Raw genomic sequence first — 57,363 nt, forward strand, 5'->3', positions numbered from 1 at the left:
ATTTGCCGCTCGGTTCAGCGAGTCGGTGGGAACCAGTCCCATGGGCTACCTGGCCCGCTGGCGGATGAACATCGCTTGTCGCCGCCTAAGTTCAACTCAGGATCCTGTGGAGAGGATCGCCCAGGAAGTGGGCTACGAAAGCCCTGCCGCGTTCAACAGGGCATTCAAGAAGCACCTTGGTCTTCCACCGGCGACCTGGCGACAACATGCCACACGACAGAAGGTGACTCAGCCCGGATGAATACTAGCCGCGAGTCATTTGACGCCGCCGCTTTGGCTGTAGGCCTGCCGAAAGCGTGCGTTCGCTGAACTCCGCTTTTGGCCGAGTCGACCCGACCCCAGAAGAGCAGACGCGATGCCCGAAAGCAGCCTTCCAAGGCCTCGCCGGCGGCCGAACTGGGAGACCGAGGTGACCGGCCGCTGATGGCCGTCCAGCGCCGATCGATGGGACCAAGCGAAAGGCAGCTTCGCTGCGACTACGCGACGTTCACAGGGCACACAGTCTAGCGATCGCCTCCGAACCCTGCGGGGCCATGCTTTCCAGGTCGATGATTCGATCGGCCATTCCGGTCAGCTCCGGGGTCTGGCTCACGAAGAACTCGCACGCGTAGCCGCCGAGGCGCAGCACCTCGCGTTTCATGGCCATGAACATGCGCTTGTGCTCCGGGTCTAGCGGCCCGTCCGCCTCGTCGCTGAACAGCGTGCCGATCCGGCGCCCGGTGTTGCCAGACAAGTAGAGCGCGATCGCCCGCGTTAGGCACTCGTTGATCCATACCCGCTCGCCACCGCTGACCAGCTTCAAGCTCTTCGACTCGTCTCGCGACCCGTCGTGCACGATGATGTCGAAGTCCTCGCGAAGCTCGCCCTTCCCGTTGGTCGACTGCGTGATCACCTGCAGCGTGAATCGCGGCCCGTAGCAGGCCAACAGCAGTTCGTTCGCCAGCGCGGAGAACGTCGGCCCCGCATCGTCGATGTCCAGCGCGATCACTCCCTCGTTGCTGAGGCACTTGGCGAGCAGCGACCAGGTGGCCAGCTCATCCTCGACACGCTTGGCGGCACGGATCGCCGCCCCTTCCTTGGCCGCGATGTCAGTCAGTTGTTCGCCCAGCGCCTTCGCGCGCTCGTCACGCTGCCGGGCGCGAGACTCGGCGGCCTCCGCTGCTGCCGCGGCCTGCGTCGCAGCCTCGACCTCCTGCCTCGCTGTGTTCAGCCCTGCAGCATCCAGCGGCGGGGGAAGCAGAGCGACCTGTTCGGCGGTGCGGGTCAGTGCCTCGTCGCGCACCACGGCAATGCGGCTGAGCTCGTTCTGGACTCGCGTCCGAGCTGCAGCCATGTCGGCACGTTCGGCACGCTCGTCCTCCGTCTCAGACGCGGCCTGCTCAGGCAGCGTGGCCAGTTCCGCAGTGTGTCCATCGATCGTCTGTGCCGCACGGGTCACCTCGTCCCGGCGCGCGCACAGCAGCTCGATGTCGCGCAGGCGCTGTTCGGCGGTCTCGAGCATCTGCTCGGCCTGGTTGCGCAGTTGCGCTTCAGCGGGCAGCGCGCGCACCGCCGTCTCGGTGTCGGCGATCTCCTGCAGGGCTACCCGCTTCTTCTCGGCCAGACCAGTGAGCGCCGCGTCCGCCGATGGCAACAGCGCCTTCGCCTCGCGCGCGTCACCGAGCAACTGGCACTGCCCCTGGATGTCCATGCCTGCACACGGCACATGAGAGGTCAGGCCGAAGCGCCGCTGCAGGTCCGCTTGCCGCAACGCGATCTGCCCGGCCTCGCGGTCGATCGACTCGACCTCGCGTCGCCGCGCCACAAGATTCGCCTTGGCCTGCTCCAGCACCTCGACGCGTGCCTGCCGCCGGCCCACGATGGCCTGGCACCGGGCCACGACACGCCGCGCAAAGTCCCGGCGCGCTGCCGCGCGCTCGACGCTCTCGCGCAGTTGGGCCACCGTAGTCAGCACCGCGATGTCTTTCACCAATTGCGCCCGCCGCCGACCGTGCGCCTGGCACCGCTCGACGATCCGCTGCTGGAGGCTCGCTTCGCGCTGCTGCAAGCGCGGCAACTCCTGGGACAGCCGCTGGGCCGCCGCATCGTGCTCCTCCTTCGCCCGCCGGGATTCGTCGGCGAGCGCCCGGCGGCGAGCCTCAGTCTCGGCGGCGCCAGTGTGCTCGGCGGTGACCGTGGCCAGCTTCTGGCGCGCAGCGTCCAACCTCGCGGCTGTCGCAGTTCGTTCGGCCGTTGCCGCAAGCAACGCCTGTGACGCACCGTCGAGCTCTGCCAGACTGCGCCGCGCGCCTGCTGCATCGTCCTGCGCTCGCGCCAGACCCTGCCGGACCACAGCCAGGCCGGCCTTGAGCTGCTTGACAACGTCCGCCGCGAGCGCCCCTTGCTGCCGTACCTGCTCCAGCCCCAGCAGATCGGCCAGCAGCGTCTTGATTTCCGCGTTCTTGAACGCCGACAGCGGCCGCTTCCCTTGGGCAGAGAAGACCGACGTGAAGAAGGTGTCGGCCGGGCACAGGATCTCTGCGACGGCCTTCTCGTACGTCTCGACCTTGCCGTCCGACACGGTGCCGTCGCGGAGCAGCACCGGCGCCCAGCCGGGCCCGCCGTGCTCGAACAGGAAGGCCTCTGTCTTCTTCTTACCGTTTACCCGCAGCACCAGCTGGCTCTTGTAGCGCTTGCCGCCGTGCCGCCAGACCAGTTCCTTGGTGCTCTCGGGAAGGAAGACATGGTCGTAGTAGGAGAACGCGCCCAGGCCATCTGCACCGGCCCGCGACGGCATCACGAGATAGGGGTGCAGGTTGTCCATCACCGTGGTCTTCCCGCGCCCGTTGCTGCCCGCAATGGCCACCAGTTGCGCGTCACCGACCAGCGCCTCGAGATCGAGCGTGATCGTGTTCCGACCGAGACCGCTGCGGATCCCCTTGAAACCAGTGAGCGTCAGCGACAGCGGTTGGTAGCCGTCGCGGAACACCGCGTCCGCTTGCTTCGCTTGATCGTCCATCTTCTTGCTCCTTGCACGGCCGCCCATCGACCCGCTTCGAACGAGTCTCCGGCCGTTGCCGCTTCCTTCAAGACCTGTCCGCTTCAGAACAGCTCCATCGCCTCGGCTTCGCGCAGGGCTTCCGCCACACGCCCGTCCCCGGACGGCGACGGCGGCGCCGTATCATCGAGGGCCGTCTCGGTAGTCAGTCCGATTTCCTCGCCGCCGGCCAGGATCGCATTCGCGATCTGGGCGGGTTCGCGGTGGGCCAGGGCCTCGAGGCGCTCGATGAGCGGACCGTCCATGCTGCCGGTGGCGCGTGCCCACACCCTCACCTTCTCCTGCAGTGACGACGCGCGCGAGATCCCTGCCGCCCTGCTGCGCACGACGGGAACGACCCGCCCTTCGAGCTGGACGTCAGCGGCGTCGCCCAGGGCCCGCTTGATGGCGTCACGGTCCACGCTGCCTCGTTCCTCTTCACCCACCTGCCACCGCACCCGAACGTAGGCGCCGGCCACATTCACTTCACGAACCGCCGCGGCGATCTGCTCGGCATCCGGCACCCCCTCGAACACCAGGTCCAGAGTGCGCCGCGCTGGCGTCTCGACCAACTGGAATCGGGCCGCCGCCGCCTCGACCTCCCACAGCAGAAAGCCCTTGGCATCGATCTCCCCGTGGTGGAAGCGGCCGATCGAGCCCGCATAGGCGATCAGTCGCCCGCCGTCGTCCCAGCTCTGATGCTTGTGGATGTGCCCGAGCATGAAGGCCTGGGTACCTGCGGAGAACAGGCTCGTGGTGGTGAACTCGTGGTCGAAGCCCGCCATCGGCACGCCGTGCTCCGTCACGCAGCCGGTGACCGTGCCATGCGCTACGCCGATCGTCGGCACCTGCGCTGCCCGTGCGGCTCGGTTGATCGACCCGTACCCGGCCAGCAGCGCGGCCAGTTCCTGACCGACCGCTTCCGCAGCCTCAGTCGCGCCGACCGTGGCCGCCACGACCGCCTTGTTGACCGTCGGGACGCAGGTGAAGATGACCCGCGCTCCGGCGGGGACCGCATCGAAGCGCCAGGCCTGCGAGGGCACCCAGCGGCCCTCCTCCATCAGCGCGACCTGGCCGAGGCGATCCGCCACGAACACCGGGTGCCGGCCGCCGAGCAGCGGAAAGATCGCCAGGGTGCCGGGAGGCTCGTGAGAGAACGTCCCCTGCAGCATCAGCACCGGGCAGTGGTCGGCGAGACGCCGAACCTCGCGCGCGAGGCGCTCGACCGCCGGGCTGTGCACGTCGAGGGCATGGTCTGTCGCGTCGCCCGAGATCACGGCCGCATCCACGCCGTGCCTGATCGCCTGGTCCACCGCGAAGCCGAAGCATCGGCCCGCCTCGTCGAGGTTCTTCCCGCTGAAATGCAGGTCCGAGAACTGCGCCACCTTGATCATGAGAGTTCCTTCCGTCGGTTGTTCGTGAGCGTCCTGAGCACCTGCCGCCAGCATCTGCTGCGGCGCCAGACTTCAAGCGCTGGCGTGTCCAGCGATGGCGCCGCCTGGTGCGGCGCCGACCGCACTCAAGCCCAGACCTCGAGTTCGCCCTTCACCTTCTCGACGAAGCCGGCGCCGTCGTCCTGGAAGGGTGTGAGGTCCTCCAGTGCACGCTTGCGGCCACCGGCGGCCTTCTTCCAGCCTTGGCCCCAGCGCTTGGTGGCGTAGCGCTCATAGCTCTCGGCGTCGACACCAAGCGCCGCGGCGGCATCGAACAGCCACGCCACCTCCTTGGCCTCGACACCGGCGTCCGCCGCTGCCGCCCTGCCGGCCAGCGGCGCTTCGCCGCGCTTCGGCTGGGCGGAGCGGGCAGGCTCGGCCCGCGCTGGCGCCGCCGGACTGCTCGCGGTTGACGCGCCGGAAGGGCGCTGGCCGCGCTCCCCGGCTTGCTCGACCACAGGGGACGGACTCACTGCCTCGATCACGCCGTCTTCACTGACCACCTGGACGGTGCTCGTCCCGCCACCATGGCCCCGGAGGACGTTGGCCGCATCCGCAGCGCGAAGCTCCAGCGCGTCGAGGTCCTCATCGTGGCGCAGCAGTGCGGTCGGATCCACCGGCGCCTCGAGTTCAATCAGCCACTGGGCCACGCGGGTCGGCCGGCCTTCCTCGTCGATCCGCGAGACCTCCACCAGGCGCTTGCTGATGTAGAACGGCGTGCGCTGGCCGTCGAGGAAACCAGAGATGCGGCCGCCGCGCATGAAGCCGATCGTCTGGAACTTCTCGATGGCCGCCTGCATGGCGTAGAAGCTGTTCGTCGGCAGTTCGAAGGCGCTGATCGACTTGATGCCGGGGACGAAGAAGATGAACCGGCCTGACAGGTTGCACTTCTTGCCCTGGTACTCGACGCAGCTCTCGGGATCGCACAGCCCGTTGTTCTCGGCGCGCAGCGTCACCTTGCGCCCGCCGAAGATGCGCACGACGCGGCGGCCTGCGCCCGGCGCCGGCGGCTGCTCGTAGGTCTTGCAGTACCGCGTCTGCCCGTCCTCGGAGTACTCGGACCAGAAGCGCCGTTCGCTGGACGTCCAGGTCACCAACTCATGCGGCATGACGTTCTGCCAGGCATCGGCCGGGAACACCACCGGGAAGCGATACAGGCGCTGGACACCGTCGCCACGATCCTCGGCATACAGGTCCATGATCTGCCGCGCGACCTCGGGGTTCGGGAAGTCCTCGCCTCGGACGGTGAAGTAAGGGACGTTCTTCGGCGTGAGCGGGTTCTTGAGGTCGGGCAGCGCCGCGGCGAGTTCCCGCTCGATCGCGTCGAACCCCTTGCCCTGCGCCACGCCGGCGTCGTAGATCTCGCGCGCCTGGCCGGACTCGGCCGCTCGCCGGGTCAGCACCTTGATGCCGGCCCGGATGCGGCCGCCCACCGGGATGCGCTGCGCCGAGCGACCCAGCAGCGTGGGGATCGCCACCGCGCCGCCGGCGGCCGCGACCAGGACGCCGCCCTGCCCGTTCGCCTTGCTCTGTGCCATTGCGACCATTCATCTCTCCTTCGCAAGTTGGTGAATGTGGAGATTCATGGTCCCGCCGGCCTCGGCTCTTTCAAGTCCTCGGTACGGGCCGCCGTTGGGCGGCTTGCGCGACCACGCTCGATCACGATCTCGAAGTCGGGCATGCCGCGCATGAGGAGCCCACCCCAGCGCTTGGTCACGATCCGCCTGTCCAGGATCGTCGCGCGCCCTCGGTCATGGATCGTGCGAAGCAGCCGCCCCAACCCTTGTTTCAGCCGCACCGCGGCCTCCGGCACCGTGATCTCGACGAAAGGCGACCCACCGCGCGACTCGACCCACTCACGCCGCGCCTCTTCAAGCGGCGAGTCCGGCACCGAGAACGGGAGCTTGGCGATCACGACGTGCGTGCAGTACTCCCCTGGCAGGTCAACGCCTTCGGCGAAGGTGCTCAGGCCGAACAACACGGACCGATCGGCGCGGTCGACGGCGGCGCGGTGCCGCGCGAGCATCTCGCCCTTGGGCATCGACCCCTGCACCAAGGTGACCCGCCTCAGCTCCTCGGGCAACTGGGCGTAGACCTCGCGCATCTGTCGTGCCGATGTGAAGAGCACCAGCGTGCCGAGGGTCTCCACGAGGGCTGGCAGCCGGTCACTGACCTCACGCGTGTGTTGCTCCGCGGCCGTCGGCTCCGTGCGCATCGCCGGCACCACGAGCTGCGCGTTCTTGCGGAAGTCAAAGGGCGACTCAACGCGCAGGAAGGCTGGGCTGTCGAAGCAGCCGAGACCCGACTGGCGCAGGAACAGATCGAAGGTGCCGCAGGACGTCAGGGTGGCGGACATCACCACGGCACCACTGGCGCGATTCCACAGCAGCTTGCGAAGCTTGTCGCCGCCGCTGATCGGCGACGCGCAGACAAGATAGTCGTCCGGGCGACCGCCTTCGTCATGCCGCTCGATCCAGCGCGCGATCGGCGGCGCATCCTCCGGCTGCTCGGCCAGCATCAGCTGCCAGGTGTCCACCAGGTTGTCCAGCCTCACCACGTAGAAGCCCAGCACGGACAGGACCTGCGTGGCCAGCGTGCCCACACTCGGCGCCTTCTCGAGGACATGCTCCCTGAGCGAAGCGAAGGTCTTCTGCAACTCCTCGCCGGCGGCCAGGACCTGCCCACCAGCCGTCTCGCACCAGTCCGGCAACGGCCCGGACTTGAACCGGCGGGCGCGCTTCTCCTCGAAACCGTTGGTGCCTTGGATCCGGTGGTGCAGATCGCGCAGCGCTCGCTCGATGCGTTCGGCACTGGCCCGGCCGTCGCGGATCAGTTGCTCGTCGAGCCGCAGCCCGAGGACCGCATCGCGCACCGCGTTGCACGCTCCTTCCAGCCAGTCGATCGCCCCGCGCAGCGCATGCCTGGCTGAGAAGTGCTCCACCGCCTTGGCGGCCAGGCTGTGGGCCTCGTCAAACACGTAGATGGTCTCTTGGGGCGGCGGAAGGACACTCGCCCCATCCATGTCGATGGCCGACAGCACGAGGTCATGGTTGGCGATCACGAGGTCCGCCTCCTTGACCCGCTGCCGCGCGGCTTGGAACGGGCAGCGTGCGAACTCCGGGCACTTGGAACCGGCGCAGCCCTGGCGATCCGTGGTGACGCGATCCCATACCTCGTCGACCACGGGCAACGGCAGTTCGTCCCGATCCCCGCTCCATCGACCCGCGTCGAAGGAAACCAGCAACTCCCTCATCACTGCCACCCGCCGGGGTGCGTCATCGGCACCGCCGGGGCCGCGCTCGCCCGCAAGGTCGAGGCCACCTTGCCCCGCCAGCTTGCCCTCCGCCTGCAGCTTGGCCGTGCAGGCGTAGCGTCGTCGGCCCTTCGCAACGGCGAAGGTGAAGGGGATCGGCACCAAGCGCTGCAGGCTGGGTGCGTCCTTCTCCGCATACTGGTGTTGCAGCGCCACCGTCGAACTGCTCACTACCAGGCGCTTTTGCCTGGACTTCGCCATCACGAGCGCCGGCACCAGGGCGCCGAACGACTTGCCCGTGCCGGTACCGGCTTCGACGATCGCGAGGTGGTCGCCGTTGCCCGCCTGTTCGTCTTCTGCGCGGCAACGCGACAGCGTGTTGGCCACCGCCGCGATCATCTCCATCTGCGGCCGGCGCGACTTGAAGCCCGGAATGCCCTCTCGCAGCGCGTCGACGCACTGGCGGATCAGGTGCTTCTCTTCCTCGCGGACCATGAGGCCAGCCTACGGTTCAAGCGTCTGAGCTCAAGAGCCGCCCGCAAAGGCCAAGTACCAGCCGATCGCGAGTCGCGGCTGACCCCGGTGGCCTCGCGTTGCCCCCGCTACTGGCTTCGTCGGGAGCCTTTGCCGCGGGCGCTCGAGCCCCGCGACCCACCATCGCTATCCGACTTCGGGGACGCGCTGCCCTCGCGCCGCGTCAGACCCTGCAAAGGCTGTCCTGGAACCCGCACGCGGCGGCAGCGCAGGCAAGGCCTGGTCGGTGCGCCACACCCACGCGTCGTCACCCGCGGCCTGAACCGCCTTCTCCTTGGCGCTCTGTTCCTTCGGGTCAAGGAAGGCACTCACCACATGCAGCGGGAATGGCCCGCCTTCGGTGTCGAGCAGCAGTGCGTTCGGGAAACAGGCGCCGCTCTTGGCGTCGAAGCGCAGCGGCTTCAAGAAGGCACGGCCCTGCCGCTGCAGTTCCTCGGCCAGCGGCAGCTCATGGAGGCCTTCAAGCGGTATCCACTGATCCGAGACCAGGGTCATCGACAGCGAGTCCACCTGGTAGAGGTGCTCACGCTTGGCGTAAATCAGCGCGGCCATCACGACCATCGGCTTGCGCTCCAGATCGGCGTCACGGGCCTGCAGGGTGGCCGCATAGGCGCGCTCGGCGCGCTCCCAGGCCTTGTTCTCCATGTACAGCGGCACGTCCGGCATGTGCTTGACCAACAGCCTGCGCCCGTAGGCGCTTTGCTCGGCGCCGTTGAACTGCCCGATGACGATCGCCATCTTGTAGGCCACGTCGTCGCCCGGCGAGAGCAACATGGCCAGCTTGCGCCGCCGCCGCTCGCCGATCTCTTCCTTGTCGGCAACGCGGAACGGCTCGGGCACGTACAGGCGCTTGTCCAAGGTCTCACCCTTGAGCGTCACGCCGGCAGCCGCAAGCTCGAGGTACTTCTTGATCACGCCCTGCGAGCGCCTGCCCTCCATCGCCGGATACCAGCGGTTGAGCCCGGCGCGGTGGTAGAGGAAGTGCAGTACCGCTCGCAGGCTCATCCGCTTGCGCGGTGCATTCACGGCGGGAGGCTCGCCGTTCGCCTCCCCTCGCGGCATTGCCTTGCCGGAGACCCTGGAGAACGGGAAGTCGGTCCGGATTTCCACGTGATCGGGGTTGTGCTCAACGATGGCCTCGCCGACGAGTTCGCCCAGGCCCGAGAGACCCGGTTCGGGCTCGAAGGACTGGCAGGTCGGATGGTGCATGTCCCCGGTGCCCGGCATGCGCTTGACAACGTACTCGCCATGCTTGGCGATGTACATCTCCACGCCACCGCGAACGCACATGCATCGCGGACGCTCCGAGCTTTCATACACCCTCGACAACGCCTCTTGCAGGCCGGGGTCGGTCGCCAGCAGCGTGACGCCCCGGATGAAGTACTTCGCTGCGTCCATGGCAACCTCCTGGGCGTCTGCGGCCACGATCGGGCCTACACGATCTCGTGAGACACGAGGTCGAGCGGCATGGGCGGGAGCCTGAGCAGCCGTCGCACCTGGCGTGCCGACCGCAGCCCAAGCAGTTCCCGAAGCTGGGCCCTGTCCGCACCCTGGCGATCGAGCGAGAGCGCCACCTGCCTGCGGGCCTGCTGCGCCGTCATGCCAACCCATCCGGCGCGCGCGAACGCCAGGCGCAGCGTCGCCTGAAGGTACTTGGAGGTGAGCCGCGAATCGGTCGGTGAACGCCGGGTGATCAGGAACGGCCTGCCCGCCTCGGTCAGGAACAGGCGGCTCTTCGGATCGAGCCCACGGAAGCGCCCGGGTTCGCCGGTGCCCAACCGCCGACGCAGGCGCTCTTCCAGGTAGATGTCGATGCTGGCCACGGCTCGCGACGAGTTGAAGTACAGCGGTCGCGCGAAGCCGCCGGCCGCCACCTCCCCACGCAGTGTCGAGACTCGCCGCACGTTGCCGTTCTCATCCAGGTAGTCGCCCACCTCCAGCAGCGCGAGTTCCATGGTCTTGAGGCCGGTGCACAGCAGCGTGTAGATCAGCGCGATGTCCCGGTTGGCACTTCGGCAGCATGAGCGAAGGCGGCTCGCACCGGCAGCGACCTCATCCGCATCCAGCACGACCCGGCAAGGCGGCGGCGGTTCTCCTACATCGTGTGCGCGCGCGGCGGCCATGATCGTCTCCCGCTCGCGGCGGATCGCGACCAGGCTGTCCAGCCAGTCCACCCGGATCGAGCCCAGTGCACCGGCCTGCTGAAGCCTGCGCAGCAGGCCTTTGATCCGACGCTCGACCGTCGAGCGCGCGACACCCAGGTCGGCCGCCACTTCCTTGTAGCTCCGGCCGCCTTCGACCACGCTGATGAGCAGGCCCAACGAATCTAAGGGTAGGCGCCCCATGGACTGATCTCGACCTGTTGGTTGAACGTCAGGCAACGCCGTCGATGGGCGGGTTGCCGTGGCGCCAATCGTCCCGAAGATGGCGGCCGCCTTCAACCGGAAAGGCGGCTCGAAGTCCCCCCGGAATTCGGGCGCCGCGCGGGCCAAAGCGACAGATCCGCCGCTGCAGGTGCGGGGCGGACGAGTGACGGATGGGCATGCGCCGTGCGATGCCCCTTTTCGACCGCGCATCGTTGATTCATACTGACCGTGCGATGGGCATCTCTGCCTTTGCCGCTGTCACCAGCGTTCCGGCCTGGCCGGCGTTTGCGGTCGTGACCCGCACTTCAATCTGCCTGCGCCTGCAGGCCACGCGCATCCTTCATCGGCGCCTGCCGCGTTGCGCTTAAGTCCCTGGCGTGGGGCGCAGTCGGATCCCGAGCTTGCGCAGGATCCGGCGAGTTGCGCTCTGTGCGGCACCGTCAGTCGCCAAGTCCGCCGCGACTGGGGAGGACGGCTTTCGCTTCGGATCCTCTCGGATGTCGAAGCGGGCGTCGCCCGTGTCCAGCGCCGAAGTATGCGGGCAAGGCCGGTCACCCAGCATGGCCACCCGCGGGCTGCTGCGAACCGTGTTCTTGTTGCCGTCGTACTCGAGGTACGCCGACGAAACACCGCCGCGGTGCCAGGGCGTGACCAACTGCGTCAGCAGTCCGATCGCCAGAGAAGCCAAGACGCCGTTGGGCCAGACGACCTGCGGACGCGAGCCGGCGGCGCCGTAGCGCTTGGCCTCCTGCGCCAAGCCGTCCTCGGTCACGACCCCGAAGCAGCGCAGGCAGGGGCAGCCCGGCGATAAGAGCACGACTTGGCCGGCGATCAGGTATTGGCCGCCGGTATCGTGCACGTCCATGCCCATGTCGATGTACGGGATCAGGTGGCGCCGACAGAAACGATCGAGATCGTCCTTGGCCACCATCGAATCGAGCCCACCGATGATCACGTCGCAGCCCTTGAGTTCCTCGAGCGCCTGCTGCCAGGGTACGGGGCACTTCTTGACGCGAGCCGAGGGGTTCACCGCCTTGATCGTCCGGGCGGCGATGTCGACCTTCAGGCGCTTGTCTTTGGCGTCCTTGGCCGTGCCGCTGACCAGGCGGTTCAGGTTGGTGTCCTCGACGATGTCGCCATCGACCAGGACGTGCCCGCCGATGCCCAGGTGCGCCGCCTGTTGCGCGACGTGCGAGCCGCCGCCGCCCAGGCCGACGTAGCCGACCGTCAGCTCGTGCAGGATTCGGTCGCTGTCGGAGCCGAGAAAGCTTTGTCGATCGAGCCTGCTCATGCGCCCTCCCCGTAGCGGACCAGCGGCAAGCCCACCGCGACGAAGCGGTGAACGTAGACGGGCTTTTTGTTGGGCGCGACCCACACCCGACCCCGGGCCGAATCGTTGCTGAGAACGATCAGGCCATGGAGCATGGCGGGGACGACGTTGAAGAAGCTCGGCACGAAGTTCTGCGCGTCCTTGAGGTCGACGCTGCTGAACTCGGGCGTGCCGCGGCCGCCGTGGGTGTGGATGTGGAACAGCGCCGAGCGGGTCGCATAGGCGCGCTGCAGGCCCTTGCGCATGGCGCCCGAGCCGATCATCGCGCCTACGTTCGGGTTGCGGACGTAGTCCTCATCGTCGACCGGCATGTAGTCGCGCGCCGTGATCACAATCAGGTCGTCGTCCGCGCGGGCGCAGCCCGCGGTGACGAAGCCGACGCGCTCGTGGGCGAACGGATGCTTGCGGGCGAGGTCCTGGCGCGCGCGGGCAAACAGCGCAGGCGTTGCTTTGAAGGTGAATTTCACTGCAGCGCCCTCACGTGGTTGGCCAGGATTTCAGTCCAGGGCAGCGTCCCCGGCACGCCGTTGAACGAGACCACCCACCAGGTCTCGCCGGCGATAACACGGGTCGTCCAGGTGTAGCTCGCCGTGGTGGGCACCTGGCGGTCGAGGAACAGGCGGCTCGAGTAGCCGTTGTCGTGGCTGGGGTAGAGCAACGCGCGAACGACCTGCTTGTGGCCTTCCTTGCCCACGCCCAGCTCCGGGATGTAGGCGAAGTGCACGCCGCCATCGGAGCCGGCGTGGGCGGCCGGGTACAGGATCTGCAGCTTGTGCAGTTGTTCGGCCACGCTGGTCATGACGACTGGCCGCAGGGGGCGTGGGAGAAGAACTTCTGGCCGTTGTGCACGCGGATCTGCTCTCCGGGCGTGAGCTCGACGAACTCGACGCCGCGCACGATGTCCAGCACGTAGCCTGCCTCGACCTTGAAGATTTCCTTGAGCTGTTCGGTGGAATAGACACCCCGCGGGATGGACTTCTCGTGCTCGTTGTAAATGACCGTCACATCCTTGGACAGGTGGCGCACCTTGAAGTGCTCCACGCCGGCGCCCGCCAGGTTCACGCGCTCGCCGCTGGAGATGACCCGCTCGCCGCCGCCAGGCAGTTCCTGGATCACTTCGACCTCGCCGTGCACGCGCGAGAGCATGACGAGCACCTTCTCGTCGATCACCGGGCGCGGCCACTCCATCTGGCCGCCGTCCAGGACGAAGCGCTGCATGCTGTCGCTGGTCATGACCCACAGGCGCTGGTTCTCGGCGAGCGCCAGGTCGATCGCTTCATCCAGCCGGATCTCTGCGGTTTCGCCCGACGCGACCTGTTTGACGATCGCGTTGGCCTCGACGTCGTGGATGCCGAGGGCCTTCATCAGCTGACGGCCGGTGATGGCTTGGTCGTGGAGGCGGACGTCGCGTTCGTCCGCGTGTTCGTTGTAGATCTTGATCGCGAAGACGCGACCGGCCTGAGTTTGGGTTTGCATTTGATTGCCTTTCTTGGGGAGCCATCACCTGCGGGATTGCAGGCTTTCTGGCCCCCTTACTCAGTCAATCGCAGCCCAGTGCCAGACCGGAAAGGCCAGTCAGAGCTTTTCTTGTACCCACGCTCCTCCGGGCAGGTCGCCGCAGAGGAAAAAGCTCGGGCAGCGCGGGCAGCTACGCGCCTCGGGCTTGGCGGGGAACTGCCCTGCCTGCATCGCCTGAAGGAAGGCCTGCAGCTTCTCGCGCCTGGACTCCAGCTTGCGCGATGAGATTTCCATCGGCTGGATGGTTTCGCTGGTCAGGTAGGTCACCTCGACCTGCGCATGCGGCCCGTAGGCCTGGACGGCAGCGAGTTGGAGAACCGTGTACTCGATGTCATCGAAGGCGTTCGAGCGCTGCTTGCCCGTCTTGACGCGCCGCACCGTGACGCGGCCGCCGGCTCCGTGAGCGACGCCATCCGGGCTGACAAGGATCTCGCCCTCTGCCCACCCTAACGAGATCGGAGGCGCCGGCGCGGCCGCGCCACGGCTGCGGCTCTCGATGAGGAAGTCGACAAGCCGCTTGCCGATGCGACGGTAGTCTTCAGCATATCCATGCTCTGTCGCGCCCTTGGAGCGCCATGCCTCCTCGAAGCGCGCTGCCAGCTGGATGACCGTGGGACTTGTCGTCTCGTGCTCCCGCTTCAACCACTCGAACACGTCGCCCACGACGTTGTGCATCTTCATAAATGCGGTTTCGGTTCGCCGACCGCCAAGACGCAGCACGTGCGTGTACAAGAAGCGGCGTGGGCAACGCTCGAACAGGTTGACCTGGATGTCGGTCCATTGCGGACGCCCTTGCCACGTGATGGCGAGCGGCGCGCCCGTCGATGTCAAGGCGGCTTGCAACGGCACCGGGACCGGACGAACAAGGAGTTGGTCGATCGGGGCAACGAATTTGGAGGGGCTGCGCGCACGTCCATCTGCCTGCCTGGCGTAGGCATACAGCAGCAGCCTGTCGCGCGCTCGCGAAAGCGCGACGAAGAACAGGCACTCTTCTTCCTCGTCGTGGCCGGCCTTCACCGCCTCGATGCCGGTCAATCCCTCCGAGCCATGGATCAGACCGTCCGGCGGAAGACAGCGCGGTGGCACGTTGTTGCGCGGCAGGCCAGACGTCACCATGCCGGGCAAATGAACGACATCGAACTCCAGCCCCTTGCTTCCGTGGATGGTCATCAGGCGCACGGCATCGATGTTCTCGGCGCTGCGCGGCAGCTGGCTCAGTCCACGATCTTCTGAGAGCAGCACGAGGCGCCGGATGCGATCAAGCAGCCGCAGCACGGGTACGCCCTGCCCTCTTGGCTGCCCGCGACAAAAGTTCAGGAACTGCCAGATCGCCAGACCTTGCATGCGGCTTCGCGCATCGCCAGTCTGATAAAGCGTCTTCGCCAGCCCGAGACCATCGATCGTCCATCCCGTCAGCAAAGACCAGGGATTCGTCGACGTGCTCACGCCTGCAAAGAGCGTGGACAGGCGAGCAAGTGCTTCTCGACTGCCGTCTACGAGGCCGTCTACCTCTGCGTGCATCGCCGACCAAGCCATCGAAGCCGGATTCGCCGCGCGCAGGTGTTCAATTACCCGCATGACATCCTGCAAAGGCATTTGGTGCCGTGCCATGGTTGCCACACGCACCATCGCGGCCGCCCGAGGGTCGTTCACCAGCGAGAGCAAGGCCAGCAAGTCCTTGACTTCCGGCCTCTCGAACAAGCTGCCCAGGTGCAACGCGGGAATGCCCCTGGCCTCAAGACCTGCGGCAATGGCGTTCAGGCGCGCGTTGGACGCACACAGCACCGCCTGGCCACCATAGGCAATGCCGTGCTCGTGCAGCGCCGCGATCGACGCGGCAAGCGCGGAGATTTCATCGTCAGCCGACCCGGCGACGCGAAGCTCAACCCGTTCTCCCGTGGCGCCGCGGTCGGCCTGCAGGTTCAGCGGCAAAGCACCGACGGATGCCTGCATGCCGCGCGCGAACTCGGTGAAAACATCCACGATCCGTTTGTCGGAGCGGTAGTTGATGCCCAGTTGTGAGGCCTGTGCACCGGGGAAGTCGATCGCAAAGCGCGCGATGTTCGTTGCAGAGGCGCCGCGGAAGCGGTAGATGGACTGGCGTGCATCGCCAACCACCCACAGGTTGCGGCCGTCGCCGACGATGGCCTTCAGGAGCCGGACCGAGGCGCGATTGACATCTTGGTATTCATCTACCAGCACATGCTCATGGCGAGCACGCAGGGCGTCCCTTACTTCGGCGCTTCCCTCGACAAGACGGACCGGCAGCGCGACCAAGTCGCCGAAGTCCAGCAGCTGGCGCGCGGTCAACAGCCGTTCGTACGCCTCGAAGAGCGTGGCAACCTCCAGGCACTTCTGCGCACGGACCGTGGCATCCTGGTCAGTGCCCGCACGCACCGCCATGGACTGTGCGAGCGCGCGATAGCCCGCAGCATCGACAACCTCATCCTTGGCGCGTGAGATCGCGCTCAGCATGTCGCTCAAATCCAGGGCCGGATCCCAGAGATTCCGGTAGTGCTTCAGATCGAGCCGCGGAAACTCGTCCTCCAGGAGTTCAATGGCCTCCGTGCGGTCGACCAACTGTGGGTCCGGCGGCAGCGCCAGTCGGTCGTGAAACCGGCGAACGATGTCCAGGCCGAATGCGTGGAATGTGCCGATCCACATCGCTGCCGCCGCGACAGGATTGCTCGCGGCAATCCTCTCGCACAGTTCATTGGCCGCCTTGTTGGAAAAGGTGAGGACCAGGATCGTGGTGGGATCGGCGCCCTCCGCAAGCAACCCTTCGATGCGGCGAACAAGCGTCCGCGTCTTGCCGGTACCCGGCCCTGCCTGCAGCTGGAATGCCAAGCCTCGATGCGCGGCCGCCTGAGCCTGCGTGGGGTCAGGGGTGAGCGGGCCTGCCACCGCGCCGGTGCCCACTGGGTACGGCTCTTCGACCGGTGGCAGCAGCAATGCATCCAGCAACTGCTGCTGCACCACGGCGAGCGGCGCGCCGAAGCGCTTCGCGATAGCGTCGGATGCCAGCCCTTCGTCGACATGCAACTCGCGCAACACACGGCGCGGCAGCAGGAACTCGCGAGCGAAGAGGTCCATCTTCACCTCGCGTCGCTCGCGCGCCCCGTAGTCAAGGACGCGATCTACGCCGACGGGTGCATCCTCCATCGATCGGTCGGGCTCGACGTCCACCGTCACCACGTCAAGCGTGCCACCTTCCAGCACGACGTGGCCGAGTTCATGCCCGATCAAGAAGGCGCGCTCGAAGTCCGATCCGCGATCGTCGTAGAGGATGCTCCCGGCCTGGCTGTCGAACGTGGCTCTGCCTCCCTTGAGCTGCGAATCTCCTTCTTGCAGCGCGTACACATCCAAGCCGCGACCTGTGGCCTCCCGAAGCGCAAACGCCAAAGGTCGGGTCGGATCGCCGCCGGCCGCGACGTTCGCACGGTGCAGGCGTTCTGCTTCCCGGCGAGCGGCCTCGGTAGCGTCCATCGGTCAGTCCGACAATGCCTTCAACGTCGCCTGCTGTTCCGGCGTCAGCTGTGAAGTCGCGACCGCTTGTTCGAATGTGATCTGTTCGCCCACACTCGGCTTCACACTTGACCGAAAGGCCTGTCCGGAAACCATGCCGGGCGGGCCCTGCAGGTATGCGCCCACAGCTTGAACGGTGGCACCCAGCTCCGATGCAAGCCTCTCGATGAATCGGGCAGGAATGGTGGCAGCACGGATCGCCCGATCGCGCACGCGCATCAGGAAGAGATTGCTGACGTCCAGGCTGCGTGCGAGCGACTTGAAGCTGCTCGTATTGAGCCTGGCGAACGGATTCGCGATCTCGGCGTCGGGCTGCTGGACAGCCCGTTCGAACCGCTGCCAGGCCTTGTCCACCGCGCTGTCCGGCACCTCAGTCGCCGAGACATCGGCTGCCGACGGCTCATAAAGCAGATCGATCGAACAATCGATTAGCGCGGTCGCATGCTGCGGGTACTCCCTGATGTAGCGTTCGAGCGTTTCCCGGCCATGGCTGGTCTCCATAGAGAACGCCATCAGCACGGATTCCTCGTCCGCAGCGAAGGGCTTGGAGGTACTCATACGTGCCCCTCTAGAGCGGCCCTCAGGGTCTTGTACGCTCTGGCTTTGCGATTTCGCACGGTTCTCGGATCGCAGTTCAGCATCTTGGAGATGGTCATGATGTTGGGATCCTCTGAGTGGGTCAGGAAACCTCGCCGCAGCAAGCCCACGACCCGTCTCTGATCGTCTGGTAGTGCATCAATCGCAGCCTCCAGCTCAAGGCGGAAAGCCGGATCATCAATTTTTTTCGGGTCCCCTCCCAGGAAGTCAGCAGCCGCTTCCTCGACCTCTCGAGAAATGTCCTGACCCTCTTCTCCGTCCGTGGACAGCGGCTCGGTAAGTACCGACGAGGGGCCGATCTGCCTCAGAACGGACTTCCGGAATCGGGCGAACGCCAGGTCAAACCGCACCTCGAAAAAGTCCAGCATGGCGAAACGGCCGTTGCAGTCCTTGGCGATTCGCTCGGCGAATCGGCCCATGATCTCTTCTCGAATGCCTTGCGCCCCGGCCATGCGGGCGTCCGAGACCGTTGCAAACAGGGACTGACCGACCCGCTTCATGAGCAGTCCGAACATCTGCTTGAACTCGGCCTTAGCGCCCGTCGCGTGGGCGCGCCGCAGGAAATGCGTCAGCGCTTCCGACGGCACATAGCCGCTGTTCTTCCGCGACACGATGGCGAAAGCCTGCAGGCGTGCCGCGGCATCGACCGACTCCAGCCTTGCCAGGCAGGCCTCGATCTCGGGCGGCCGCGTGAACGGCGTCCCGTGTTTGTCTTTGCTCTTCAGCGGTTCCGGCATCGCTCTCCACCTTCCCGTCAGTCCGTGCTGTGCCTGCTCTGCTCGCCCGCCGTCACCGAATGCGGATCGGCAGGGACACCTGCGGCTGGATCGGCACGAGGGTCTTGGCGTAGGCGCGCAAGATGTCGTTGTAGAGATCGGCGTGCTTCGGCGCTTCGACGGAGATGATCAACGCGTAGCGGATCTTCTCGGCGCCGACGGCGCGGCCGCCCGCTTCGCGCGCGTTGTAATGGATGTCGAAGACGGGGTTGTCCAGGCTACTGCCCCGCATGCGCTTGCTGCCGTGCAGGACGGTCTCCCACTTGCCGAGGTCGGAACGGCGCTCCTCTTCCGTCGCGTACTTCTTCATGTCGAAGAAGCCTTTGGTCTGGGCGTTCGCCTTGCCCTCTTCGATCTTCTTGTCGCTCGGCCTGAAGACGACCTCGAGGCCAGCCCTCGTGTACGCCGCGGCGTCCTGAGGATCGGTGGGTGAGGCGTAGCAGAAGGTCGCCTTCAGCTGGATGTTGCCCGTCAGTCCGCCGGTCGGCAGCGGCAGCGTGGCACGCAGATACTTGCCCGGTTTGAGTTCGCCTTGGTAGACCACGCGCGCGGCGCCGGGCGGACAGGTGATCACGTCCATCAGGTCCTCGGGCACCTTGCCCCAGCCCACTTCCAGCTTGTCATGGGTCGAGGCATCGGCGGCGTGCACAAGCAGCGCCTTGATGGCCAGCGGCGTGAGGTCGGCACCCAGAATCGCCCGGACACCCACCGCGTTGCGCAGCAGGTACGGTGACGCGTAGCTCGTGCCCAGCTGAGGCGCCAACGCGGCCTTGCGACCTGGCGAGAGGACATGGAAGTACCCGGCGGCATCGCCACCGAAGGCCATCAGATCGGGCTTGACCACACCGGGGCTGCGCCCGGGGCCGACCGCGCTGTACGGCGCCCGGGACCAATTCGCATCGGTCGCGTCCGCCGCGCCGACGGCCAGCGCGTTGACGCAGTCCGAAGGAACCTGAACGCGCGCGTTGCCTACTGCCCGGTCCATTTCGCCGTTGTTGCCGACGGCGACGGTCATCAGCGTGTCGCCATCGCTCAGCAGGTCGTCGATCACCGAGGTCCAGGCGTGCACGTCCGTGTCCTCGATGGGCAGGTCCGGTCCCAGGCTCAAGTTGATGAACTGGTACTGGCGCGACAGCAAGACTTCTTCGACGAACCCCAATGTCCGGTACAGCTCCAGCGGATCCTCGGTCTCGGCATTCTTGTCCAGAACCCGCAGGTGGTCCACATAGGCAAACGGCCTCCCGGCCAAGGTGTTCGGCTGGATCGGTCCGAAGAGAAAGGCGGAAGTCACACCTAGACCATGCTCCGGGCCGTTGGGGTCGTCGTCAGCATCTTCATCGAGCAAGCGATACGAACGCAGCCAGGGACCGATCGCGTGATGCTTGGGAAGACCACCATCGAGGATTGCGACCTTCGGTTCCGATGACAGCGGCTGCTCGCTGGGCAGCGTGCAGCCAACCAGCACCCCGGTCGTGCGCTGGACGGGCCGCAGGCCGCGCAGCTTGGGCATGGGACGCACCACACGCACGAACACGAACTCCGCCAGCCGCTCGATGGCGTCGTGTGTGCCTTCGACCGGCACGAACCAGAGATTGCCCGCCGTGAAACCCAGATCTGCATGAACCTTGACTTCGACGCTCTTGGCGTACTTCGCGAAGGCGCGCTGCACGAACAGGCGATCATCATCGGGCAGCAGGTGGAGTCCGACCTCGAAGAAGCGATCCCTCTTCTTGCCCAGGGAGACGATGCGCTCTTCCGGCGCAAACGCGGCGAAGCGCTCGATGTGCGCCATGTCGAGCGCCTCGTCCGAGTCGGCACCTACCTCGCGCGTCCAGGTCTTCAGATGGCGGAACGCCTGGCGTTTTCCGGCGACGAACAGTTCCGTCGTGGTGCACTCCCGCGGATCCCCCTTCTTCGTCCAGCCGTCCGGCGTGAGCTTCACGGTCCGGCTGCCGACCGACTCCAGCCCCACCGTCCGCAGCATCGCGACGGGGAAGAACGAGCGGGCGATGTAGCTCGGGTTCATCGTCAGGCGCGCGACGCCGAAGTCGCCGGGACACGCGTTGTCGGGCAATGCATCCAACTCAGCGGCGGCGTCCTGGAATTGAGGGCGCAGGCGTTGAACGGCCTGCTGGAAGGTATAGACCTCCGCTTTGCCTGGCTTGCGCTTGGGGCCCTTGATCTCGTGCGTCAGGAGTTCCCCTCTCCCGATCAGGAAGTTCGTCTGGCTCATGTCTCAGCCCTCTTCTTTGCTGGCCGCTTAGTCGGCGCCGACTCTCCCGCGTATTTCCTGATCGTGTCGCGGCTAACGCCCGTGATGTCCGAAATGGCGTGTTGGGACAGCCGCGTTTGCTTGGCCAGAAGGATCGCCATGTCGATGCGCCCCTGGTGATTCAAGCTCAACGCGCGCGACCTTACGAACTCCTCAATCAGCTCGGCATCCGACGCCGTGCCGAGCGCCAGAGCTCGCCTGAAGCGCTGGATATCGCGCTCGATATCGCTGAACGACTCCCCGCTGAAGGCAAACGCAAGGATGTCCAGCCATCTGCCAAACAGCGCAAAGTCCGGCCCCAGAAAGCGCCTCACCGCAGCCTTGACGGCCGGTAACTCAGGAAGCTTGAACTCGACGACTAGGTCGAATCGTCGCCAGAGCGCCGGATCGATCAGCTCAGGATGGTTCGTCGCAGCCAGGAGCAGCCCGGTTGGCGGCCACTCGTCCACTTCCTGCAGGATCACCGTGACGAGGCGCTTCAGCTCACCGACGTCGGTATCGTCGCTGCGTCGCTTGGCGATGGCATCGATCTCGTCCAGCAGTAAAACGCAGGGCGTGCGCTTGGCGAAGTCGAGAGCGGCGCGGAGGTTGTTGCCGCTGCGCCCGAGCAGGCTGCTCATAACCGCAGTGAGATCGAGCACGTAGAGCTCTACCCCAAGCTGCGAGGCCAACCAACGCGCGGTCAAGGTTTTGCCAACCCCAGGTTGGCCGACAAAGATGGCGGAGCGCGTAGGCACCAGACCCATTGAGGTCAACCGATCAGCTTGGCGACGTTCCTGGATCAGTTGGCCGAGGCTTTCCTCCAGTCCAGCGGACAGCAAGGGAGGTTCGCGATCCGGTGCATCCTTGAAGGCTTTGAGCAACGACAGCCGCGACTCGTCGTCCACGGGGAGGGTCTGCCTTGCAGCGTCGGGTTCTTGGACAGCTTTGCGCAATGGCGCCGTTGACCGAGCATTCTTGGTGCGCAGAAACGAGGATAGTTGTTCGGCCAGCTCCGGCGCCTCGGACCGGTACTTGCGCACAAGGCGCGCGACGAACAGACGAACGTCCTCGCTTTGCTCCGCAAGGGCCAATCTGACAACCTGGGCTAAATCTGAATGTAGATCAATCACTTAGTCCATTTCTTACGTAAGTTGTTGATTTATAATAGCACCTTAACCGCTCTCCGTGGAAGACACTGTAGCTGAAGTTGGATGGAAGCGTCCAGCATCGGTGAGGTGCCGCCTTGACAGAAGCAGACGGTAAGGGCCTCGACGTAGCGGGAGCACGTGGTGGTTCTGTAGGTCGCGCGCATGACGAAGCCCACCGTATGGAGACTTCGTCCTAGCACCCCGCTTCGATCATCACGGCTTGGGCGCGACTGACTGCTCTCGCTAACGGCGGTCTCTCAAGAGCGGGGCACGAAGGACTGCTATCAGCCTGCTCCGGACCAACGCTTCGGGCCTCCAGGGAAAGAATTTCTCTCACCGCTGGCGAGAGTCGCTCGGCCACACCTGACCGCCAATTCAGAAGCGCTCACACAGCGGGCACGTTGAAGAGGTCACACAGGGCGTTCAGCTGTGCAGGCTTCAGCCGCTCCGACCGAAGGCTCTTAAGCCCGCTACGCTCAAAGATCGCGTAGGCGAAGCCCTTATTCATCTGGCGCGACACGTACCGGATGCCTTGCCATCGCGGGTCGGCATCGTGGATGGCCTGCGCCCACGCCTGGCTCACCGAGTAGTCGGCCAGCGCGCTGATGTCGTTGTTCAGGCCCAGGGCCTTGAGGGCTGCGCCGGTCAGGTCCGCCAGGACCAGCGTCTTGCGGCGCTCACACGCGAAGCGCACCACCGATCGCTCCGTCAGTTCGGCAGAGGGCACCTCGTAGGCGCCGTCGACGAAGCGTCCCGATTCGTGGATCACGCTCTCCGCGAAGGCGACCTCGATCGAGTTGGCTGTATAGCAAGTGCCGAACTCGCCGGCGCGGCCTGGGTCCGGGTCATCGAAGCGGTACACGCCAGACGACCAGTACGGCTCGGTGCTCGGGTACCGGCTCAGTCGCACCAGCGAGGCGACCTCGACCCTCACGGGCCGAAGCAGATCCTCGAATGTCCCGGGCTCAGGCAGCCGCAGCGACACGCGCGGCTCCCCGCTCGCGCGCCCAGGCCGTGGCCAACCGTTCCACCTTGGACACCGCGACTCCGGCGTCCAGGGCCGCAGCGACGCCCTTCCCTCCCAACGCCCCGTGCTCGCGCAACCAGAACATCAGCTTCTCGCTGGCACCGAGGTCGCCGAGGGCGCGGCATACAGCGGCCACAACCTCGCGGTCCAGCGCCAGGAAAACTTGCGGGTAGTACAGCCGGTTGCCGATCTTCACCGCGAAGACCTCGCCCCGGTCTGCAGCGGGCGCCAAGGCCTGCCGTGTGAGACCCCAGGCCTGAGCGAGTTGCTCACCGGGCACCACGAGGCCGTCCTTGACCCATTGCACCCGGGCCGCTTCGCCTCGTGCGGTGGCACCGGCAAGCCCACCGGACGTGGCGGACTGAGACGGCGTCCCAGCGGGCAGTTGGGAACGCGCGGCGCGCGGTCGCGCGCCACCGGCCTGTGACGGCTGCAGCGCGTGGCGGCTGACCACCGACCGAAGACTGCCCAGGTCTTCGCTGAGCCGTCCTACGGCCGCTTCGAGCTGCGCGATCCGGCGCAGGAGGACAGGGGTGCTGACATTGGTGCCCATCAGCCGATTTTAGGCAAGCAGGAACAATAAAGCAAACGGGGCAATCGTAGCAAACGGCGACACCGGGGAGGCAGCACTCGGGCTGGCGCAGGCACCGAGAGGGTTGCGGCATCCCCCGCTTCCCTTGCCTCTATGCGGCGCGGCTGCTTATGGCCGGTTCATGCCCGATGAACATGCGCCAGCGCAATGGGGTGTCTTTCCCATCCAGCCCCCTTGTTCCATACTCGATTCGCTTCGTGGCTTCCGGCCACAGCCGCCCTCTGAGGCGTTCCGGCACAGCCGGCGTTAGCGGTCGTGACCCGCACGTAGATCCGCGCTGGGCCCTGCCCCGCCGCCGCCACGTCAGGCGGTGAGTCCTTCCGGTGCCCGCCTGACAGGCGGCCGCACCGAACCCCAGATCCGTTCGCATCGGCCTACTGCTTTTCAGGCAGTCCGGCTGGTCGACGCACGACCGCATGCCGCCTCGGCGGCCCGCGGACCCCCTCCCACCGGGAGCACACGCTCCCCAGGGGGGCGTGTGCTCTCTCCACATCACGGAGATCACATGTCCCCATCCAGCCAGGGTGGCTACACCCTTTCCTTGCCGGGCTTCGACGACGAAGCTGCCGCATACCCCGACCTGTTCGCTGAAGCTGCTGAGGCCCCTGCCGCTGCGGTCGATGTTCAAGCGGTCGTGGAAGTGCAGGTCCCCAAGGCATGGCGCCCGGCCATGTCCGCCGCAGCCCACACTGCGCAGTTCGTCGAGTGGCCGACATGGGACGACGAAGTCCTCGCCCACATCGAAGGCCAGGCCACCAAGTTCGAGGCCAACGTTTCGGCCATCAACGCGCTCCGGTCGATCGAGAGCGAAGCCAGGCCGGCGAGCGCCAGCGAACGCCGTGCCCTGCTGCGCTACACCGGCTGGGGCGGCATCCCGGCGAGCTTCAACGACGAGGGCAGAGATCCAGCCTGGGTCGAGCGCGCCGGTCGCCTGCGCCAGTTGCTCTCGGCCGACGACCACGACTCGGCGCGGGCATCGGTCAACAACAGCCACTACACCGATCCGCTCGTCATCCACTGGATCTGGGCGGCCCTGCGCCGCCTGGGTTTCCAGGGCGGCAACATCCTCGAACCGAGCGCAGGCACTGGGCACTTCCTGGGCTGCATGCCGGCCGACATTGCCCAGCGCAGCCGCGTCACGGCGATCGAGCTGGACCGCGTTTCTGGCCGCATTCTTCGCAGCCTCTACGGGGCATGTGGCGTCGATGTGCGCATCGGCGGCTTCGAGGCCGCGACCTTGGCCGACGGAACCTACGACCTCATCCTGTCCAATGTCCCGTTCGGCCGCTACGGCGTGCTGGACAACCGCAACCGGCCCTACAGCCGCGCCAGCATCCACAACTGGTTCGTCGGCCGGGCGCTCGATGTGCTCCGCCCTGGCGGCCTGGTGTGCTTCATCACCTCGACCTACTTCCTGGACGAGAGCGATGCAGGCATGCGTGCACACGTGGCGTCCGAGGCCGACCTGGTCACCGCGTTCCGACTGCCCTCGGGCACGTTCGAGCGCATCGCATCGACCAGCGTGCAGGCCGACCTGGTCGTGCTCAGAAAGCGCGCGCCGGGAGAGGCGGCGGCCGCAGCCGAGTGGCTCGACCTGGACTACGTTCCCAAGACGATGCTCCGGGAAGGCTGCCACGAGCAGTACCTGCGGATCAACCGTTGGTTCGTGCGCCATCCGGAGCATGTGCTGGGTCGCATCGACCGGGTCAGCAACGGCTTCCAGGCCGTGCCGACGGCCATGCTCGATGGAGATCTCGATTCCGCGCTGCTCGGCGCCCAGGCCCTGGTGCCCAAGGGCGCGTACAGCGTGCAACCCAAGGCCCCCGCCAGAACACCCCGGGACATCGTGCCGGCACCCGCTGGCACGCGGCCGGGATCGCTCGCGGTCAGCGAAGGCCGCATCGGCATCGTGGAGGGCGATCACGTCGTGGACCTGCACGACCGCCTCAACGCCACGGTCCGGCAACGGATCGCCGGCATGGTGGACATCCGCGATCGGGCTCGCGCGTTGCTCAGCGCGCAGTTGGGCACCACGACGGATCAGGCGCTGATCGAACTGAGGCGACGCCTGAACCAGAGCTACGACCGGTTCGTGGGCAAGCACGGCTACCTGTCCTCCCGTGCGAACGCCCTCGCCTTCCGGCGAGACCCGGACTATCCGCTGCTCCTGTCCCTGGAGCACTACGACGAAGAGGAAGAAGTGGCCACCAAGGCCGCGATCTTCTCGAAGCGAACGGTCTCGCCCGTCCGCGAGGCCACGGTCGCCGAGCATCCCGACGAGGCACTCGCCCTGTCGATGCAGTGGAAGGGCCGGGTCGATCCCGACTACATGGCTCGGCTGCTGCGGGCCACGCCCGAAGACGCCCTGGCGGACTTGTCCGCGCGAGGCATGATCTACCTGAATCCCGAGGGCGACCGGCACGAGCCGGCCGACGAGTACCTCTCCGGCAACGTGAAGCGCAAGCTGACCGTGGCCCTCGCCGCTGGCGACGCCTACAGGGCGAACGTGGCGGCACTGGAGAAGGTGATCCCCGAGGATCTGCCGCCAGGCGACATCGCGCTGCGACTGGGCGCGGTCTGGGTGCCGGCCGACGTGGTCGAGGCCTTCATCAAGGAGGTGCTCGGCCTGCAGGACACCGCCGTGCGCTACCTGGCCGTGGCCGGCACCTGGTCGGTGACCTTCAACGATTGGGCGGCCCGACAAAGCGTCGCGTGCATCCAGGAGTACGGCACGCGGCGCATGCACGCGATCGACCTCGTGCAGCATGCGCTGAACGTGCAGACACCCACGGTGCGCGACCCGCACCCCGAGAAGGACGGTGCCTACATCGTCAACAAGGAAGAGACGCTCGCGGCGCGGGAGAAGCTCGGCTTGATCCGGGACCGCTTCGCCGCATGGGCCTACGAGGACGCGCCGCGGCGCGAGCGGCTGTGCAGGATCTACAACGACCTGTTCAACTGCATCCGCCAAAGGGAGTTCGACGGCTCGCATCTGAAGCTGCCGGGCTTTTCGCAGTGCTTCGAGCTCCACGCGAGCCAACGCAACGCGATCTGGCGCGTCGTGCAGTCCGGCAACACCGGGCTGTTTCACGCGGTGGGCGCCGGCAAGACGGCCATCATGGTGGCCGCGAGCATGGAACTGCGCCGCTTGGGCCTGGCCAACAAGCCGGCCCACATCGTGCCGAACCACTGCCTCGAGCAGTACGCCGCAGAGCTGGTGCGGCTCTATCCCTCCGCCGCCGTGCTCATGGCGACGAAGGAGGACCTCGCTGGCGACCGCCGGCGGGAGTTCGTGGCGCGGGTAGCCCCCGGCGACTGGGATGCGATCGTGATGACGCACTCCACTTTCGAGCTGCTGCCCATGTCCGCCGGATTCACCGGCGACTTCATCAAGGACACCATCCGCGAGATCGAGATGGCGGTGCGCATGTGCAGCGCGGGCAGCCGGTCCAACCGGATCGTCAAGCAGCTCGAGCGCATGAAGAAGACCTGGAAGATCCGGCTCGAACGCCTGGAGAACCAGGATCGCAAGGACGACTTTCTCTGCTGGGAAGCACTGGGGGTCGACTGGCTTGCGTACGACGAGGCCCACTCGGCCAAGAATCTGTTCCGCCACACCAAGATGGCACGCATCGCAGGCCTGCCGCTGAGCAACTCGCAGCGCGCGTTCGACCTGTACCTGAAGACGCGCCACACGATGAGCCTCTACCGAGGCGAGCACCGTGGCGTGGTGTTGGCCACGGCGACCCCGGTGGCCAACAGCATGGCCGAGGTTCACACGTTCCAGCGATTCCTGCAGCCCAACACGCTGCGCTCGCTGGGGCTGGAGCAATTCGACGCCTGGGCCGCCACCTTCGGGGAGACGGTCACGGCGCTGGAGATTGCACCTGACGGCAGCGGCTATCGGCTCAACACCCGGTTCGCGCGCTTCATCAACGTGCCGGACCTGATGACGGTGTTCTGCGACGTGTCGGACATCCGCACGCGCGAGATGCTGAGGCTGCCGGTGCCGATCCTGAAGGGCGACAAGCCCAGAACGGTGACGTGCAAGCCGAGCGAGCCATTGCGCGCCTTCGTGCGATCGCTCGTGAAGCGCGCCGAGCGCTTGAAGATCGCGCGGGTGGATCCTCGCGAGGACAACATGCTCATGATCGCCAGCGAAGGCCGCCTGGCCGCGCTGGACATGCGACTGATCAACGGCCGCCAACCAGCCGACCCCGGCGGGAAGGTGGCGCAGTGCGCCCGAGAGGTGCACAACATCTGGCAGGAGACTGCGAACCTCAAGAGGGCGCAGCTGGTCTTCTGCGACCTGTCCACTCCCAAGAGTGGCATGGCGTTCAGCGTCTACCAGGCGCTGCGCGAAGAGTTGATCGAGCTGGGCCTACCGGCCGAGCAGATCGCTTTCATCCACGATGCCGAGACCGACTCGCAGAAGGCACGCCTGTTCCGCCAGGTGCGCGAAGGCAAGGTTCGTGTGCTGCTCGGTTCGACCCCGAAGATGGGCGTCGGCACGAACGTGCAGCGGCGCCTCGTGGCCCTGCACGAACTCGACTGCCCATGGCGTCCGTGTGATGTGGAGCAGCGCGAGGGCCGGATCCTTCGCCAGGGCAACGAATGCGCGGAGGTGGAGATCATCCGCTACGTCACCGAAGGCAGCTTCGACGCGTACAGCTGGCAGACGGTGCTCACCAAGGCCAAGTTCATCGCGCAGGTGATGAGCGGGGACAAGGGCATCCGGTCTGTCGAGGACGTCGAGCTCGCAACGCTGACCTACGCCGAAGTGAAGGCGCTGGCGTCGGGCAATCCGAAGATCATCGAGAAGGCTGGTGTCGACGCGGAGATCGCGAAGTACGCCTCGCTGCTTTCCGTGTGGCGCAACCAACGCTACGCGAACGAATCCGAGGTGGCCGGCTTGCCGATGCGCATCGAGAGCAATGAGCGGCTGCTCGCAGCCCTCGTGGCAGATGCCGAACGGGCGCACGCCGTTCTCGGAACGGACCTGGTGGTCAACGTCCACGGACGCACCCACCGCGGTCGTGAAGAGATCGGCGAGGTGCTCAGGGCGACCGTGCGCAGCGCGAGGGCATCGATCTCGCGGTCCGCGCGGGACGAGGTCATCGGCACCGTCGGGGCCTTCGAACTGTGCGTGTTCATCGGACGCGCAGAGGACGAGGTGCACCTGTTCGTGCGGGGCGCGAGCTCATACGAGTGCAGACCGTGCCAGACCGGACCGGCACTCCACGCCGGCTTGATCGAGACGATCCGCGAGATTGCGCCGCACCGCGATGACTGCGCCCAGCGGCTCGCAAGGATGCGCTCGAAACTCGAAGGCCTTTCGGCTGAACTGCAACGGCCCTTCGAGCACGAGGATCGCTTGGCCGCGCTGATCGCGAGGCAGCGTGAGCTCGAAGCCGAGTTGGATCTCGGAAAGGACGAAGTCGGCAGCAACGCGGTCGACGATGTCCCGGAGCAAATTGCAGCCTAGTCACTGCGCGCCCTGCCCCACTGCACATGCAGTGGGGCATTTTTTTGCCCGGGCAGTTGTAGCGAGTTCAGCCCACGTCCCGTTCGCTGCCGGCGTCGATGGCCATGAGGCTCTCAAACTCCGTTAACGGCAACGTCGCCCAGTCCTCACCCAGCTCGCTCTTCGCGTAGTGCTGGATCACCATCACCTGGACCAGCGGTGACTGCCACTCACCGCGCGCAAGGCGCTTCATGATGCTCGGGCTGGGTGCCGTGTTTGCGTCTGCCTCGTCACGCACGCGCCGCACCCACTCCAACTGCTCCTCGGCGTCCAGCTTGGCGAACTGGTCGCGGATCAGGCTGAAGCGCCGGTGGCGCTCAGCGTCTTCGACATCGCGACGCGAAGCGGGTATCGCCGATGCCGCCCTGCTCTCGACGACCACGTGCGCCGTCTTCTCTGGTTCGGCGCCCTGCCCTGCCGGTGCCTCTTCGCGCGCCTTGTTCGCGATGATCGTGCGCAGGTAGGCGCCGGCGTTGCCGATGCGCGGGCGGTCCGCTCCGCTCAGGAAGCGCTCGTAGCGTTCGAGTCCTTCGGTCACGGCGACAACGCCGTAGGCGCGCTCGAGTTCCTCGATCACCGTGTCGCGGATGCTCAGCTTGCCGCCTCTCAGGATGTTCGTCACGTCGGGCGGCACCGGCGCGATCCTCGCGGGACGCCGTGCGCTCTTCTTGACCGCGAACTGAACGAACTCGACTTCACGGCCGCGCCTGAACTCGATCAACTCGATCTCGATGTCGCCGAGGTCGTTGATCTCCTTGATGGCGGGCGCAACAAACTCGTTCTTGAACTTGCGCCATGCGCGGACCTTGGAGGTCGGCGAGCTTCGCAGTGACTCGGCCCACCAGGACCAGTGCTGCCGGCTGGTGACGCCCGCGGGGCTGTCGCGGTAGCGGGCGCAGATCTCGTAGAGCGCCACTGCGCAGTAGGTGGTCAGTTGGCGCAGCACTGCGAAGTCGACCTGGGCCCAGCGGGAGGGGCTCACCAGTTCTTCCCGGATGGACGGCGGGTAGTACCAGGTCACCCAGTTCTCGCCCGCGCGCTTGTAGACGCGGACCTCGGCGAGCAGGTTGAAGATGCGCAACTCGTCGGTGATCTGCGCCGGCGAAGGGCCCTCTTCCTTGCCGTCGACACCGAAGGTCAGCGGCAACTGCTGCTCGGACTTCGACAGCGGCCTCCACTCCACCTTCGTCGACACCATCTGGTCGATGTACTTCTTCGCATCGCTGGAGATGCTGTTGGTCGCACCGAAGCCGCGAAGGATGGAATTCAACGGCGCAGCGAAGCCGCCGTCTGCACCCTCTGTGCCGGCCGCTGCCTGCATCTGGGCAAGATGCAGCATGACCGAGTACGCTTTGCGTCCAGTGACCGTCAGCGATCGGTTGGTCGGCACGATCGCAAGGGCGATGACGGACTTGTGCAGCATGCCCTGCACCACATCCATCTGCCTCACGATTGCCACACTGCCCATGCGTCCATTCTAGGGCGCCAACCTCGGGCAAGTGTCCGGGTTGACCAGCGTCTTTCGGACGCGACACGCGCAACTCGGTCTGCGATCAGAACTGATCAACTTCCGAGCGACTATGGGCCGGAAAACCCGGACACTTCGAGCGGCTCTTGGGCGCGGCGGCCGACCTCTCGACAACGTTGGCTGGGGTCGAAACAGGCCTGAAAACCCGGACGCCAAGTTATCCACAGGCGGAAAAGTTATCCCCAGGACTTCCCGGACGCCTTCAACCTGGTTCACGGACGCTTCCGCAGCCTTGTCCGGACGACTGGCGCCGGGAGTCCGGACGGAGAGTTGGCTAACTTATTGATTTCAAACGACTTTCTTGCAGAGAAAGTCTTGAACTATTGAACTTCTAAAACTGATCGACGACTGACCTTGGAGGAAGTCTTCAAAACGTCCTGAAATCCAGGTTCTTCGCAGTCCGAGCACTGGCTTGTCTGCGATAGACGTGGAATTCATCGATGTCTTGAAAAAGCACTGTCTCACGTAGAATTGCGTTCATTGTCATAGCGCACTGCAAGGAACGCATGGATCCGACCACACAGGGGCCCCTGGCGACCCACCCAATCTCGCTGAAGGCCATCACCGAGCAGGCCGAGCGGGCAACGTCGATCGTGGCGCAGGCTCGCGGTGTGATGCTAGCGCCGGATGCCCGCAAGCTGCCGCCGACGTTCTCAGCGACCCAGCTGATCGAGCGCTTGAAGATCGAGCGATCCCAATACGACTATCGCGTGCGCAATCCTGGCGACCTGCCGACCGGGCGGCTGACGTCGACGGGCGCCCGTCGCGAGTTCACGCTCTCAGAGATGCGGCAGTGGGCCCGGCACTACCGGGCTGACCATCTGCGACCCGAAGGCGGCGAGGCCATCACGATCTCGACGGCGCACTTCAAGGGCGGAAGTTCGAAGACGACCACAGCAACCACCCTCGCCCAGGGGCTGAGCATGCGTGGCCACAAGGTGTTGGTGGTGGACGTCGACCCGCAGGGCAGCATGACGACCCTGTTCGGCTTCCTGCCGGACGCCGAGGTCGACGTTACCCAGACGCTGCTGCCGCTGTTCAGTGGCGACGTGTCGGACGTGAGCTATGCGATCCGCCCGACCTACTGGGACGGCGTGGACCTAGTGCCGTCCTGCTCTCCCCTCTTCTCGGCCGAGTTCATCCTTCCGACGCGACAGTTGAAGGAAGCCGCTTTCCAGTTCTGGCGCACGCTCGACTACGGGCTCGACCCCATCCGGTCGAAGTACGACGTGATCATCTGCGACACGCCGCCGTCGCTGTCGTTCCTGACGGTCAACGCCCTCATGGCCAGCGACGGCATCATCATGCCGCTGCCACCGAGCAACCTGGACTTCGCGTCGAGTGCGCAGTTCTGGGACCTGTTCAAGGATCTGGCCGACGACTTCGCCGGACGGGGCGCCGGCAAGGACTTCGCGTTCATCAACATCCTGCTGTCCAAGGTGAAGTACGCCGCGCCCAAGGACAACACCGGGCAATCGACGGCGATCATCCGCGAGTGGATCCAGGCCGCCTACGCCGAGCGCGTGCTGCCGGTCGAGATTCCAGACGTCGAGGCCGTCCGGACGGCGAGCAAGGAGTTCGGGACCGTCTACGACGCGACGCGCGACAACGCCTCGACGCGCACCTTCAAGAGCGCCTTCGAGGCCTACGATCGGTTTGTGGACCTGATCGAGCAGCAGATGGAAACGTTCTGGCAGCGCCAGGTGGGAGGTTGAGGTGGCCACGCAAAAGAAGGGGCAGGGAATCGCCTTCAAGATTCCGGACCATGTCGAAGCGCCCGCTGTAGCTGCGGAGCCTCAGGCCGATGCCAAGCCAGCCGTGCCTCGCACCGGGGTGGGGATGCTGTCCCGGATGCTGTCTGGCGCAGCCGCCGACACGGAAGCGGTCTCGAAGCTCAATGCCGAGATCGAGAAGCTCAAGTTGCAGGTCGGCGAGCAACTCATCGATCCTCGCCAGATCACGCTGACGCGCTGGGCCGACCGCCACGTGGATTCGTTTTCGAGTCAGGCCTTCATCGAACTGAAGCAGGAGATTGAGAGTGCCGGCGGCAACGTGCAGCCGATCAAGGTGCGACCCGCTCGCGGTGCCGCGGCTGAGCAGGCGGACGGGCCTCGGTTCGAACTGGTCTACGGCTCTCGTCGGACGCGCGCGTGCCTCGAACTGGGCCTGCCGGTGCGTGCGGTCGTCGACGAGAACGTCGACGACCAGGCGCTCTACATCCAGATGCAGCGGGAGAACCGCGGGCGGTCGAACCTGTCGGCCTGGGAGCAGGGCGTCAGCTACCACAAGGCGTTGAACGAGGGGTTGTTTCCCAGTGCCCGTCGGCTGGCCGAACAGATCGGCCTCGACCACAGCAACGTGGCCAAGGCGCTTCGTGTGGCCGAGTTGCCGCAGGAGATCGTCGGCGCGTTCCGCAGCCCGGTCGACATTCAGTTCCGTTGGGCCGTCGCGCTGGACAAGGCCTACCAGCAGGATCCGGACGCGGTGCTGTCGGCTGCCCGTTTACTGGCCGGCCGCGCGCCGAAGCCGGCTGCCGCGGAGGTGTTCCGCAGCCTGACCGAGGCGGTGTCGGCGAAGGGCAAGCCCAAGGCAAAGGAAGCTTCGCGTTCCTTCGTGATTGCCGATGGCAAGAAGGGCGTGATCCGAGCGGGGAAGGGCGGTGCGGTCACCGTGGAACTGCCTCGTGGTGTCCTGCCGCCGGCCCGATGGGCAGCCTTCGAGACGGCCCTCCAGCAGTTGCTTTCGGACCTCCCGGAAGCACCGTAACGGGTGTCCGTGGTACCGTACCACGGACACCATCGGATCCCTCGCCGAGCCTCAATCCGGAACCAATTCCGGCGAGTCACGGGTGCCAGAAGCGCGACCCCGATCGGCCTCCAAATGCGCTCCGTGGTACCGTACCACAGCGCTCCAGAATGCCCCTTCCAGTGGCCGCCGACGGGGGGTGTGGTTCCGTACCACACCCCGCCTCTGTAGGCCTACTTTGGGGTGGTGGACGCCGCTGATGCCCTGCGGCGCGGCGCTTCTTCAGTCCCCGATCCGGCCGCCCGCTGCATCGCCCGCATGCCCCGCACGAGGTCCACAGCGTCAGCCTTCACGTAGACCGAGGTCACTCGAAGGTCGGAGTGCCCAAGCAGGCTCTGCAGCACCTGGGGCTGCATCTGCTTCACGGCGGAATTGGCGAACGTGTGACGCAGCCAGTGGGTCGATGCGTTCAGGAAGTCCGCCGAACCGGGGGCCCCATCGCGCGCAGCGGCGGCGACGGCTACCTCGCGGAAGAACCGGCGCAGCGCCTTGTAGATCGCCGAGCGCTCCAATGCGCCGTAGCGGTCAGCCTGCGACGGCAGTTCGCGATCCAGGAACGGAACGCCGAGCCGGTCCAGATTGCGTCGCGGGGGAGGGCGCTTGAGGATCCCGACGAGGGGCCGCCAGGCCTGTTGGTGCTCTGCCCGCAACGCGTCCTGCAATGCCTGCTCCACCCCCTCATCGGGCCTGCTGTCGAGTTCGTGGCCAGTTCCCGCCATGCGCTCGCCTGCCGCGGTAGTCGGAAGGCTGTTGGCCGCCTGGACTCTCTCCACACGTGAGTCGAAGCCCAGGCCTGCAGCGTCCATGTCCCGGTGGTGCTGCTCGAGCAGCGTCTTGATCTCGTCGAAGACCATCACCGTCCGGGGCTTCCCGCCCTTGCCGATGACGTCCAGCAACCATGCCTCCTCGCCATCCACCAGTTCCCGCCGGAAGCCCTTCAGCCGGGTCGTGGCCAGTTCCGACAAACGAAGGCCGGTGGTGCTGCCGAGTTCCAGCAGCAACTGCAGGCGCCGCCGCTCGGGACTGTCCGGCTTTTCATGTAGCACCTCCATGGCGAAAGCCCACTGGCGCTCGCTCAGGGAACGGCGAACGTCGATGCTCGGCTTCAGCAGGCCCAGCGTCCGGCCCAGGTTCGCCATGGCATTAGCCCGCAGGTACCCCTTCTCGTGCATGGCGGAAAACATGCTGCCCAGCACGGTGAACTCGTGCCGCTGGCTGTTCCGCCCCAGCGGGCCCCGGAAAGGCCTCCAGGAGGCGTCCTCGCGCCTCACCTTGCGCTCCTGCACCCAATCGGCCGGCGGAGCCGCCAGGAAGGCCTGGTAGGCCTGCAGATCGGGCTCCTGGAGCGAGGAGAGGGCCTTGCGCCGGACGTGGATGCACCAAAGGTAGAAGCGCTCGGCGATGCGCGTGTAGTCCCGCCGGGTCTGCCCCTGGTACCGGCTCAGCCACTGGCTGATCGCCTGAACATCGGTCTCCGCGCCCCAGACGTTGGCCTCATGCGATCGAAAGGCGCCCTGACGGCCAGACAGGGTATCGGACAAGGTGCCGTCGACGATCGGGACCAGGGCGAACGGCTCTGCACCGGCCACCCCCCGACCCGCCAGTTCCCGCCGACGCAGCAGCGCCAGGTCGGTCTCGGGGCGCCGGGCCGACTCCTTGAAGGGCCGTCCGCCGGCCTCGGCGATGGGAGTCAGCCACTCGAGCAGCCGCCGGGCCCGAACGACGCCCATCCGGGGCACACGGCGGTGCCAGCGGAACCCGTAGATGTTGATGTAGTTGACCAGGTCGCCGAGCGACTTGACGCCGACCTTGGCCAGGTCGCGCGGGATGCCGGAGCCGAGCCAGAAGCCAGCCTCGTCGTCCAGGCCGGCCTCACGCGACAGCACGCGCTCCAGCGCCGCAAGGGCCTCGACGACCGCCTTGCGCTGGGTCGCGGATAGCCGCGGGGTGGCCGCGGCAGGCGATCCCTCGACGATTCGCGAATGAGTCGTGGCGGACAGGGCAGGGGAGGGCGGGGCGGCCAAGTGTCCGGCTTTTCCTGCCCCGGTCTGTCCCGCCGCCGCGTCCTCGCCGAACTCCTCCGCGTAGAGCTCGAGCCACTCCGCTTCCGTGTAGAAGTCCTCGTCGATTCCGGTCGCACCGCAGTACTGCGAGCGCCATTCTTCGAGGCTAGGGGAGGGTGGCCGGCTTGATGCCGGCCTCAGCGCCACCTCGGGAGTGCTGATGTGTCCGGCTTTTCCTGCCCCTCGTCCGGCTTTCGCTACGGCAAAGTCGGGCAGGGAGCGCAGGGCCGACAGCGCCACCGCCAACTCCGAACCGCAACCCCGCGCCTCGCCGGCGTGCTCGATCGCCGCGACAACCAGGCGCAGACGGGTGGCGAAGTGGCGACGATCGCTGGGTCCGCCGGAGAAGGAGAGGTAGAGCCGCCAGGCGCGCTCGAGGTCGACGCCGTCGAGCAGGGCGCGCAGAAACGCAAAGTGGTGGCGGCCGAGTTCGCCACTGCCTTCACGCAGCAGACGGGTCTTTGCACCCCTCGGACGGCCACGGCGCCGTGCCGCCACGCCGGCATCGGCCATGACCTGGCCAGGCGCCGACGCTACCTCTGTAGCCACCACCTCCGTAGGCATGAAAAAGGGGTCCCCCAAGAGCGGTACCCCCACTATAGAAGACTTTTCGCAACGTCCTGAGAAGTGTTCTTATCAGGACGTCATTTGATGCACGCAAATCATGAGTTCCCCCGGCCCTTGGCTGACCGGTTTGCTGCAGTTAGCTGCCGGGCAATCCGCACCCGCGGGTGGCCCCGGACGGCCATCACCAGTCACTCAGCAATCCGCCAATCAGCGGACAGTTGCTCGTCTGGAGCCAGGCGGCAGAGGTTGTCGTAACCGCGAGATCCGCGCCACACTGTCCATTGCGTCAAGTGATCCTCATCTGACCTGTTGGTGGAGTCTCCGTGTGCCCGCCGCGGTACAGGTCACTGCCTGGCGAGTCGACTCCAGGCCGCGATGAGCGCATCGGCGGCCTCGTCGATGTCGGCCGCCTGCGTGGTGCTTCCGACAGACAGACGCACGGCACCGCTGGCTCGCGCCGCGTCGATGCCCATCGCCGCCAGCACGCCGCTGACCGCATCGTGCTCGGTGTGGCAGGCCGATCCCACCGATGCGGCCACCCTGTCGGCGACCTGGGCCAGCACGCAACGCCCGCTGACACCGGGGAAGGACACATGCAGCGTGTTCGGCAGCCGCAGTTCCGGATGACCGTTGAGCTGCAGCCCCGGGACACCGTCTGCCAGCCGCGCATGCAAGCGGTTACGCAGCGCCCGCAGTCGATCCGTCAGCGCTGGCAGCTCGGCTGAAGCCAGCGCCGCAGCCGCCCCGAGCGCGACGATCAGCGCCACGTTCTCCGTGCCGGGACGCAGGCCCTGTTCCTGGTCGGCGCCGTGGAGGATCGATCGGAGCGGCGTCCCGGTGCGCACGTACAGCGCACCGATGCCCTTGGGCGCACTGAACTTGTGCCCGGCGATCGTCAGCAGGTCCACGCCGAGAGCGCCGACGTCCACCGGCTGCTTGCCCACCGACTGCGCGGCATCGGTGTGCAGCAGCACCCCGCGCGGGCGCGTGATCGCGGCGATGTCGGCGACCGGCTGCAACGTGCCCACCTCGTTGTTGGCGTGCATCACCGAGACCAGCGCCGTGTCAGGGCGCAGGGCCTGCTCGACGGCCGTCGCTGCAACCCTTCCGCATGCGTCGACAGGAACTACCGACACCGCCCAACCTTGATCCCGCAACGCCGCCGCCGGTGCCGCGACCGCCGGGTGCTCGACCGCGCTGATCACGAGGTGCCGCCTGGATGGACCCATGGCGCGCGCCACGCCGAGCAGCGCCAGGTTGTTCGCTTCGGTGGCGCAGCCGGTGAAGACGATCTCCCGCGGCTGCGCACCGATCAGCGTGGCCACCTGCTCGCGCGCTCGGCTCACCGCCTGGGCCGCCCGGCGACCGTGGGCATGGCTGCTGGACGGGTTGCCGAACTGCGATTGCAGCCACGGCGCCAAGGCGCTGAAAACTTCCGGCGCGACCGGCGTGGTGGCGTTGTGGTCGAGGTAGATCGGGTCGGTCATGGCGCGGATCGGCAGGCGATGATCATTTGCCGTTCATTCTAAAGGCCGTTAGAATGTAGGCCATGAATAACCGCTCCCTCAAGGATCTCTTGTACGAACAGGTCGCCCGGGTCGGCAAGGCGCTGGCCAGCCCGAAGCGGCTCGAAATCCTGGAGATGCTGGCGCAGGGCGAGAAGGCCGTCGAGACCATCGCCGGCGAGGTCGGCATCGACGTCAAGCTGGCCAGTGCCCACCTGAAGGCGCTGAAGGAAGCCCGGCTCGTGCAGGTGAAGCGCGACGGCAAGCGCATGATCTACCGGCTCAGCGGCACCGATGTCGCCCAGCTCGGCGTGACGCTGCGCCAGGTGGCCGAGGAGCACCTCGTGGAATTGCGTCTGGCCCTGCAGCAGCTGATGGCCGAGCCGGAGCGGCTGGCGCAGGTGGGCCGCAAGGAACTGCTGGCGCAGGCCAAGCGTGGCGACGTCGTGGTGCTGGACGTGCGGCCGCCCGAGGAGTTCGACACCGCGCACCTTCCCTATGCGCGCTCGGTGCCGCTGCCCGAGCTGGCGCAACGCCTGGCCGAACTGCCGCGCGACGTGGAGATCGTCGCCTACTGCCGCGGCCCGTTCTGCCTGATGTCCGACGAGGCCGTGAAGCTGCTGCGTGAGCACGGCTACCGCGCCCGCAAGACCTTCGATGGCGTGAGCGAATGGCAGTCCGCAGGGCTGCCCCTGTCTCGCCGCTGATGCGCCGCTGATCGCGAAGGCTCACCCTGGAGGATCGACATGACCTTCACCCTCTTCATCGTCAACGACGCGCCCTACGGCAACGAGCGCGCGTACAACGCACTGCGCCTGGCCGGCGCGCTTGCCTCGCGTGACGGCCAGGCCGTGCGCCTGTTCCTGATGGCCGATGCGGTCGGCTGCGCCAAGAGCGGGCAGAAGGTGCCCGAGGGCTACTACAACGTGCAGATCATGATGGGCAAGGTGGCGCGCAAGGGCGAGATCGGCCTGTGCGGCACCTGCATGGACGCCCGCGGCCTGCGCGACGACGAACTGATCGAAGGCGCCCAGCGCGGCACGCTGGCGCAGCTGGCGGACTGGACCGCCGAGGCCGACAAGGTCCTGGTCTTCTGAGTCCCGGCGATCGCGACCATGGTTCCCGAACTCGGTGTCATCGAGGGCTACTTCGGCCGACCGTGGGCGCACCAGGACCGCAAGCAGGTGCTGACGCGGCTGCGGGAGCTGGGCTACGCGTGGTTCCACTACGCACCCAAGGCCGACGCCTGGCTGCGGCGACGCTGGCCGGAGCGGCACCCGGATGCGGTGCTCGCTGAACTGGCCGATCTGTCGGCGCACTGCCGCGGCCTCGGGATGCGTTTCGGCGTGGGCCTGAGCCCCTACGAGCTCTACCGCGACTTCAGCGGCGATGCGAAGCGTGCCTTCGTCGACAAGGTGCGGTCGCTCGACGCGATCGGCATCGACGACCTCGCGATCCTCTTCGACGACACGCGCGGCGACGTGCCGGACCTGGCTGCGCGTGAAAGCGAGATCGTCCACGCGGCGCAGGCCATCACCCGCGCGAGCCGCGTGCTGATGTGCCCGACCTACTACTCCGACGACCGGATGCTCGATGTCGTGTTCGGTCAGCGCCCAAACGGCTACCTGGAGGACCTTGGGCGTCGGCTCGAGCCCACGGTCCGCGTGTACTGGACCGGCGAGGAGATCTGCGCCCGCGAGTTCAGCCCGGGGCACCTCACGCGCGTAGCCGAAGCGCTCGGCCGCAAGCCGACCCTGTGGGATAACTACCCGGTCAACGACGGGCCGCGCATGTCGCGCTTCCTGCACCTGCGCGGCTTCACGGGCCGGCGCCACACCATCGCCGACCACGTCGCGGGCCATGCCATCAACCCGGCCCTGCAGGCGCACCTGAGCCTGATCCCGGCGGCGACGCTGGTGGTCAGCTACCGCGAAGGCGATGGCTATGCCTACCTGAGCGCGTTTCGCGCGGCCGCGCGCAGACTGGCCGGCGAGCCGCTGGCCACGATGCTGGACGAGGACCTTCATGCGCTGCAGGACCGCGGCTTCGACGCCCTGGGCGATTCGCCAGATGACGAACGTGCACGGCTGCGGGCGCGGTATGCGGCGGTTCAGCACCCGATGGCCGCCGAGGTCGTTCGCTGGCTCGATGGCGCTGACACCGTGGACGGCTGGGTCGAGGACGCCTGAGCACCACACCCCAAGGAGACGAGCATGTTCTTTCGCCAACGCGCCGCGGCGAACGCGACGCTGTCCTATCTCTTCGGCTGCGCCGGCCACCAGATGGCCATCGCCGTCGATGTCGTCGCCGGTGACGAGGACTGGTTCATCACCGAGGCCGCGAAGGCCGGCGCACGGCTGGTGCATGTCATCGACACCCACGTGCATGCCGACCACTTCTCGGGCGGCCCGGAACTGGCGCGGCGCACCGGCGCCACCTACCACCTGCACGAGAGCAACCGGGGTCGCGTGGCCTTCGACTTCGCCGCCCTCACCGACCGCCAGCGCATCGAAGCGGGCAACGTCATCGTCGACGTGATGCACACACCGGGGCACACGCCCGACAGCGTCTGCCTCGTCGTGCGCGACCTGCGGCGCGGCGACGAGCCCTGGTTCGTCATCACCGGCGACACGCTGTTCGTCGGCGCGGTCGGCCGCCCCGACCTGGCGGGCCGGGAGCGCGAGATGGCCGCGCAGCTGCACGACACGCTGCACCAGAAGCTGCTGCGTCTGCCGGCGGAGCTCGAGATCTACCCCGGCCACCAGGCCGGCAGTGCCTGCGGGGCCGGCCTGTCGGGCAAGCCGGCGTCGACGATCGGCTTCGAGAAGCGCTTCAACCCGATGCTGGCCATGGACAAGCCGGCTTTCGTCGACGCGCTGACCGCCGAGATCCCGCCGCCGCCGGCCGACATGGCGCGCATCGTCGAGGCCAACCTGCGCGGCGTGGTGCCCGCTGCCGCGCTGGCCTGATCGATCGAGAGCGCGCCAGGCCCATGCACTTCGGCATCCGCGCCAACCTCGCCCAGTTCCTGCAGCAACTGCTGCAGGTGCTGCTGGTGGGCATGACCATCGGCATGATGCGCAACGTCGTGCCGGCGCTGGCCGAGGGCGAATTCGGCGTGCCGCGTGGGTCGTTCATGCTGCTGGTTGCCTTCGTCGTCGCCTTCGGCTTCGTCAAGGGCGCGATGAACTTCGTCGCCGGCCGCCTGGCCGAGCGGCTGGGCCGCAAGCGCGTGCTGCTGCTGGGCTGGCTGGTGGCGCTGCCGATCCCGGCGCTGATCCATTTCGCGCCGAGCTGGTCCTGGGTGGTCTTCGCCACCGTTTTGCTGGGCATCAACCAGGGCCTGACCTGGTCGATGACGCAGACTGCCAAGCTCGACTTCACGCGCGCCGACCAGCGCGGGCTGGTGATCGGGCTCAATGAGTTCTCGGGCTATGTGGGCGTGGCGCTGGCCGGGGTGGCCACAGGCTACCTCGCGGCGGCACTCGGCCCGCGCCAGGGGCTGCTGTGGTTCGGCGCCGCGGTGATCGGGCTGGCGACGCTGCTGTCGTGGCTGGCCGTCGCGGAGACGCTGCCCTGGGCGCGCGACGAGGTCAAACGTCATGCGTCAGCGTCAGCCACCGCGCTGCGCCCGCGCTACCCCAGTGGCGTGAGCGCGCAGCCCTCGACGCGGGAGATGTTCGCGCTGATGAGCTGGCGCGACCGGCGCATGGCCGCGCTGTGTCAGGCCGGCCTGGTGGAGAAGTTCGTCGACGCGCTGGTCTGGGCCTTCTGGCCGGTCTACCTGCACCAGCGCGGCGTTGACCTGCCCGGCATCGGCTGGATCGTCGGCGTCTACGGTTTCACCTGGGGCGCGGCGCAGTTCTTCACCGGCAGGCTGTCGGACCGACTGGGGCGCCACCTGCTCAACGCCTGGGGCATGTGGATCTGCGGCGCCGGTGTCGCGCTGATGCCGCTGGGTTCGGGCGCGGCCTGGTGGAGCTTGTCGGCCGCCGTCGCCGGCCTGGGCATGGCGATGCTGTACCCCAACCTCAGCGCCGCCGTGGCGGACATCGCGCATCCGAACTGGCGGGCCTCGGCGATCGGCATCTACCGCTTCTGGCGTGACCTGGGCTACGGCATCGGCGCGCTCGGGCTCGGTCTCGCCGCCGCGCTGGGCGGCCGTCTGGAGACGGCCTTCTGGTTCGTCGCCGTAGCGATGCTGGCTTCCGGTGCGGTGCTGTTTCGATGGGGCGAGGAGACGCACCCCCGACTCAATCCTGCGACCTGACTCAGTCCTCAACCTCTGGAGACAAGCGTGATCACACGCCGAATGACACTGACCCTCGCGCTCGCCGCAGCAGCCTTCGCGCCGTTGGCGGCACATGCGCAGGCCGACAAGGCCACCCTCAACGCGCTGGAAGGCTACTTCGACTTCGTCGATGCAAACGCCGGCACGATCCTGCCCGAACAGATCCCGGCCGAGGACTACAGCAAGTTCCATGTGCTCGACGTGCGTGACGCGGGCCAGTTTGCCAAGGACCACATCCCCGGCGCTTTGAACATCGAATGGCGCCAGGTCTTCGCGCAGCGAGCGAAGCTGCCGAAGGACAAGACCATCCTCATCTACTGCAACACGAGTTCCTTTGCCGCCCAGGTCGCGATGGCGCTGCGCATGGATGGCTTCGAGAACGTGCGCTTGCTATACGGCGGCTACAACGAGTGGAAGGCACGCGGCGGCATGGAGGCCCACGCGCGCGCGAGCAAGAAGAGCTGAAGCTTGAGGGTCGTGTGCGCGCGTTCGCGTGATCCGGCCGACGCTTGCGGTGCATCGGCCGCTCAGCGACGGCCGCACTCGCCGTGACGATCGTGGCCATCTCGGCGGGTGGCACGCCGGCCATGTCTTACCGCGGCACCGGGGCCGCTCTTGGGCTTGCGGTTTCTGTGGCCCTGCACGCGCTGCTGTTCGTCGTGATGGCCGGCCACCTGTCGATGCGCAAATCGGACCGGCCGACCGACGAGCCGACGGTCATCCAGCTGAAGTTGCTGCCGCCGCCCGAAGCAGTCGATCGAGAGCCGCCGACTCCGGCACCGGCCCTTGAACCACCGGCTCTGACTCTGCCGACCATCGCGGCACCAGAAGTCGTACTGGTGCCTCCGCCGGAAGCGCTTCGACAACCTGCCACGATGGCGGCTCCGCCTGCACCCACGGCCGAGGAGTGGGCCTTTGCCGGCCGGTACACGCTCAAGAACAGCAAGGCCTACCGCTACACCTGGGGGCAGCAGGTCCGCAGCATGATGGGCACCGTCGTCGAAGGACCCGACCAGGGCATGGTGCGCTTCCGGGTGGAGATCGCTCCCGACGGTTCGCTGGCCAGCCTCGACACCTTGTGGTCCACGTCGCCGGTTGCAGAGCGGCTGGCCCGCCAGGCCATCGCAAACATGCCGCGCTGGCCCGCCACGCCAACGGGCCGGCCGTTGGTCTTCGAGAAGACCGTCTCGTTCACGCCGTTCGCGTCGGACGGTCCACCGCTCTACAAGGACGATTGCCTGCCCGACCCGCCGGTGTTCAGAAACCCGTTTGCCTGGGACGGCAAATCGGTCAGCGAGCCCGCCGCCGCCAAGCCGATCGAGAAGCCGGATCCCCAGGCGATGGAGGATTGCCTCAAGCAGCTGCCGCAGGACTCGATCGAAGCCGAGACCGCACGCGACCGGCGCCTGATGGACCAGTGGGGCTGGGGCGCCAGCCAGCCCGCAAGGTACATGCTGGGACTTCCGGACATCGCCGCATTTCCTGGGGCCGTCGAACCAGCCAGGTGCCTCGGTCGCGCAAGGCTAGTCAATCATGCCCCAGCCCGATGCGGCGGCCAGAGCGACCACGATCACGGGTGATTTCCTGGCATAGACGGGTAGCCCGAAAGCCGCCAGCGCCAGCCGCTCAGCGCGGCTGGAACATGATCATGCCCATGCCTGCCAGCGCAACCGTAACGCCGGCCACATCCGATGCCGTCGGCCTGGTGCCATCGACGGCCCAGAGCCAGATGAGCGCCACGCCGATGTAGACGCCGCCGTAGGCCGCGTAGACCCGGCCGGCCGCTGTCTCGTGCATCGTCAGCAGCCATGCGAAGAGCGCGAGGCTGACGGCAGCTGGCACCATCAGCCAAGTACTCTTACCCTGCTTGAGCCAGAGGTACGGCAAGTAGCAGCCGACAATCTGGGCCAACGCCGTGGCGATGAACAGGGCAAGGGTCTTCATTGACTCTCCGGGCTGTGGGCGCTCAGTGTGAGTGCCGGTGGTGTTCGTCCGGGAAGTGCTCGTGCGTGTGCGCCATAGGCGCACGTTGATGGCGATGGGTGTGCCGAACCGGCTGAGCATCGCCCAGCGGGTGGTGGTTATGGTGCACGTCGTGTTCGTGCTCATGTTCATGTTCCATCGCTTCGTGCCGGTGCGGATGCTCGTGCCGCTCGCTCAGGTGCAGCCAGACCCCCAGCGCCATCAGCGCACCAGCGACCAGCAGCCCCGGCGTCACGGGTTCCCCGAGCAGGCCGACAGCCAGGACGGCGCCGAAGAATGGCGCCACTGAGAAGTAGGCCCCGGTCCGCGCCGTGCCCAGGCGGCGCAGCGCAAGTACGAACAGCGTCAGGCTGATGCCATAGGCGAAGAAGCCCAGCACGGCCGAACCCGCGAGCAGGCCGGGCGACGGCAGACTTGCGCCCAACGCCAGCGCGATGGCGAGGTTGACCGAACCCGCGGCCAGGCCCTTCACCATCGCCACCTAGGTCGCATCGGCGTGCGACACCCTGCGCGTTAGGTCGTTGTCGATGCCCCAGGCGAGGCAAGCGCCCAAAACCGCGACGGAGGGCCAGAAGGCACCGAACTGCGCGTCGCCGGGCCAGCTCAGCACCAGGGCGCCCGCGACGATGGCGAGCGTCCCGAGCGCGATGCGGCGATCGAAGTTTTCCTTGAAGGCGAACCAGGCCAGCAGCGCCGTGAAGACACCCTCCGCATTGAGCAGCAGTGACGCGCCCGAGGCGGGCATGCCCGAGAGACCGAACATCAGCAGCACCGGCCCGACCACGCCGCCCGAAAAAGCACGGCACCGATCAGCCAGGGCCACTCGGCCGTGGCCAGCTGCGCCGATGGTGTGCGCCGATGGTGTGCGCCGAACCAGCGGCAGCGTCGCCAGTCCCAGACCCGAGCCCAGGTAGAGCAAGCCCGCCAGCATCCACGGCCCCATCCCGGTCATCAGGGCCTTGGCGAGTGGAGTACCGGCACCAAAGAGTAAGGCAGCAAGCAGGGCCGCGCCGACGCCGGCTGGCAGCCGGCGGACCGACGGGTGTTCGGGCGAGTTCACGCGCGCAGCATCTCCCTCCCTCAGCGGGCGACGAGGTCGGCCACCAGCCGTGCCTTGAGCGCGCGTTCGCGAATCGCTGGCTCGGGATCAGCGGCCCACTCGAAGCTGCTCTTCCAGGCCCACACGACGCCGTCGATCCGGACGAAGCGGACCTCGCCGGCCTTGCCCTCGACGCTGGTGGTCTTGCGCTGGCCCTCGAAATCGAAGGCGATCGTGTGCGCGCCGGGCTTCAGCTTGGCCCGGATCATCGTGTCCGGCAAGGTCTCCACCGCGGGGCCGTCATCCACCTGGACCTTCACGAAGTTGCGTCCATCCGACCAGTTGCGGCGCACCACGTACACAGTCAGCGCGCCTGGATCGGCCGAGAAGCGTTTCGCTTCTGCGTCAGCGTTCAGGCTCGGCGCTGGGGCCTTGGTGCACGCGATCACGCGCCCCTTGTTGGTCTTGTGGCAGTACGGAGCCTCTGCGGTGGGGTCCGGTGCCGGTGGCGTTGCACAACCGGCCAGCAGGACGGCCGCGAAGGTGATCGGGGCAAGAAGCAGTCTTCGGACGCTCATGGTGATCACTTCAGGGTGAACCGCGCCGTAGCGGGTTTGCCGTTGATCGTCACCACGGCCACCGCCTTCGTGCCCGGGCCGACCTTGTAGCTGCCGGTGGCTTCCAGCTTGTCGCCGGCAGGCTTCAGTTCAACCTCCTGCTTCTCGGTGCCGGTCAGCAGCGTCACCTTGGCACTGGCCTTGGAGACGTCGGCCGGCTTCCCGTGGTCGCGCAGGTACAGCTGGAGGGTCGTGGCCTTGGCGACGAGTTCATAGTCCATGTCCTTGACTTCGACGACCACGCCGCCGTGCATTGGCTTGTGCTCGTGGGCGTGGTCGTGCTTCTCGCCGGCCGCGTGGGCGGTGCCGGCGACGGCAAAAGTGATTGCGGCGATAAGGGTATGCAGCTTCATGGGTGTCCTTTCAGTGGGTGAATGAGGGGAGCGTGCTCAGAGCGCCTCGGCGTCCTTGTCGTCCATCAGCCGCTCGGCATCCTTGCGGCCGAAGAGCCAGAACATCGCGGGCGTGAGGAAGGTGTCGAGCAGCGTCGAGCTGATGAGGCCGGAGAAGATCACCACGGCCACAGGGTGCAGCACCTCGGTGCCCGGTCGCTCGGCTTCGAACAGCAGCGGCGCCAGCGCAAAGGCCGTGACCAGGGCCGTCATCAGCACCGGGCTGAGCCGTTCGAGCGAGCCGCGCACGATCATCTTCGTGTCGAAGGCCTCGCCCTCGAAGCGCATCAGGTTGATGTAGTGGCTGACCTTCAGGATGCCGTTGCGCACCGAGATGCCAGCCAGCGTGATGAAGCCCACCAGCGCGGCCACCGACAGCGGCTGGCCCGAGAGCCACAAGCCGATCACCGCGCCGACCAGGGCCAGCGGGATGTTCACCATGATCAGCGCCGACAGGGTGGTGGACTTGTAGCGGCTGTAGAGCACCACGAACATCAACGCCAGCGACACGATCGACAGAAGGCCGACCAGACGAGAGGCCTCCTCCTGTGCCTGGAACTGGCCGCCCAGCGTGATGAAGTAGCCCTCGGGCAGCTTCGTCTCCGCGACGTTCTTGCGGATGTCGGCCACGATCTCCGACAGCGCGCGCCCGGAGGCATTCGCCGACAGCACGATGCGCCGCTTGCCATCGTCGCGGCTGATCTGGTTCGGGCCGTCGCCGTCCTCGATCGAGGCCACCTTGGACAGCGGGATGCGCCCGGTCGGGGTCTCGATCAGGATCTGGCTGAGCCCCTCGATCGAACGGGCCGACTCCGGCAGTTTGACCACCAGCGCGAAGCGCCGACCGCCCTCGACGATCTGGGTGATCTTCTCGCCCTCGACCAGGCTTTGCAATGTGGCGAGCACCTGCGGTGCCGGCAGGCCGTACTGTGCCGCCGCCGCGTAGTCCACGCGCACCTTGATCTGTGGCGCGAGCACCTGCTTCTCGATCTGCAGGTCGGCGATGCCCGGTATCGCGGCCAGTCGCTGGCGCAAGGCATCGGCCTGACCGCGCAGCGCATCCAGGTCCTCGCCGTAGATCTTGACCGCGATCTGCGAGCGCACGCCGGAGAGCATGTGGTCGATGCGGTGCGAGATCGGCTGGCCGATCTCGATGGCCGCAGGGAGGTTCGCGAGCTTCGCCCGGATGTCCGCCTTGACCTCGTCCATCGACCGCTTGAGCTCTGCGGTCGGCACGATGCCGACGTCCAGCTCGCTGACGTGAACGCCCTCGGCGTGCTCGTCCAGTTCGGCCCGGCCGCTGCGACGCCCGACGTGCGTCACCTCGGGTACTTGGCTGACCAGCGTCTCGGCCTGGCGTGCGACCGCCGAGCTTTCCGAAAGCGTGACGCCGGGGTTCAGGCGCAGGCCGATCAGCAGGGTGCCTTCGTTGAACGGCGGCAGGAACGTCGTCGGGAAGAACGGCACGGCCGCGGCGGCGGTGACCACCGCGATGCCGGCGGAAGCGAGCGCGGCCTTCGGACGGGCCAGCACGGCCTGGAGGCTGCTGCTGTAGCGGGCCTTGAGCCAGGCAAGCACTTTCGTGTCGCCGTGGTCGAGATTCTTCATCCGCGGCAGCAAATAGAAGCTCAGTACCGGCGTGATCGTCACCGACACCACCAGCGAGGCCAGCGTGGACACGATGAAGGCGATGCCCAGCGGCACGAACAGCTTGCCTTCCAATCCCGGCAATGCGAACAAGGGGATGAAGACCAGCACGATGATCACCGTCGCATACAGGATCGCGGAGCGGACCTCCATCGTGGCGTGGGCGACGACCTCCAGCGGATGAAGGCGCGAGTGCGGGTGCTTGGCGCGGTCTTCCTTTAAGCGCCGCAGCACGTTCTCGACACCGACCACCGCGTCGTCCACGAGCCCGCCGATGGCGATGGCCAGGCCGCCCAGCGTCATCGTGTTGATCGACAGCCCGAAGTAGCGGAAGACCAGCGCGGTGATGAAGATCGACACGGGAATCGCGGTGAGCGCGATCACCGTCGGCCGCAGCGTCCCGAGGAAGAAGAACAGGATCGCCGCGACAAAGACCGACGCGCCGATCAGCTTGCCCTGCAGCGTGGTGATCGACGCCTCGATGAAGCTGGCCTGGCGGAAGGTGACGCGGGGCGCCTCCATGCCGGCCGGCAGCGAGGCCTTGAGCCCTGTCAGCGCTTCCTCGATCGACTTCGTCAGCGCGATCGTGTCGGCGGTCGGCTGCTTCTGGACCCCTAGGATCACGGCAGGCTTGCCTTCGAAGCCGGCATCACCGCGCTTGATCGCTGCGGCGAACGTGACTTCGGCGATCTGGCGCAGCAGGATGGGCTGACCCCGGTTCGCACCGATTGCCAGGTTCTTCAGGTCATCCAGGCGCGACGTCCGGCCGAGGTTGCGGATGAGGTACTCGCGGCCATTGAGCTCCAGGAAACCCCCGGAGGTGTTCGCGGAAAATCCCCTTAGCGCTGCTTCCAGCTGGTCGTGCGTGATGCCGAGTTCGGCCATGCGCGCCGTGTTGGGCTGCACCTGGAATTGCCGAACCTCGCCGCCGATCGGGATCACCTGCGCGACGCCGGGCACCGACAGCAGGCGTGGCCGCAGCACCCAGTCGGCGTACTCGCGCACGGCCATCGGGCTGATCTTCTGCGGATCGACCGGAATGGCGATCTGCATGATCTCGCCCATGATCGAGCTGATCGGCCCCATGCGAGGCACCACGCCTTCGGCCAGACCTTCCTCCATCGATGCCAGCCGCTCGGCGACGAGCTGCCTCGCGCGGAAGATGTCGGTGCTCCAGTCGAAGGTGACGTAAAGGAAGGACAGGCCGGCTGACGAGGTGGAGCGAACGCTCTCCACGCCGGGCAGCCCGTTCATCGTCGTCTCCAGCGGGAAGGTGATGAGCTGTTCAACCTCCTCGGCGGCCATGCCGCCGGCTTCCGTCATGATGGTGACGGTCGGCTTGTTGAGGTCGGGGAACACGTCCACCGGTGTTCGGGACAGGGTGAACGCGCCGTACGCCATCAGCACCACGCTGGCGATGATCACCAGCAGGCGGTTCGTCAGGCTGTTGTCGAGGAGCCACTTGAACATCGGGGGCTCCTCAGCGGACCTGGTTGATCAAGGTCGCACCTTGCGTGGCGACCCGATCACCGGCTTTCAGGCCGGAGGTGACGGCAATGCTCACGCCGTCCAGCGGCTCCACGGTCACCGTGCGTGGTTCGAAGCGCTCGGGCGCAGTCTTCACCCACACGATGGTCTGGTTCGCCGGGTTCTTCATCAGCGATGCCACCGGCACCGCGATGCCCTTGACCAGTTCCTTGCCCTGGACGAAAACGCGAACCGGCTGGCCGACGGCCAGAGCGGTGAGGGCTTTGCCCTGCGCGCGGAAGGTCAGCGGAAGCGCCTGCTCGCGCAGGCTGCGGGCGGCGCCTACAAAGGCGAGCGGCACCCGCTCGCTGCCGACCGCGAGGGTCGCCCGCCCGATGCCGGCAGCGACCGCGGGGTCAAAGGCCACGGCTTCGATGTGCAGGCGCTGAGGATCGACCACTTCGAAAACCAGTTCGCGTGCATCGACCACTTGGCCGGCGACGACGTGGGCCGAGGCGATCACGCCAGAGACCGGCGCGACCAGGGCCTCGCGCGTTGCCAGCCCCGTGCCGACGGCAGCAATGCGCTCGGCCAGACTCAGCGCCTCGCTCTCGGCCGCCTCGATGTCCTTGCGCGGCACGGTATCGGAGAGCTCCTTCAGGCGCGCAACACGCTTGTCGGCCAGGGACTTCGCGGCGCGCAGCTCGGCCAGCTGCGCGGCCTGGTTCGAGCGCTCGATCGGCGCGGCCGACGGAACGACGTAGGCCAGAACCTCGCCCTTGCGCACCGTCTGGCCTGCGGTCGGCAACCCGCGCGGTCCCGGTTCGACGCGGCCGGCGTTCAGGGGTTGCACCTTGCCGCCAGCGTTCGGGTCCATCACGACCTTGCCGTTCAGCTCGAACGAGCGAGGCAGTTCCGCAGCCTCGGTGAGCAGCGTGCGGATGCCGAGCTGGCGCTGCGCCGGCTTGGGCAGAAAGACGCCACCGTCCGGCAAGCGTTGCGGGCCGTTGGCGCTGGGCGCCGCGGCGGCGCCGCCGTGGTCATGGCCTTCACCGGCATGAACAGGCCGCGCGCCGGCCAGGATGAGCATCAGGGCTGCCAGCGGAGTAGCCGCGAGCGCCGAGAACGTGCGGATGCGATTCGGCTTCATGCGGGGGCTCCGGCGCGGGATTGACGGTTGGCCGCAACGCGGCGGACGACTGCGATCAGGACGGCCACCGCGGCGATGGCGCCTGCGGCCCAAGCGGCGTACTCCTGCCAGCCGTGCGCATGTGCGGACTCGTCGGCATGCGCCTCCTCGTGGAGATCGAACTCGCCAGCCAACAGATCGGCCTCCGTGCCAGCCGTCACCGTGGCCGTGACGGGCAGGACGCCCGGCTTCGGCTCGGCTGCCAGCGCGACTTCGTAGGCGCCCTCGTGCTTCTCGGCCTTGAGCTTGGTGCCGGCGATCTCGATCTCGATCTGGGCATCGGTGACCGGGCTGTTGTCGGCGGCGCGGTCCAGGTACAGGGTGATCTGCTTGCCATTGAGCACGCCCACCAACTCGAAGGTCTCCGAGGCGGCCGCAAAGCGGGGCAGAGCGGGTCCGGCCGCCGCGGGAGCGGCTTCGCCATGGTCGTGGCCCTCGCCGGCGTGAGCCGGCGGGGACAGGAACGCAGCCGTGGCGAGGCCAAGCGCAGCGATGAAGGATGTCAGTCTCATGGTGAAGATTCGCAAGAAGAGGTGGTTGTTCGGTTCGTTCGTCACTGCGGCAGCAGCCCCAGCGCCTGGCGCCAGGCGGAGATCGCGGCGGCCAGCTCGATGCGACTGCGCGCGGCCTGCCGTTCGGCCTCGTTGGCCTCTGCGTCGATGCGCAGCCGGGTCGGCAGGTCGGTCTCGCCCAGCCGGAAAGACTTCTCGAAGAAGCCGCGTGTTTCGCGTGCCAGCGTCGCCCGGCGCTCGGCCGCTGCCAGCTGGACCCGCGCCGCGTCGACCCTTGCCACGGCGGCGTCGCGCTCGGACTGCAAGCGCGCGCGGTCAAGCGCAAGCTGGGCCCGGGCCTCGGCAGCATCGGCACGCGCGCTGGCCACTCGGCTGTCATGTCTCGGACCGCCACCGAACGGAATGCGCACGGCCAGTGTCACCGTCTGGCCGTATCGCTCGCCCGACGCCCCGCGGTCGCGCGTCGTTGCCAGGGTCAGTTCGGGGTTCGCACGCGACTGCGTGGCAGCCAGCACGGCGGTGCGCTCGGCGGCGCTGGCGCGATCCTGCAGCTCCGCGATCGCCGGATGGGTGCCCGCCTCGGTCGCGGCGGGCTCCGGCTCGGCAGCAGCCATCACTGCGGGGGTTATCCCCATCGGGCTCCCCGACAAGGCCTTGACCTGCTGCAGCGCCGCCGTGGCCGCAGCCTCGGCCTGCGCCAGTCCCGCCTCCGCCGCAGCCACGGCGCCATCGGCCTGGTGCTGGTCGGCGCGAGCGAGCTCACCGGACCTGGCGCGGCGCGAGACGTCGGCGGCGAGCTTGCGTGCGTTGTCGAGCTGCCCGCGCGCGATCTCGACATCGACGCCGGCACGCTGCCAGTTCCACCAGGATTCGCGGACCGCTGCTGCCAGGCGAACGCGGGCAGCCTGGGCACGGCTTTCGACGGCGGCTGTCTCGGCCTCCGCGAGCGCGCCGCTGCTGCGGCGTTCGCCTGGAAGCCACAACGGCACGGCGAGACCGACCTCGAGTTCCCGGGCGCCGTCGTTGCGGGTGAGGCGGTCGGTCCTGTGGCTTGCCTCAAACGCAGGCGGCTCGGGGGTCCAGGCTTCGGCCGCACGGCGCTGCGCCTGCGCCGCTTCCCGGCGGGACTGCAGCGCCAGCGCCTCGGGTTGACGTGCCCAGGCCGCCTCGAAGAGTTCCTTGAGGCCGGGCGTGCCAGGTCCGCCATGCATCGGGGCTGCTGGTGCCTGCGCCACTGCGCCGGCAACGGCCCCGGCCAGTACTGCGGCAAGCAGTGCCTGCCGCATGCCGATCGTTGTTCGTGTTCTCGGATGCATCCGATGCTCCAGTGTCAAAAGGGGGGGAACATGGGAGACCGGCGAGCCGCGACCAATTCAGTCGCGCCGACCCGAACGAGTTGCCGAGGGCGAGCTACGGCAACGCGCTCAGGCGCGGACGAGGTTCAGGAGGAGAACGAACCCGCCTCGCCGATCAGGCGAGGCGCGCCCACTGAGGGCGTTCAGGTTGGGCTGCCGCCTGGGCAGCGCACGGTGCATCGCCGGCGGGAGTCGGGGCGGCCGTAGCGCGGTCGTGCGCCGTGGTGACGGGCGACACCAACATGCCTGTGCACTGACCATGGCAATGGCCACAGTCTGCGTCAGGCGTCGAGGTGGCGCCTTCGTCAGCACCCGACTGATCGGACACATCCGCCGTTGCAGGCGCATGCCCGTGATCGGCGTGATCGTGGTGCCCGACATGGTCCGCTGCCGCACCCGATTCATGGGCGCAGTAGTCCGCCACTGCCGCCCAGGACATCTGGGTGGGCAGCAGAACCAGCAACAGAATGGCGAGCCAGCGGCGCATGAAGTCAGAGTGTAGCGGCTACAGGGTTGACCGCGGGCATGCGAGGCCAAGCGGAGGCGTGAAGGACATCACCACTGCCCGGCGCGGACGCGTGCCACGTTGTCGTTCATCCAGCGGCGGATCGCGTGCACGAAAAGCCATCGCTTCGGTCCGCGCAGGTTGGTGCCATGCCAGGCATAGAACGAGTCGGGATCGTCGAAGGTCCCAAAGTCGTCGACGATGCCCTCCTTCTGGATGAAGGTGTCCTGGCCACGCCACTCGACGTCCGGCGCCGACAGGTCCCGGGTAGCGGCGCCGAAGCCGCAGAAGCGTCGCGTACCAGGGAATCGGCGTTGCAGGCTGCGAAGGTACTGCGCGTCGAGGATGAATCCCTCGAGACAGACCCATCGCTCCTCGAACCAGACCTCCACCCAACTGTGGATGATGCGCCGTGGCGCCAGGACATACGCAACGCCGGTGATCGCGCCCTTTTGGAGCGCCTTGTCGATGGTGAAACCGTGGAAACGGCACGGCACGCCGACGCTGCGCAGCAAGGCCATCAGCAGCGTGCCCTTGGTGTTGCACTGCCCATGGCCGTCGGCCAGCACGCGGGATGCCGGCAGATCATCCTCCTCGTTGTAGCCGAACGCGATCTCGTCGCGGACGAAGTCGTAGACCGCACCGATCCGCTCGCGCATCGGCAGCACGCGCCATCGCCGCTCGGCGACAAGCCGCTCGATGTCGGGATGTTGGGTGTCGAGCAGCGGCGTGCTGCGAAGCAGTGACGAAGGTGCGTCGGACATGACTCGAACAGGGTGGCACCAGGCGGCGACAGCCGAATTTCAGACCCTGAAGCCACTACCGGGTCAAGTCCGCCGCGCCGGCCGATCTCGGCCGGCGCTTGTGCGCGCGTCGGACCGCGCTCAGCGGCGGTTGGACGGATCGCGCCCGACGTATGCGACGGCGGATTTCGCGCCGAAGCCCGGCGGCGCGATCTTGGCGAGGTCGACGCCACGCCGGTCCAGGCCATTGAAGGTCCATGCGAACTGCTGTCCGGCGTCGCCGCGGAAGGCGACCGTCTCGCCGTAGGCGATGTTCGGGCGCGGGGCCTGCGCCAGGTCGACGACACGAGCCGCGCTCGACACGGCGGCTGGCTGGCCGTAGATGGATTGGCCGTTCATGAAGGTCTCGCCAGCCGCGAAGCCGACGGCAGGCGCGGCCGCCACGACCAGCACGGCCGACAGGCGCAGAAGGGATGACGAAGGTGATTGCATGAGTTCCTCGTGGTGGTGTGATCGGCTTTCGCTCAGCCGCATGCCTCGATGGCATGGCCACGGACTCTAGAAATCGCCTGGCAACAGTTTTGGAACCGGCAGATGACAGTTCGGTCATCTGGCCCGAGGCCTGCGCCGGCTCAGTGAGCGCCGTGAACGTGGCGCCGCTTCGCCGGGGCCGCGGGCGCGGCGGCGGCCCGGTCGAGGCCGTTGAGAATGCCGCAATCCGCCAGGGCGTGGGGCGACGCGCACCGCGCGCGCAGTGACTTCAGATCCTTCTCCAGCGCTCGCAGTTCGCGAATGCGGTGCGCCACATGGCCGATGTGTTCGTCCAGCAGGGCGTTGACCTCGCCGCAATCCTGCGCGGGCGACTCGCGTAGTGCGATGAGGGCTCTGATTTCGTCGAGCGTCATGTCCAGGTTGCGGCACTGCCGGATGAAGGCGAGCCGCTCGGCGTGCGCCGCCAGGTAGACGCGGTAGTTGTTGTCCGCCCGGGCCGGCGGCGGCAGCAGCCCCTCGCGCTCGTAGAAGCGGATCGTCTCGACGGGTGTTCCGGTGGCCTCGGCCAGTGCTCCGATCTTCATGGCTGCAATCCTTCGACTTCCCTGATTGGGACGGGGACTTGACTCTACACTGGCTACAGGGTTTGCAATGAGGCAAGGTCAACGAGGATTCTTGCGATGAGCCATTCCCATGCCGAAAGCGGCAATACACACCGGCACCATCACGGCGATGGTCATGCCCATGCCCACGACGCCCGGCACATTGACCCTCCTGCACAGGTGAAAGAAGCCGCGTGCGCGGACGACGGTTGCGGCGCCTGCGCCATGCCCGCGACGTTGCTGCAACCCGACCCATCAGCGCGGGGGCGCAGTTTCCGGATCGCGACGATGGACTGCGCGGCCGAGGAGGCCGAGATCCGGCGTACCCTTGATGGCATGCCCGGCATTCGCGGCCTGCGATTCCAACTGGGCCAGCGGGTGCTCACGATCGATGCCGACGAGTCGTCGATCGCACCGGCGCTGGCGGCCGTGCGCAAGTCCGGTTTCGACCCGCAGCCGATCGCCGGCGGCGAATCAGAGGCCGGCCATGCGGTGGGCGACGGTCATGATCACGAGGTCGTGCGAGGCCAGGTCCCCAAGTTGGCCGGGGCGCTTCTCCTGGCCATCGGCGCCGAGATCATCGGCTACTTCGCGCCGGAGACCATGGTCTGGCGGGGGGCGGGACTTGCCGTGGCGGCCATTGCGATCTGGCTCGCCGGCTTCGACGTCTACAAGAAGGGTCTGACGGCGCTGCGGCACGGGCGTCTGAACATCAACGCGCTGATGACCGTGGCCGTGACGGGCGCCTTCGCGATCGGCCAGTGGCCGGAAGCCGCGATGGTGATGGCGCTGTACGCCATCGCCGAGGCGATCGAGGCCAGGGCCGTGGACCGCGCGCGCAACGCCATCAAGGGCCTGCTGGCGATGGCACCGGAGCAGGCATCGGTTCGCCAGGCCGATGGCAGCTGGGCGACGCTGCCCGTGGGTCAAGTCGCGGTTGGCGCTCTGCTGCGGGTGAAGCCGGGGGAGCGCGTTCCGATGGACGGCGTCGTCCGCTCGGGGCAGACCAGTATCAATCAGGCGCCGGTCACCGGCGAGAGCATCCCCGTCGACAAGGCGAGCGGGGATCCGGTCTTTGCCGGCACCATCAACGAGTCGGGGACATTCGAGTTCGAGGTCACCGCCCTCGCTTCGAATTCGACCTTGGCGCGCATCATCCACGCCGTCGAGGAGGCGCAGGCGACCCGGGCGCCGACGCAGGGCTTTGTCGACAGGTTTGCGGCGATCTACACCCCGGCGGTATTCGTGATCGCTGTGGCAGTGGCACTGCTCGGCCCCTGGCTGCTCGGCTGGACGTGGCTGCAAGGCGTGTACAAGGCCCTCGTGCTGCTGGTCATCGCCTGCCCCTGCGCGCTGGTGATCTCGACCCCCGTGACGATCGTCAGCGGCCTGGCTGCCGCCGCGCGGCGCGGCATTCTGATCAAGGGTGGGATCTATCTGGAAGAGGCGCGCAAGCTCAAGGCCATCGCGCTGGACAAGACCGGCACGATCACCGAGGGCAAGCCCAAGCTGGTGGCCTGGGAGGTGCTTGGTCCGGGGACCGATGCTGCCGCCGCCGAGCACATCGCCGCGGCGCTGGCAGGGCACTCCGACCATCCGGTGTCGCGTGCCATCGCTGCGGGCCTGCGGCCCAACAGTGTCGAAGCGAAGGACTTCAAGGCCATCGCCGGTCGCGGGGTCCAGGCCGACATCGGCGGAACGGCCTACGTCCTCGGCAACCACCGGCTGATCGAGGAGCGTGGCCAATGCTCTCCGGCGCTGGAGGCCACCTTGCGCACGCATGAGGAAGCGGGCCGTACCGTCAGCCTGCTGGCCTCCGACGCGGGCCCCGTCGCCTTGTTCGCCGTCGCCGACACCATCAAGCCGTCGTCGCGCGATGCGGTGGCATCGCTCAAGGCACTCGGCATCACGCCGGTGATGCTGACTGGCGACAACCAGGCTACGGCCACCGCCATCGCGCACGAGGCAGGCATAGCCGAAGCGCGCGGGAACCTGCTGCCCGAGGACAAGCTCGAAGCGATCAAGGCGCTGCAGGCAGAACATGGCCTGACCGCGATGACCGGCGACGGCATCAACGACGCGCCGGCGCTGGCGCAGGCCGACATCGGCGTGGCGATGGGTGCGGCCGGCACCGACACCGCGATGGAAGCGGCCGACGTGGTGGTGATGAACGACGACCTGCGCCGCATCGCCGAGACGGTGCGGCTGTCGCGGTCGACGCACGCCGTGCTGTGGCAGAACATCACGCTGGCGCTGGGCATCAAGGCCGTGTTCCTGGTGCTGGCGGTGTTCGGCAACGCGTCGATGTGGATGGCGGTATTCGCCGACATGGGCGCGAGCCTGCTGGTCGTGCTCAACGGCCTGCGCTTGTTGAAGAGGGGGGAGGGCAAGTGACGACAACGACGGGATCACGGCGCATCGAGGCCTTCGAGGCCGCAATGGCCGAAGCCGCCCGGCATCGCTCCGCCGGCGACGCCAAGAGCGCGTTCGCAGCCCTCGAGCGCGCGCATGTGCTCGGGCAACTCGACTTCGTCCCGCACCTGCGGGTGCACTGGCAGATGCTTCGGGCCGGCTGGGCAGCGGGCGACCGGCGCGAAGTGGCGGGCCAGCTGATGCGCATCGCGCTGGTGCCGGTGGGCCATCTGGTCGGCCGCCTGCCGGTCGGCAACACCGGCGGTTCGAACGTCAGTGCGTTCAAGCCGATGGCAATCCCGCCCGATCTCGAGCGGCTGATCGAGGACCGCGACCGATGACGCCCGCATCCGTCGGCCTTGTCGAACCACGCGCGGCGGCATCGGCCTCGCGGGGCCGCTGGTGGCTGCTGATGGGCGTCGCCGCGTTGCTCCTCGCGCTCGATCAGGGGATCAAGTGGGTGGTCGCCGCGAATCTGTCGCTGGGCGAAGGCATCACTGTCACCACCTGGTTCAATCTTGTCCATGTCCTCAACCCCGGCGCTTCTTTCTCGTTCCTCGCCGACGCGGGCGGCTGGCAGCGCCACGCGCTCACCGCGGTCGGCCTGGCCGTCAGCGTGGCACTCGCCTTGCTGTTGTGGCGCGGCGTTCGCAGCCGACTCGAAACGGCCGCCTACGTCGGCCTGATCGGCGGCGCACTTGGGGGTCTCCTCGTTTTCAGTGCAATAAGTGACGGTACGCAAAGCTAGCACTGGCG

At 67.2% G+C, this 57,363-nt stretch carries 47 protein-coding genes (1 of these 47 only partly in view); 14 read left to right on the top strand and 33 right to left on the bottom strand.

Annotation, left to right across the window (positions count from 1 at the left end):
- Positions 1-241 carry the final stretch of an AraC family transcriptional regulator gene (locus Q0599_RS00690; protein WP_298824261.1) on the top strand. 788 nt of this gene lie to the left of the window's left edge, so 241 of the gene's 1,029 nt are visible here — the last part of the coding sequence; the start codon falls outside the window, past its left edge; its stop codon occupies positions 239-241.
- 246 nt (positions 242-487) lie between these two features.
- Here Q0599_RS00690 and Q0599_RS00695 read toward each other — a convergent pair whose 3' ends face one another.
- The 17 genes from Q0599_RS00695 to Q0599_RS00775 form a co-directional block, all read right to left on the bottom strand.
- A complete protein-coding gene (locus tag Q0599_RS00695) occupies positions 488-2,998 on the bottom strand; it encodes a DNA repair protein (RefSeq protein WP_298824263.1) in 2,511 nt (836 codons plus the stop codon).
- Positions 2,999-3,081: 83 nt separating this feature from the next.
- Entirely contained in the window at positions 3,082-4,410 is a 1,329-nt protein-coding gene (locus Q0599_RS00700; protein WP_298824265.1) for a metallophosphatase family protein, read from the bottom strand.
- 125 nt (positions 4,411-4,535) lie between these two features.
- Complete coding sequence (locus tag Q0599_RS00705) at positions 4,536-5,996, bottom strand: hypothetical protein (protein WP_298824267.1); 1,461 nt, start codon at positions 5,994-5,996, stop codon at positions 4,536-4,538.
- 35 nt (positions 5,997-6,031) lie between these two features.
- Positions 6,032-8,197 (bottom strand): ATP-dependent DNA helicase DinG, encoded by a 2,166-nt coding sequence (gene dinG, locus Q0599_RS00710; RefSeq protein WP_298824269.1) that lies wholly within the window; start codon positions 8,195-8,197, stop codon positions 6,032-6,034.
- A 165-nt stretch (positions 8,198-8,362) separates the two neighbouring features.
- A complete protein-coding gene (locus Q0599_RS00715) occupies positions 8,363-9,634 on the bottom strand; it encodes a DUF1173 family protein (RefSeq protein WP_298824270.1) in 1,272 nt (423 codons plus the stop codon).
- A 35-nt stretch (positions 9,635-9,669) separates the two neighbouring features.
- Positions 9,670-10,557 (bottom strand): hypothetical protein, encoded by an 888-nt coding sequence (locus tag Q0599_RS00720; protein ID WP_298824272.1) that lies wholly within the window; start codon positions 10,555-10,557, stop codon positions 9,670-9,672.
- Positions 10,558-10,966: 409 nt separating this feature from the next.
- Positions 10,967-11,977, bottom strand: coding sequence for a ThiF family adenylyltransferase (locus tag Q0599_RS00725; RefSeq protein ID WP_298824274.1), 1,011 nt, complete (start codon positions 11,975-11,977; stop codon positions 10,967-10,969).
- Positions 11,890-12,399, bottom strand: a complete 510-nt coding sequence (locus Q0599_RS00730) for a hypothetical protein (RefSeq protein ID WP_298824276.1) — start codon at positions 12,397-12,399, stop codon at positions 11,890-11,892. The genes Q0599_RS00725 and Q0599_RS00730 overlap by 88 nt, the downstream gene beginning before the upstream one ends.
- Positions 12,396-12,731 (bottom strand): hypothetical protein, encoded by a 336-nt coding sequence (locus Q0599_RS00735; protein WP_298824278.1) that lies wholly within the window; start codon positions 12,729-12,731, stop codon positions 12,396-12,398. The genes Q0599_RS00730 and Q0599_RS00735 overlap by 4 nt, the downstream gene beginning before the upstream one ends.
- Entirely contained in the window at positions 12,728-13,408 is a 681-nt protein-coding gene (locus Q0599_RS00740; protein WP_298824279.1) for a multiubiquitin domain-containing protein, read from the bottom strand. Before Q0599_RS00740 ends, Q0599_RS00735 begins: the two co-directional genes overlap by 4 nt.
- A 99-nt stretch (positions 13,409-13,507) precedes the next feature.
- Positions 13,508-16,936 carry a UvrD-helicase domain-containing protein gene (locus tag Q0599_RS00745; RefSeq protein ID WP_298824281.1) on the bottom strand — a complete coding sequence of 1,143 codons (3,429 nt, stop codon included), beginning with the start codon at positions 16,934-16,936 and terminating at the stop codon, positions 13,508-13,510.
- Between the two features lie 3 nt (positions 16,937-16,939).
- Positions 16,940-17,533 carry a hypothetical protein gene (locus Q0599_RS00750; protein WP_298824283.1) on the bottom strand — a complete coding sequence of 198 codons (594 nt, stop codon included), beginning with the start codon at positions 17,531-17,533 and terminating at the stop codon, positions 16,940-16,942.
- A complete protein-coding gene (locus Q0599_RS00755; RefSeq protein ID WP_298824286.1) occupies positions 17,530-18,309 on the bottom strand; it encodes a sigma-70 family RNA polymerase sigma factor in 780 nt (259 codons plus the stop codon). The genes Q0599_RS00750 and Q0599_RS00755 overlap by 4 nt, the downstream gene beginning before the upstream one ends.
- Before the next feature lie 52 nt (positions 18,310-18,361).
- Positions 18,362-20,581 carry a S8 family peptidase gene (locus Q0599_RS00760; protein WP_298824288.1) on the bottom strand — a complete coding sequence of 740 codons (2,220 nt, stop codon included), beginning with the start codon at positions 20,579-20,581 and terminating at the stop codon, positions 18,362-18,364.
- Positions 20,578-21,732: an AAA family ATPase gene (locus tag Q0599_RS00765; protein ID WP_298824290.1), complete on the bottom strand. Its 1,155-nt coding sequence runs from the start codon at positions 21,730-21,732 to the stop codon at positions 20,578-20,580. The genes Q0599_RS00760 and Q0599_RS00765 overlap by 4 nt, the downstream gene beginning before the upstream one ends.
- Before the next feature lie 403 nt (positions 21,733-22,135).
- Complete coding sequence (locus tag Q0599_RS00770; RefSeq protein WP_298824292.1) at positions 22,136-22,735, bottom strand: RES family NAD+ phosphorylase; 600 nt, start codon at positions 22,733-22,735, stop codon at positions 22,136-22,138.
- Positions 22,716-23,330, bottom strand: coding sequence for a hypothetical protein (locus tag Q0599_RS00775; protein ID WP_298824295.1), 615 nt, complete (start codon positions 23,328-23,330; stop codon positions 22,716-22,718). The genes Q0599_RS00770 and Q0599_RS00775 overlap by 20 nt, the downstream gene beginning before the upstream one ends.
- Positions 23,331-23,874: 544 nt before the next feature.
- Between Q0599_RS00775 and Q0599_RS00780 the strand changes: the two genes are divergently transcribed.
- Positions 23,875-28,854, top strand: coding sequence for a helicase-related protein (locus Q0599_RS00780; protein WP_298824297.1), 4,980 nt, complete (start codon positions 23,875-23,877; stop codon positions 28,852-28,854).
- A 67-nt stretch (positions 28,855-28,921) separates the two neighbouring features.
- On the opposite strand, the gene Q0599_RS00785 is transcribed toward Q0599_RS00780, so the two are convergent.
- Positions 28,922-30,361: a replication initiation protein gene (locus Q0599_RS00785; RefSeq protein WP_298824300.1), complete on the bottom strand. Its 1,440-nt coding sequence runs from the start codon at positions 30,359-30,361 to the stop codon at positions 28,922-28,924.
- 566 nt (positions 30,362-30,927) lie between these two features.
- On the opposite strand from Q0599_RS00785, the gene Q0599_RS00790 reads away from it, so the two are divergent.
- Positions 30,928-32,136, top strand: coding sequence for a ParA family protein (locus Q0599_RS00790; protein WP_250200228.1), 1,209 nt, complete (start codon positions 30,928-30,930; stop codon positions 32,134-32,136).
- A 1-nt stretch (position 32,137) separates the two neighbouring features.
- Positions 32,138-33,187, top strand: coding sequence for a ParB/RepB/Spo0J family partition protein (locus Q0599_RS00795; RefSeq protein WP_298824307.1), 1,050 nt, complete (start codon positions 32,138-32,140; stop codon positions 33,185-33,187).
- 212 nt (positions 33,188-33,399) lie between these two features.
- Here Q0599_RS00795 and Q0599_RS00800 read toward each other — a convergent pair whose 3' ends face one another.
- Entirely contained in the window at positions 33,400-35,802 is a 2,403-nt protein-coding gene (locus Q0599_RS00800; RefSeq protein ID WP_298824309.1) for a phage integrase family protein, read from the bottom strand.
- A 398-nt stretch (positions 35,803-36,200) separates the two neighbouring features.
- Positions 36,201-37,343, bottom strand: a complete 1,143-nt coding sequence (locus Q0599_RS00805; RefSeq protein ID WP_298824311.1) for a cysteine desulfurase family protein — start codon at positions 37,341-37,343, stop codon at positions 36,201-36,203.
- Between the two features lie 62 nt (positions 37,344-37,405).
- On the opposite strand from Q0599_RS00805, the gene Q0599_RS00810 reads away from it, so the two are divergent.
- From Q0599_RS00810 to Q0599_RS00840, 7 genes are all read left to right on the top strand, one after another.
- Positions 37,406-38,068, top strand: coding sequence for a metalloregulator ArsR/SmtB family transcription factor (locus Q0599_RS00810; RefSeq protein WP_298824313.1), 663 nt, complete (start codon positions 37,406-37,408; stop codon positions 38,066-38,068).
- A gap of 39 nt (positions 38,069-38,107) precedes the next feature.
- Positions 38,108-38,458, top strand: a complete 351-nt coding sequence (locus Q0599_RS00815; RefSeq protein ID WP_298824316.1) for a DsrE/DsrF/TusD sulfur relay family protein — start codon at positions 38,108-38,110, stop codon at positions 38,456-38,458.
- An 18-nt stretch (positions 38,459-38,476) separates the two neighbouring features.
- Positions 38,477-39,550 (top strand): beta-N-acetylglucosaminidase domain-containing protein, encoded by a 1,074-nt coding sequence (locus tag Q0599_RS00820; protein ID WP_298824319.1) that lies wholly within the window; start codon positions 38,477-38,479, stop codon positions 39,548-39,550.
- 24 nt (positions 39,551-39,574) lie between these two features.
- Positions 39,575-40,330 carry an MBL fold metallo-hydrolase gene (locus Q0599_RS00825; protein WP_298824323.1) on the top strand — a complete coding sequence of 252 codons (756 nt, stop codon included), beginning with the start codon at positions 39,575-39,577 and terminating at the stop codon, positions 40,328-40,330.
- Between the two features lie 23 nt (positions 40,331-40,353).
- The gene (locus Q0599_RS00830) at positions 40,354-41,631 is read left to right on the top strand and encodes an MFS transporter (protein ID WP_298824327.1); all 1,278 of its coding nucleotides are present in this window, start codon (positions 40,354-40,356) and stop codon (positions 41,629-41,631) included.
- 27 nt (positions 41,632-41,658) lie between these two features.
- A complete protein-coding gene (locus Q0599_RS00835) occupies positions 41,659-42,117 on the top strand; it encodes a rhodanese-like domain-containing protein (protein ID WP_298824330.1) in 459 nt (152 codons plus the stop codon).
- An 83-nt stretch (positions 42,118-42,200) separates the two neighbouring features.
- Entirely contained in the window at positions 42,201-43,232 is a 1,032-nt protein-coding gene (locus Q0599_RS00840) for an energy transducer TonB (protein WP_298824333.1), read from the top strand.
- Positions 43,233-43,278: 46 nt separating this feature from the next.
- Here the strand turns inward: Q0599_RS00840 and Q0599_RS00845 are convergent, their stop codons facing one another.
- From Q0599_RS00845 to cadR, 13 genes are all read right to left on the bottom strand, one after another.
- Positions 43,279-43,596 (bottom strand): YnfA family protein, encoded by a 318-nt coding sequence (locus Q0599_RS00845; protein WP_298824336.1) that lies wholly within the window; start codon positions 43,594-43,596, stop codon positions 43,279-43,281.
- Between the two features lie 22 nt (positions 43,597-43,618).
- A complete protein-coding gene (locus tag Q0599_RS26070; protein WP_367180883.1) occupies positions 43,619-44,110 on the bottom strand; it encodes an EamA family transporter in 492 nt (163 codons plus the stop codon).
- Positions 44,111-44,116: 6 nt separating this feature from the next.
- Positions 44,117-44,695, bottom strand: coding sequence for an EamA family transporter (locus tag Q0599_RS26075; RefSeq protein ID WP_367180881.1), 579 nt, complete (start codon positions 44,693-44,695; stop codon positions 44,117-44,119).
- A gap of 20 nt (positions 44,696-44,715) precedes the next feature.
- The gene (locus tag Q0599_RS00855) at positions 44,716-45,252 is read right to left on the bottom strand and encodes a hypothetical protein (RefSeq protein WP_298824371.1); all 537 of its coding nucleotides are present in this window, start codon (positions 45,250-45,252) and stop codon (positions 44,716-44,718) included.
- 5 nt (positions 45,253-45,257) lie between these two features.
- Positions 45,258-45,644 carry a hypothetical protein gene (locus Q0599_RS00860; protein ID WP_298824339.1) on the bottom strand — a complete coding sequence of 129 codons (387 nt, stop codon included), beginning with the start codon at positions 45,642-45,644 and terminating at the stop codon, positions 45,258-45,260.
- A 36-nt stretch (positions 45,645-45,680) separates the two neighbouring features.
- Positions 45,681-48,800, bottom strand: a complete 3,120-nt coding sequence (locus Q0599_RS00865; RefSeq protein WP_298824342.1) for an efflux RND transporter permease subunit — start codon at positions 48,798-48,800, stop codon at positions 45,681-45,683.
- Positions 48,801-48,810: 10 nt separating this feature from the next.
- Positions 48,811-49,887 carry an HlyD family efflux transporter periplasmic adaptor subunit gene (locus Q0599_RS00870; protein ID WP_298824345.1) on the bottom strand — a complete coding sequence of 359 codons (1,077 nt, stop codon included), beginning with the start codon at positions 49,885-49,887 and terminating at the stop codon, positions 48,811-48,813.
- A gap of 56 nt (positions 49,888-49,943) precedes the next feature.
- Complete coding sequence (locus tag Q0599_RS00875) at positions 49,944-50,498, bottom strand: hypothetical protein (protein ID WP_298824374.1); 555 nt, start codon at positions 50,496-50,498, stop codon at positions 49,944-49,946.
- A 41-nt stretch (positions 50,499-50,539) separates the two neighbouring features.
- Complete coding sequence (locus Q0599_RS00880; RefSeq protein ID WP_298824348.1) at positions 50,540-51,709, bottom strand: TolC family protein; 1,170 nt, start codon at positions 51,707-51,709, stop codon at positions 50,540-50,542.
- Between the two features lie 259 nt (positions 51,710-51,968).
- Complete coding sequence (gene czcI / locus Q0599_RS26080; protein ID WP_367180882.1) at positions 51,969-52,340, bottom strand: cation efflux protein, CzcI family; 372 nt, start codon at positions 52,338-52,340, stop codon at positions 51,969-51,971.
- Between the two features lie 68 nt (positions 52,341-52,408).
- Positions 52,409-53,122: a transglutaminase family protein gene (locus tag Q0599_RS00885; protein ID WP_298824351.1), complete on the bottom strand. Its 714-nt coding sequence runs from the start codon at positions 53,120-53,122 to the stop codon at positions 52,409-52,411.
- A 120-nt stretch (positions 53,123-53,242) separates the two neighbouring features.
- Positions 53,243-53,593: a CzcE family metal-binding protein gene (locus Q0599_RS00890; protein ID WP_250196049.1), complete on the bottom strand. Its 351-nt coding sequence runs from the start codon at positions 53,591-53,593 to the stop codon at positions 53,243-53,245.
- 140 nt (positions 53,594-53,733) lie between these two features.
- Positions 53,734-54,177: a Cd(II)/Pb(II)-responsive transcriptional regulator gene (gene cadR, locus Q0599_RS00895; RefSeq protein WP_250196048.1), complete on the bottom strand. Its 444-nt coding sequence runs from the start codon at positions 54,175-54,177 to the stop codon at positions 53,734-53,736.
- Positions 54,178-54,273: 96 nt separating this feature from the next.
- Here cadR and Q0599_RS00900 point away from each other — a divergent pair, with 96 nt between their 5' ends.
- The 3 genes from Q0599_RS00900 to Q0599_RS00910 are packed head-to-tail and all read left to right on the top strand — an operon-like array spanning position 54,274 to position 57,355.
- The gene (locus Q0599_RS00900; RefSeq protein WP_298824358.1) at positions 54,274-56,589 is read left to right on the top strand and encodes a cation-translocating P-type ATPase; all 2,316 of its coding nucleotides are present in this window, start codon (positions 54,274-54,276) and stop codon (positions 56,587-56,589) included.
- Positions 56,586-56,948 carry a DUF3703 domain-containing protein gene (locus tag Q0599_RS00905; protein ID WP_298824361.1) on the top strand — a complete coding sequence of 121 codons (363 nt, stop codon included), beginning with the start codon at positions 56,586-56,588 and terminating at the stop codon, positions 56,946-56,948. Before Q0599_RS00900 ends, Q0599_RS00905 begins: the two co-directional genes overlap by 4 nt.
- A complete protein-coding gene (locus tag Q0599_RS00910) occupies positions 56,945-57,355 on the top strand; it encodes a signal peptidase II (protein WP_298824364.1) in 411 nt (136 codons plus the stop codon). The genes Q0599_RS00905 and Q0599_RS00910 overlap by 4 nt, the downstream gene beginning before the upstream one ends.
- The last annotated feature ends 8 nt before the right edge of the window (positions 57,356-57,363 follow it).

The sequence above is a fragment of the uncultured Piscinibacter sp. genome (assembly GCF_937952055.1).
In the GTDB taxonomy this organism is placed as follows: domain Bacteria; phylum Pseudomonadota; class Gammaproteobacteria; order Burkholderiales; family Burkholderiaceae_C; genus Piscinibacter.

Coding starts and splice junctions, on each gene's coding strand:
- Q0599_RS00695 (WP_298824263.1), bottom strand. CDS start 2,998: ATGGACGATCAAGCGAAGCAAGCGGACGCGGTGTTCCGCGACGGCTAC.
- Q0599_RS00700 (WP_298824265.1), bottom strand. CDS start 4,410: ATGATCAAGGTGGCGCAGTTCTCGGACCTGCATTTCAGCGGGAAGAAC.
- Q0599_RS00705 (WP_298824267.1), bottom strand. CDS start 5,996: ATGGTCGCAATGGCACAGAGCAAGGCGAACGGGCAGGGCGGCGTCCTG.
- dinG (WP_298824269.1), bottom strand. CDS start 8,197: ATGGTCCGCGAGGAAGAGAAGCACCTGATCCGCCAGTGCGTCGACGCG.
- Q0599_RS00715 (WP_298824270.1), bottom strand. CDS start 9,634: ATGGACGCAGCGAAGTACTTCATCCGGGGCGTCACGCTGCTGGCGACC.
- Q0599_RS00735 (WP_298824278.1), bottom strand. CDS start 12,731: ATGACCAGCGTGGCCGAACAACTGCACAAGCTGCAGATCCTGTACCCG.
- Q0599_RS00740 (WP_298824279.1), bottom strand. CDS start 13,408: ATGCAAACCCAAACTCAGGCCGGTCGCGTCTTCGCGATCAAGATCTAC.
- Q0599_RS00745 (WP_298824281.1), bottom strand. CDS start 16,936: ATGGACGCTACCGAGGCCGCTCGCCGGGAAGCAGAACGCCTGCACCGT.
- Q0599_RS00750 (WP_298824283.1), bottom strand. CDS start 17,533: ATGAGTACCTCCAAGCCCTTCGCTGCGGACGAGGAATCCGTGCTGATG.
- Q0599_RS00755 (WP_298824286.1), bottom strand. CDS start 18,309: ATGCCGGAACCGCTGAAGAGCAAAGACAAACACGGGACGCCGTTCACG.
- Q0599_RS00760 (WP_298824288.1), bottom strand. CDS start 20,581: ATGAGCCAGACGAACTTCCTGATCGGGAGAGGGGAACTCCTGACGCAC.
- Q0599_RS00775 (WP_298824295.1), bottom strand. CDS start 23,330: ATGGGCACCAATGTCAGCACCCCTGTCCTCCTGCGCCGGATCGCGCAG.
- Q0599_RS00780 (WP_298824297.1), top strand. CDS start 23,875: ATGTCCCCATCCAGCCAGGGTGGCTACACCCTTTCCTTGCCGGGCTTC.
- Q0599_RS00785 (WP_298824300.1), bottom strand. CDS start 30,361: ATGGGCAGTGTGGCAATCGTGAGGCAGATGGATGTGGTGCAGGGCATG.
- Q0599_RS00790 (WP_250200228.1), top strand. CDS start 30,928: ATGGATCCGACCACACAGGGGCCCCTGGCGACCCACCCAATCTCGCTG.
- Q0599_RS00800 (WP_298824309.1), bottom strand. CDS start 35,802: ATGGCCGATGCCGGCGTGGCGGCACGGCGCCGTGGCCGTCCGAGGGGT.
- Q0599_RS00805 (WP_298824311.1), bottom strand. CDS start 37,343: ATGACCGACCCGATCTACCTCGACCACAACGCCACCACGCCGGTCGCG.
- Q0599_RS00810 (WP_298824313.1), top strand. CDS start 37,406: ATGAATAACCGCTCCCTCAAGGATCTCTTGTACGAACAGGTCGCCCGG.
- Q0599_RS00815 (WP_298824316.1), top strand. CDS start 38,108: ATGACCTTCACCCTCTTCATCGTCAACGACGCGCCCTACGGCAACGAG.
- Q0599_RS00820 (WP_298824319.1), top strand. CDS start 38,477: ATGGTTCCCGAACTCGGTGTCATCGAGGGCTACTTCGGCCGACCGTGG.
- Q0599_RS00825 (WP_298824323.1), top strand. CDS start 39,575: ATGTTCTTTCGCCAACGCGCCGCGGCGAACGCGACGCTGTCCTATCTC.
- Q0599_RS00830 (WP_298824327.1), top strand. CDS start 40,354: ATGCACTTCGGCATCCGCGCCAACCTCGCCCAGTTCCTGCAGCAACTG.
- Q0599_RS00845 (WP_298824336.1), bottom strand. CDS start 43,596: ATGAAGACCCTTGCCCTGTTCATCGCCACGGCGTTGGCCCAGATTGTC.
- Q0599_RS26070 (WP_367180883.1), bottom strand. CDS start 44,110: ATGGTGAAGGGCCTGGCCGCGGGTTCGGTCAACCTCGCCATCGCGCTG.
- Q0599_RS00855 (WP_298824371.1), bottom strand. CDS start 45,252: ATGAGCGTCCGAAGACTGCTTCTTGCCCCGATCACCTTCGCGGCCGTC.
- Q0599_RS00860 (WP_298824339.1), bottom strand. CDS start 45,644: ATGAAGCTGCATACCCTTATCGCCGCAATCACTTTTGCCGTCGCCGGC.
- Q0599_RS00865 (WP_298824342.1), bottom strand. CDS start 48,800: ATGTTCAAGTGGCTCCTCGACAACAGCCTGACGAACCGCCTGCTGGTG.
- Q0599_RS00870 (WP_298824345.1), bottom strand. CDS start 49,887: ATGCTCATCCTGGCCGGCGCGCGGCCTGTTCATGCCGGTGAAGGCCAT.
- Q0599_RS00875 (WP_298824374.1), bottom strand. CDS start 50,498: ATGAGACTGACATCCTTCATCGCTGCGCTTGGCCTCGCCACGGCTGCG.
- Q0599_RS00880 (WP_298824348.1), bottom strand. CDS start 51,709: ATGCATGGCGGACCTGGCACGCCCGGCCTCAAGGAACTCTTCGAGGCG.
- czcI (WP_367180882.1), bottom strand. CDS start 52,340: ATGCGCCGCTGGCTCGCCATTCTGTTGCTGGTTCTGCTGCCCACCCAG.
- Q0599_RS00885 (WP_298824351.1), bottom strand. CDS start 53,122: ATGTCCGACGCACCTTCGTCACTGCTTCGCAGCACGCCGCTGCTCGAC.
- Q0599_RS00890 (WP_250196049.1), bottom strand. CDS start 53,593: ATGCAATCACCTTCGTCATCCCTTCTGCGCCTGTCGGCCGTGCTGGTC.
- cadR (WP_250196048.1), bottom strand. CDS start 54,177: ATGAAGATCGGAGCACTGGCCGAGGCCACCGGAACACCCGTCGAGACG.
- Q0599_RS00900 (WP_298824358.1), top strand. CDS start 54,274: ATGAGCCATTCCCATGCCGAAAGCGGCAATACACACCGGCACCATCAC.
- Q0599_RS00910 (WP_298824364.1), top strand. CDS start 56,945: ATGACGCCCGCATCCGTCGGCCTTGTCGAACCACGCGCGGCGGCATCG.